This is a genomic window from Bifidobacterium sp. KRGSERBCFTRI (genome assembly GCF_025908335.1).
In genome coordinates, this window is the sequence record NZ_CP109653.1 from 2,424,054 (window position 1) to 2,481,724 (window position 57,671).

At 60.9% G+C, this 57,671-nt stretch carries 52 protein-coding genes, 1 other RNA gene and 1 pseudogene (2 of these 54 cut by a window edge); 19 read left to right on the forward strand and 35 right to left on the reverse strand.

The features are described from left to right. Together OGI63_RS10480 and OGI63_RS10485 are read right to left on the reverse strand one after the other, a co-directional pair. Positions 1-245, reverse strand: partial view of a tyrosine-type recombinase/integrase gene (locus tag OGI63_RS10480; RefSeq protein ID WP_004218675.1) — the beginning only. 856 nt of this gene lie to the left of the window's left edge; only the first 245 of its 1,101 coding nucleotides appear in the window; it begins with the start codon at positions 243-245; its stop codon lies beyond the left edge, outside the window. Positions 246-457: 212 nt separating this feature from the next. Further along, the gene (locus OGI63_RS10485) at positions 458-1,114 is read right to left on the reverse strand and encodes a hypothetical protein (protein WP_012619826.1); all 657 of its coding nucleotides are present in this window, start codon (positions 1,112-1,114) and stop codon (positions 458-460) included. Positions 1,115-1,226: 112 nt separating this feature from the next. On the opposite strand from OGI63_RS10485, the gene OGI63_RS10490 reads away from it, so the two are divergent. The 12 genes from OGI63_RS10490 to OGI63_RS10545 all read left to right on the forward strand — a co-directional run bounded on the left by OGI63_RS10490 (position 1,227) and on the right by OGI63_RS10545 (position 7,157). Further along, complete coding sequence (locus OGI63_RS10490) at positions 1,227-1,433, forward strand: helix-turn-helix transcriptional regulator (RefSeq protein WP_004218671.1); 207 nt, start codon at positions 1,227-1,229, stop codon at positions 1,431-1,433. A 14-nt stretch (positions 1,434-1,447) separates the two neighbouring features. Further along, a complete protein-coding gene (locus OGI63_RS10495; protein WP_004218669.1) occupies positions 1,448-1,660 on the forward strand; it encodes a helix-turn-helix transcriptional regulator in 213 nt (70 codons plus the stop codon). Between the two features lie 12 nt (positions 1,661-1,672). Next, complete coding sequence (locus OGI63_RS10500; protein WP_004218667.1) at positions 1,673-1,909, forward strand: hypothetical protein; 237 nt, start codon at positions 1,673-1,675, stop codon at positions 1,907-1,909. 4 nt (positions 1,910-1,913) lie between these two features. After that, positions 1,914-2,105 (forward strand): hypothetical protein, encoded by a 192-nt coding sequence (locus OGI63_RS10505; RefSeq protein WP_004218666.1) that lies wholly within the window; start codon positions 1,914-1,916, stop codon positions 2,103-2,105. Beyond that, positions 2,093-2,284 (forward strand): hypothetical protein, encoded by a 192-nt coding sequence (locus OGI63_RS10510; protein WP_004218664.1) that lies wholly within the window; start codon positions 2,093-2,095, stop codon positions 2,282-2,284. The genes OGI63_RS10505 and OGI63_RS10510 overlap by 13 nt, the downstream gene beginning before the upstream one ends. Beyond that, complete coding sequence (locus tag OGI63_RS10515; protein WP_004218663.1) at positions 2,275-3,477, forward strand: AAA family ATPase; 1,203 nt, start codon at positions 2,275-2,277, stop codon at positions 3,475-3,477. The genes OGI63_RS10510 and OGI63_RS10515 overlap by 10 nt, the downstream gene beginning before the upstream one ends. A gap of 237 nt (positions 3,478-3,714) precedes the next feature. Continuing rightward, positions 3,715-3,987: a hypothetical protein gene (locus OGI63_RS10520; RefSeq protein ID WP_004218662.1), complete on the forward strand. Its 273-nt coding sequence runs from the start codon at positions 3,715-3,717 to the stop codon at positions 3,985-3,987. Beyond that, positions 3,984-4,172, forward strand: coding sequence for a hypothetical protein (locus tag OGI63_RS10525; protein ID WP_004218661.1), 189 nt, complete (start codon positions 3,984-3,986; stop codon positions 4,170-4,172). The genes OGI63_RS10520 and OGI63_RS10525 overlap by 4 nt, the downstream gene beginning before the upstream one ends. 22 nt (positions 4,173-4,194) lie before the next feature. Next, positions 4,195-4,431 (forward strand): hypothetical protein, encoded by a 237-nt coding sequence (locus OGI63_RS10530; RefSeq protein WP_264309046.1) that lies wholly within the window; start codon positions 4,195-4,197, stop codon positions 4,429-4,431. Beyond that, a complete protein-coding gene (locus tag OGI63_RS10535; protein WP_004218659.1) occupies positions 4,428-4,745 on the forward strand; it encodes a hypothetical protein in 318 nt (105 codons plus the stop codon). The genes OGI63_RS10530 and OGI63_RS10535 overlap by 4 nt, the downstream gene beginning before the upstream one ends. Positions 4,746-5,160: 415 nt before the next feature. Beyond that, a complete protein-coding gene (locus tag OGI63_RS10540) occupies positions 5,161-6,924 on the forward strand; it encodes an HK97 family phage prohead protease (protein WP_004218658.1) in 1,764 nt (587 codons plus the stop codon). 11 nt (positions 6,925-6,935) lie between these two features. Then, positions 6,936-7,157 carry a hypothetical protein gene (locus tag OGI63_RS10545; RefSeq protein WP_004218657.1) on the forward strand — a complete coding sequence of 74 codons (222 nt, stop codon included), beginning with the start codon at positions 6,936-6,938 and terminating at the stop codon, positions 7,155-7,157. Positions 7,158-7,343: 186 nt separating this feature from the next. Here OGI63_RS10545 and ssrA read toward each other — a convergent pair. From ssrA to mraZ, 17 genes and pseudogenes are all read right to left on the reverse strand, one after another. Continuing rightward, positions 7,344-7,747, reverse strand: a transfer-messenger RNA (tmRNA) gene (ssrA, locus tag OGI63_RS10550). Between the two features lie 151 nt (positions 7,748-7,898). Beyond that, a complete protein-coding gene (locus OGI63_RS10555; RefSeq protein ID WP_004218656.1) occupies positions 7,899-9,629 on the reverse strand; it encodes a dipeptide ABC transporter ATP-binding protein in 1,731 nt (576 codons plus the stop codon). Further along, a complete protein-coding gene (locus OGI63_RS10560) occupies positions 9,619-10,836 on the reverse strand; it encodes an ABC transporter permease (RefSeq protein WP_012619827.1) in 1,218 nt (405 codons plus the stop codon). The genes OGI63_RS10555 and OGI63_RS10560 overlap by 11 nt, the downstream gene beginning before the upstream one ends. Position 10,837: 1 nt before the next feature. Continuing rightward, positions 10,838-11,929: an ABC transporter permease gene (locus OGI63_RS10565; protein WP_004218654.1), complete on the reverse strand. Its 1,092-nt coding sequence runs from the start codon at positions 11,927-11,929 to the stop codon at positions 10,838-10,840. Between the two features lie 107 nt (positions 11,930-12,036). Next, positions 12,037-13,661 (reverse strand): annotated as a pseudogene (locus tag OGI63_RS10570) (ABC transporter substrate-binding protein). A gap of 229 nt (positions 13,662-13,890) precedes the next feature. Next, entirely contained in the window at positions 13,891-15,144 is a 1,254-nt protein-coding gene (locus tag OGI63_RS10575) for a cell division protein FtsQ/DivIB (RefSeq protein WP_004218653.1), read from the reverse strand. Positions 15,145-15,304: 160 nt separating this feature from the next. Then, on the reverse strand, positions 15,305-16,882 hold the full coding sequence (murC, locus tag OGI63_RS10580) for a UDP-N-acetylmuramate--L-alanine ligase (protein ID WP_012619829.1): 1,578 nt from the start codon (positions 16,880-16,882) through the stop codon (positions 15,305-15,307). A gap of 4 nt (positions 16,883-16,886) precedes the next feature. Beyond that, positions 16,887-18,071 carry an undecaprenyldiphospho-muramoylpentapeptide beta-N-acetylglucosaminyltransferase gene (gene murG / locus OGI63_RS10585; protein ID WP_004218651.1) on the reverse strand — a complete coding sequence of 395 codons (1,185 nt, stop codon included), beginning with the start codon at positions 18,069-18,071 and terminating at the stop codon, positions 16,887-16,889. A gap of 54 nt (positions 18,072-18,125) precedes the next feature. Next, positions 18,126-19,508 carry an FtsW/RodA/SpoVE family cell cycle protein gene (locus OGI63_RS10590; protein ID WP_004218649.1) on the reverse strand — a complete coding sequence of 461 codons (1,383 nt, stop codon included), beginning with the start codon at positions 19,506-19,508 and terminating at the stop codon, positions 18,126-18,128. Further along, on the reverse strand, positions 19,489-20,934 hold the full coding sequence (murD, locus tag OGI63_RS10595; protein WP_004218648.1) for a UDP-N-acetylmuramoyl-L-alanine--D-glutamate ligase: 1,446 nt from the start codon (positions 20,932-20,934) through the stop codon (positions 19,489-19,491). Before murD ends, OGI63_RS10590 begins: the two co-directional genes overlap by 20 nt. Positions 20,935-21,035: 101 nt before the next feature. After that, positions 21,036-22,142 carry a phospho-N-acetylmuramoyl-pentapeptide-transferase gene (gene mraY, locus OGI63_RS10600; protein WP_004218646.1) on the reverse strand — a complete coding sequence of 369 codons (1,107 nt, stop codon included), beginning with the start codon at positions 22,140-22,142 and terminating at the stop codon, positions 21,036-21,038. 51 nt (positions 22,143-22,193) lie between these two features. After that, on the reverse strand, positions 22,194-23,684 hold the full coding sequence (locus OGI63_RS10605) for a UDP-N-acetylmuramoyl-tripeptide--D-alanyl-D-alanine ligase (protein WP_004218644.1): 1,491 nt from the start codon (positions 23,682-23,684) through the stop codon (positions 22,194-22,196). Positions 23,685-23,721: 37 nt separating this feature from the next. Continuing rightward, positions 23,722-24,603 (reverse strand): hypothetical protein, encoded by an 882-nt coding sequence (locus OGI63_RS10610; protein ID WP_004218643.1) that lies wholly within the window; start codon positions 24,601-24,603, stop codon positions 23,722-23,724. A 14-nt stretch (positions 24,604-24,617) separates the two neighbouring features. Then, positions 24,618-26,414, reverse strand: a complete 1,797-nt coding sequence (locus OGI63_RS10615) for a peptidoglycan D,D-transpeptidase FtsI family protein (protein ID WP_004218641.1) — start codon at positions 26,412-26,414, stop codon at positions 24,618-24,620. Continuing rightward, positions 26,411-26,941: a hypothetical protein gene (locus OGI63_RS10620; RefSeq protein ID WP_004269193.1), complete on the reverse strand. Its 531-nt coding sequence runs from the start codon at positions 26,939-26,941 to the stop codon at positions 26,411-26,413. Before OGI63_RS10620 ends, OGI63_RS10615 begins: the two co-directional genes overlap by 4 nt. Before the next feature lies 1 nt (position 26,942). Beyond that, positions 26,943-28,004 carry a 16S rRNA (cytosine(1402)-N(4))-methyltransferase RsmH gene (rsmH, locus tag OGI63_RS10625; protein ID WP_004218638.1) on the reverse strand — a complete coding sequence of 354 codons (1,062 nt, stop codon included), beginning with the start codon at positions 28,002-28,004 and terminating at the stop codon, positions 26,943-26,945. Continuing rightward, positions 28,004-28,489, reverse strand: coding sequence for a division/cell wall cluster transcriptional repressor MraZ (gene mraZ / locus OGI63_RS10630; protein ID WP_004218636.1), 486 nt, complete (start codon positions 28,487-28,489; stop codon positions 28,004-28,006). The genes rsmH and mraZ overlap by 1 nt, the downstream gene beginning before the upstream one ends. A gap of 353 nt (positions 28,490-28,842) precedes the next feature. On the opposite strand from mraZ, the gene OGI63_RS10635 reads away from it, so the two are divergent. Then, positions 28,843-31,104, forward strand: coding sequence for a HelD family protein (locus tag OGI63_RS10635; RefSeq protein WP_004218634.1), 2,262 nt, complete (start codon positions 28,843-28,845; stop codon positions 31,102-31,104). A 10-nt stretch (positions 31,105-31,114) separates the two neighbouring features. Then, positions 31,115-32,317, forward strand: coding sequence for a phosphoglycerate dehydrogenase (gene serA, locus OGI63_RS10640; RefSeq protein WP_004269196.1), 1,203 nt, complete (start codon positions 31,115-31,117; stop codon positions 32,315-32,317). Between the two features lie 56 nt (positions 32,318-32,373). On the opposite strand, the gene nrdR is transcribed toward serA, so the two are convergent. Both nrdR and OGI63_RS10650 read right to left on the reverse strand, forming a co-directional pair. Continuing rightward, on the reverse strand, positions 32,374-32,820 hold the full coding sequence (gene nrdR, locus OGI63_RS10645) for a transcriptional regulator NrdR (protein WP_004218632.1): 447 nt from the start codon (positions 32,818-32,820) through the stop codon (positions 32,374-32,376). 94 nt (positions 32,821-32,914) lie between these two features. Beyond that, positions 32,915-33,346, reverse strand: a complete 432-nt coding sequence (locus OGI63_RS10650) for a LysM peptidoglycan-binding domain-containing protein (protein ID WP_004218630.1) — start codon at positions 33,344-33,346, stop codon at positions 32,915-32,917. 56 nt (positions 33,347-33,402) lie between these two features. Between OGI63_RS10650 and lexA the strand changes: the two genes are divergently transcribed. Beyond that, positions 33,403-34,098, forward strand: coding sequence for a transcriptional repressor LexA (gene lexA / locus OGI63_RS10655; RefSeq protein ID WP_004218629.1), 696 nt, complete (start codon positions 33,403-33,405; stop codon positions 34,096-34,098). 382 nt (positions 34,099-34,480) lie between these two features. Here the strand turns inward: lexA and OGI63_RS10660 are convergent, their stop codons facing one another. From OGI63_RS10660 to hflX, 3 genes are all read right to left on the reverse strand, one after another. Then, positions 34,481-35,413 carry a cation diffusion facilitator family transporter gene (locus OGI63_RS10660; protein WP_004218628.1) on the reverse strand — a complete coding sequence of 311 codons (933 nt, stop codon included), beginning with the start codon at positions 35,411-35,413 and terminating at the stop codon, positions 34,481-34,483. Between the two features lie 113 nt (positions 35,414-35,526). Further along, positions 35,527-36,489 (reverse strand): L-lactate dehydrogenase, encoded by a 963-nt coding sequence (locus OGI63_RS10665; RefSeq protein WP_004218626.1) that lies wholly within the window; start codon positions 36,487-36,489, stop codon positions 35,527-35,529. Between the two features lie 174 nt (positions 36,490-36,663). Further along, positions 36,664-38,184 carry a GTPase HflX gene (gene hflX / locus OGI63_RS10670; protein ID WP_012619834.1) on the reverse strand — a complete coding sequence of 507 codons (1,521 nt, stop codon included), beginning with the start codon at positions 38,182-38,184 and terminating at the stop codon, positions 36,664-36,666. 130 nt (positions 38,185-38,314) lie between these two features. On the opposite strand from hflX, the gene OGI63_RS10675 reads away from it, so the two are divergent. Then, the gene (locus OGI63_RS10675) at positions 38,315-38,944 is read left to right on the forward strand and encodes a class I SAM-dependent methyltransferase (protein ID WP_004218620.1); all 630 of its coding nucleotides are present in this window, start codon (positions 38,315-38,317) and stop codon (positions 38,942-38,944) included. Between the two features lie 43 nt (positions 38,945-38,987). Beyond that, on the forward strand, positions 38,988-43,034 hold the full coding sequence (hrpA, locus tag OGI63_RS10680; protein ID WP_004218618.1) for an ATP-dependent RNA helicase HrpA: 4,047 nt from the start codon (positions 38,988-38,990) through the stop codon (positions 43,032-43,034). 93 nt (positions 43,035-43,127) lie between these two features. Here the strand turns inward: hrpA and glnA are convergent, their stop codons facing one another. Further along, entirely contained in the window at positions 43,128-44,465 is a 1,338-nt protein-coding gene (gene glnA / locus OGI63_RS10685; RefSeq protein ID WP_004218616.1) for a type I glutamate--ammonia ligase, read from the reverse strand. 180 nt (positions 44,466-44,645) lie between these two features. On the opposite strand from glnA, the gene OGI63_RS10690 reads away from it, so the two are divergent. Beyond that, positions 44,646-46,049 (forward strand): DUF2252 domain-containing protein, encoded by a 1,404-nt coding sequence (locus tag OGI63_RS10690; protein ID WP_004218615.1) that lies wholly within the window; start codon positions 44,646-44,648, stop codon positions 46,047-46,049. 119 nt (positions 46,050-46,168) lie between these two features. On the opposite strand, the gene priA is transcribed toward OGI63_RS10690, so the two are convergent. From priA to dnaE, 7 genes are all read right to left on the reverse strand, one after another. Next, on the reverse strand, positions 46,169-46,897 hold the full coding sequence (gene priA / locus OGI63_RS10695; RefSeq protein WP_004218614.1) for a bifunctional 1-(5-phosphoribosyl)-5-((5-phosphoribosylamino)methylideneamino)imidazole-4-carboxamide isomerase/phosphoribosylanthranilate isomerase PriA: 729 nt from the start codon (positions 46,895-46,897) through the stop codon (positions 46,169-46,171). Between the two features lie 47 nt (positions 46,898-46,944). Further along, the gene (hisH, locus tag OGI63_RS10700) at positions 46,945-47,592 is read right to left on the reverse strand and encodes an imidazole glycerol phosphate synthase subunit HisH (RefSeq protein WP_004218613.1); all 648 of its coding nucleotides are present in this window, start codon (positions 47,590-47,592) and stop codon (positions 46,945-46,947) included. A gap of 30 nt (positions 47,593-47,622) precedes the next feature. After that, on the reverse strand, positions 47,623-48,372 hold the full coding sequence (locus OGI63_RS10705; RefSeq protein ID WP_004218612.1) for a hypothetical protein: 750 nt from the start codon (positions 48,370-48,372) through the stop codon (positions 47,623-47,625). Beyond that, positions 48,372-48,974, reverse strand: a complete 603-nt coding sequence (gene hisB, locus OGI63_RS10710; RefSeq protein ID WP_004218611.1) for an imidazoleglycerol-phosphate dehydratase HisB — start codon at positions 48,972-48,974, stop codon at positions 48,372-48,374. Before hisB ends, OGI63_RS10705 begins: the two co-directional genes overlap by 1 nt. Before the next feature lie 42 nt (positions 48,975-49,016). After that, positions 49,017-50,183, reverse strand: coding sequence for a histidinol-phosphate transaminase (locus tag OGI63_RS10715; RefSeq protein WP_004218610.1), 1,167 nt, complete (start codon positions 50,181-50,183; stop codon positions 49,017-49,019). After that, on the reverse strand, positions 50,180-51,562 hold the full coding sequence (hisD, locus tag OGI63_RS10720) for a histidinol dehydrogenase (RefSeq protein WP_004218609.1): 1,383 nt from the start codon (positions 51,560-51,562) through the stop codon (positions 50,180-50,182). Before hisD ends, OGI63_RS10715 begins: the two co-directional genes overlap by 4 nt. Positions 51,563-51,861: 299 nt before the next feature. Continuing rightward, on the reverse strand, positions 51,862-55,428 hold the full coding sequence (gene dnaE, locus OGI63_RS10725; RefSeq protein ID WP_004218608.1) for a DNA polymerase III subunit alpha: 3,567 nt from the start codon (positions 55,426-55,428) through the stop codon (positions 51,862-51,864). A 201-nt stretch (positions 55,429-55,629) separates the two neighbouring features. On the opposite strand from dnaE, the gene OGI63_RS10730 reads away from it, so the two are divergent. Further along, positions 55,630-55,935: a hypothetical protein gene (locus OGI63_RS10730; protein WP_004218607.1), complete on the forward strand. Its 306-nt coding sequence runs from the start codon at positions 55,630-55,632 to the stop codon at positions 55,933-55,935. Here the strand turns inward: OGI63_RS10730 and OGI63_RS10735 are convergent. The 3 genes in view from OGI63_RS10735 to OGI63_RS10745 are tightly spaced (at most 18 nt apart) and all read right to left on the reverse strand, a layout consistent with a single transcriptional unit that may run on beyond the window. Then, positions 55,915-56,868: an RluA family pseudouridine synthase gene (locus OGI63_RS10735; RefSeq protein ID WP_004218605.1), complete on the reverse strand. Its 954-nt coding sequence runs from the start codon at positions 56,866-56,868 to the stop codon at positions 55,915-55,917. The genes OGI63_RS10730 and OGI63_RS10735 overlap by 21 nt on opposite strands. An 18-nt stretch (positions 56,869-56,886) precedes the next feature. Next, a complete protein-coding gene (locus OGI63_RS10740; protein ID WP_012619838.1) occupies positions 56,887-57,429 on the reverse strand; it encodes a signal peptidase II in 543 nt (180 codons plus the stop codon). A gap of 12 nt (positions 57,430-57,441) precedes the next feature. Continuing rightward, a protein-coding gene (locus OGI63_RS10745; protein ID WP_004218602.1) for a DivIVA domain-containing protein crosses the window boundary here: on the reverse strand, positions 57,442-57,671 show its 3' end. It continues 1,285 nt past the right edge of the window; the window shows 230 of its 1,515 coding nt (coding positions 1,286-1,515); its start codon lies beyond the right edge, outside the window; its stop codon occupies positions 57,442-57,444.

Sequence of the window (57,671 nt, forward strand, 5' to 3'; positions counted from 1 at the left end):
TTGCATCGTGTGCGCTTCGTCTCTATCCACGACTGCCACAGTTCCGCCACTGGAGTGTTCCCCGCGCTTTGCGTGATGAACGTGCCCTTGGCCTTGGCGATCTCCACGTTCTCAGCGGCCCATGCTTCCGCGTCCATCTTGCGCAGGAACCCGCGTTTGCGCGTCGTCCGTCCGCCCGGTGTCCGGTAGCGCACCTCCCACTTGACACACTTTTTCGTCTCGTACTTCCCCACTGTGTAGCTCATGCTTTCATCTCAACCCCACCATGAGACAGTGCGCGCATAGGGAAAGCGGCGCATGGTAAGGAGGCAGACCATGCGCCGCTTCACATATGGGTGAGCCCCGATCATTGGGCGCATGACCGGGGCTTCCCTGTTGGCGGCGCGGGCCGTTGGCGTCCATTGATTATGAGGTTCGCGTCGCCTGTTGCCGGTGTCAACCCCCCACCGGCAAGTCTCTACTCGTTGTCCGGGATCGGCTCGTTCAACGCCTTGATTTCCGCAGCACGCAGCCTGTCCTTTTCGGCCGGAGTGTACGCGGTGTACAGGCCCTCTGCACGGGCCTTTGCGGCCCATTTCGCCACAGCGGGTTTCGACACGCCGAACCCCCCGGCAAGCACTTCACGCGGGTTCTTCATGATCTTCGTTGCGACGGAATAGAGCCGCGCGAATGCTTTCAGATCAAGGGAACCGGACTCTTCCCTAGCCTGTGCCACATAGTGCAGATCGTTCCAGAAATTGTAGGGCATGTAATCGAAGTCACTGATTGGAGTGCCCGGCCTGTACCTCAGAAGAACAAGGCTCACCGCGTAGTTCTTGCAATCTTCGATACGCAATGCCCGCAGGAGATTTGCGTTGATGATCCAAGTTCGGGCGGGGTCTGTGCTGTACAGGCGCATTCCAATCACGTCGTATTCGTCCCGTGGGAAGCCTGAGTAGTTGATATCAAGGGCCAGCATGAGGCCTTCTTTGCCTTCCACCGGAATATCAGTGACGGAAAAACGCGCTGGAGCGTCAACGTCCTCTGCGATATCCACAACAGTACTCATGTTCAGGGAGCGGTCATAGATCTTCACTCGGCGGTCTAAGAGCGGTGCAATTTCACGTGTTTCCATATGCACAGCGTATCACCGACACGCCCGATAGGTTCTTATAGGACTTATAGGAATACAATGAATGGAAAACGTGTAGTCCTATACGACGCACAAGGATACATAAGGACAGGATATGGCCACAGACACACCGAAAACGACCACAAGGGAACTGCTCGACATCAAGCAGGTAGCCGAACGAATCGGCATGAGCGCCACAACCATCTACCACAAGCGCCGCACCCACAAGGACGAAGTGCCGCCCGCGATCCGCATCGGCCGCAAACTCTTCTGGCGACCCAAAGACGTCGACCAGTGGATCGACAACCGCCCGACCGTGTGAAACAAGGAGCCACCATGCAACGCACACCACTGCTCACACCGGACGAAGCCGCCACCTACCTCCATGTCAGCCGCCTCACCCTAGCCCAATGGCGCGCCGAAAGAACCGGGCCGCGATACATAAAACTCGGCACGCTACGACCCGGCAGCGTCAAGGACACACGCGCCGTACGCTACCGGCAATCCGACCTCGACGCATACACCGAACAAAACACGTACAACAACTGAAAGAAGCACCCCATGACCGAACAGCAGATCACCGACAACCGGCACGCGCTCGTGGAAAGCCTGCCACCACAATTCACCCGCGAACAACTCGCCGCCGCCACCAACACCACCACAACCCTATGGGCCCTCAAAGAGGATCGCCACGCCGGCCCCAAATGCACCCACACCGTCAACGGCCAGACATGGTACGCACGCGACGACTTCGCCGCATGGCTCTACCGGCAGCCCGCCACACCGGACGGCAGGTGACGGCATGAACACCACACAGGAAGCGCTCAAAGAACTGCACAGGGACATCGCACGCATGTTCGACACACTGATCGCGCACGTAGGCGACGACACCGCCGCATGGCACCAAGCCGCCCTGCTCAGCATGATCGACGGCCGCATCGTGGCCATACTCGCCACCACCACCAGCAAGGAGGAAAACCGATGGGATCGATGATCTCCGACTCGTTGGCACGCTCACCGCTCGTGCGGTTCACACCCGACGAACTCGCCTACGTGGGCGACGGGATCCCACGCACCGCAGGCGGCAAACCCCTGCCTTGGGTATGGGACTTCCTCACCGACACACAACGCGCACAACTCGAAGAAGAACAGAAAGCACACAAATGGGAGTAGAGGTAGCGGCAAACCCGCAACAACAAGCCATCGCGGACGCCCTATGGGACAACGTAGAGAAACAGGCGCGCGCACAGCATGACGGCCGTAGGATCGCGCTCACACGCGCCTGCGACGTGAAAGTGGAACGCCCAGTGTTCCTGCACAACCCGCTCGTACCCACGAAAGTACTCACGCTGATCGCCGGACGTGCGGGCGTATCGAAGAGCACGCTGAGCATCGACATAGCCGCCAAGGCCACACTTGGCAAGCTCACGGGCGACTGGCAACACCAGCCCGTCACCGTCGCGTTCGCCGCCATCGAGGACGACATGGGAATGCAGAAAGCACGCCTACAGGCCGCAGGCGCCGACATGAACCGCGTCTTGTTCCTCACCGTGGACGACACAAGGGACGGCAACACGGTAAGCACCGGCCTGCAACTGCCCGACGACACCGCCACCTTGCGTGACACACTCCGCGAACACGACGTGAAGCTCTTGGTCATCGACCCGATCACCTCGTGCATCGACGGCAACACCGACAAGCGCGACGACGTGCGCCGCAGCCTCGACCCGTTGGCCGCAACCGCCCAAGAACTCGGTATCGCCATCATCGGCATACTGCACTTCAACAAGGGCGGCGGCTACGCCTCCGACAAGGTGAGCGGCTCGCACGCCTTCCGTGACACCGTGCGCTCGCTGATCCTCGTGGCCAAGGACGACGAGACGGGCGAATGTGTGGTGACGCTCGATAAAAGCTCGTACACGCCGCAACAGGGCGCGTCCTACAAGTACACGCTCGCCCCGCGCTTCATCACCGACGACGACGGGGAACGCATGGAAGTACCCATCATCGCCGGGTTCACGCCGACCGACACGAACGTGAACGAGGTCATCAACCGCAATGTCACCGGAGGCGACACCACAGGCCGCGCAGCAGACAACGAAGTGGCCGACTGGCTCACAGCCTACCTAGCCGAGAACGGGCCGACGAACTGCAAGCAGATCGCCGCAGACGCGAAGGACGCCGAAGGATACACCTTCAAACAGCTCCAGCACGCCCGCGAACGCCTGACCTCCCCGCGCGTCATCGCACGCAAAGACCCCACATACACCGGACGTGGACGCCGCTCGCTATGGGAACTCGAACAACCCGAATGCACAAGCACGTATTACGCCCCATCAACACATGGGGTGAAATATGGGGCCTAATCCTAAAGCCTTATATTGCAAGGGTTTATTAATACGCCCCATTACACCCCATCTAGAACACGAGACATGGGGCGTAATGATTACACCCCATCACACCGTGTCTGAGATGGGGCGTAATGGGGCGTAATCAAAACCGTTGGAAACACTAGCGTTTGAATACACCCCATATTACGCCCCATCACCCATATGGGGCGTAAAAACAGCCACCCACACCAACCACCACACAAGGAGCGACACATGAACCAACAACCACACGCCGACATCGACTACGATCCGAACGCCGACACGATCCTCAGCGCCCACGACTGGGCAATCAACACCGACATGACCGTAACCGAATACGCCACCAACATCCAAGCATTCAGAAACGAAACACTACAGGACTGGGAAGCAACCACACCAGACGAACTACGCCACATGGCAGACCACATACGCCACGACTACGCCGACACCCTCGACGCCATAGCCAACCAATGGGAACAACACAACCAAGGAGACACCACACCATGAACGACATCTACCAGCTACCCGCGCTCAACCGCACCATAGACGCCCTGCACCTAGACGACGACCGGCACGCCGCGCAGATCACAGCCGCACGCCTCATAGCCGAACAACTCGACTACAGCGACAAGCCCACGGCCACCCTATGCGCCGCCTACGTGCGACTACTCCACGACCTCACCACACAATGACCGCCACCACAAGGAGCACCCCATGGGCAAACCTCAAGAGCAACCCGACATGATCCACACCGGCGACACCCACTACGAACAGGCACGCGCACACCGGATCGCACACGACCTGCTCACCGCAGCCGCCCAAGCACTCATGCACGGCACACCACCACACTACCCACGGCTCAACCGCGCCGACCCATACTCGGACGCAGTCACCGCAACCATACTCCACCAACTCGCAACCACAACAACAATCACCAAGGAGGAACAATGAACCCCATCATCTACGCCGACATGCACGAACACCGGCTCGGCCTCTCATTCATCGCCGCCCAGTACGACGACACCGGCATCGAAGCCATGCTCGACCAAAGCAACACCATCGACTTCACCTCACCCGACGAACTCGACGCTCTGGCCGACTACGCACGCCACGAACTCGCGGACTGGCTCGAAGAATGCGCACGCCAATACCGCAACGCCACCCAACCAACCGACAACACCGACACGGAGGATACGACCATGCACCGCAACCCAACACACCCATACACCGGCACACCACAACCTAACCGAACCACCATGGGGTAACGAATCGTTACCCCATCATCAGCAAGGGCATCGTGAAACGCGACCACCTTGCCGACAAGGGTAGGGGGAGTCCAAAAAATAAAACAATAGACGCGAAACACCCGCCGCCGAAACTCTTTTTTTCGCGTCTCAAAAAGATCGGGCCTTTTCGGACGTGACGGCGCGTGCCACACGGTAACGCGCCGTCATCTCCCACCGTTGTCCCGCTTGCCACGTGCTTGTTCGGCGGGTAGGCTTGGCATTGTTCGGTGAAGCCGATCCGGGCCGCTGTACAGTCGCCGCGGGTTCGCAAGAGACCGGACTGTTTGCCAGCCGAGGCCGCTGCACGCAGTCGCCACAGGCACGCGGATAGAGATAACCACATATTGATTGTTACCACGCTTTCCGGTGTGGCTTAGCAAAGGTGTATCCGCATATGTATTACAAAACCAATGATTCACACATCTATGTGAAGTCCGATTCCTTGGGTGATGGGCTTGAGGAGGGGGATTTCAAGGCTTACGTGAGCACTTGGACGCGCACGCCCGACTGTTACGGCGACGTGGTTGCCAAGGGCGCGTTCTCGCAGACGTTGCGCAAGTGGGATATGTCGGGGTCGTGCATTCCAGTGCTGTACGGGCATAACGAGACTGACCCGGACTACAACATCGGCTATGTGAAGTCGGCCATCGAGGACGACCACGGGCTGCTTGTTACGGGCCACTTGGACATCGACACGAACGCGAAGGCCGCTCAGGTGTACCGGCTGCTCAAAGGCCATAGGCTCAGCCAAATGAGTTTCGGGTACACGATCGAACGCAAGGCGCAGGCTCAGAGCGCCAAGGGCATGGCCAACGAATTGCAGGCCGTGAACCTGCTGGAAGTGTCCATCGTGCCCCACGGCGCGAACAAGGACACCAGCATCGAGGCCGTGAAATCGGAGTCCGCCTACCCCTCCAACTTGGAGCCATTATTCAAGACCATCGACACCACCATCAAATACGCAAAGAATGGATATGAGAACATGAGCACGAAACAGGATCTTTTGGACGCCAAGGGCAAGCTCTCGCAGATTGCCAACAACTCTGTTGGACGCATGTTGTCCGACGCTGAGCTTGAGGAGGTGACCCACCTTAAGGGGGTCGTGGCCGATTGCGTCGAAAAGCTCAGGCGTGACGGGGACATCACCGGAGATGTTGACCAGTGGCTTCACGACATCACAAGCCCGAAGCGCGTCTCCCCGTATAGCACCAAGAGCTACCTCGACCTCTCCAAGCTCACCAAGAGCATTCCCGAAACCATGCGCAAGGACATCAACGAACGCCATGTCAAGGGCATCGACATGGCGTCGATCACCGGGGCCATGTTCACGCCCACGCCGATCGTCAACTCCATTCCGATCCACGATCAGGGCGGCGAGATGCCCATCGGCATCGTCAACTACATTCCTGCCGGAGTGGTGCATACAGACGAATATGACTATCTCATGGAAACCACGCAGGAGGACGCGGGAACCGCAGCGGTCGTGGAGAAGGGCGAGACGAAGCCAACGTTCAAGCTCGGCCTCAAGAAGGTACGCAACCAGCTCAAGGTGATCGCCGTCGTGTCCGACCCTGTGGACAAGTACACATGGCAGTCGTCTCAGGGCGTCGTGGATTATGTGGGCGAACGCCTCACCCGTGAGATCATGCGCACGTTCGAGAACGAGATCATCAACGGCGACGGCACTGCGGGCCACCTGCTCGGCCTGAACCATGTCGAGGGCATCAAGTCGCAGGCGTTCAGCTCGGACGCCGTGACCACCGCCATCAACGCGGCCGCGCAGATCGAACAGTACGGCATCACCTGCGCCATGTTCGTGCTTCCCGCAGTGGACTGGGTGGAGATCGCCACCACCAAGGACACGCTCGGCCATTACATCAACGATCCGATCGTGGACGTGCAGAACAAGCAATTGTGGGGTGTGCCGGTGGTTGCCGACGCCTATCTTGAGTCCGGCACCGGGTATGCGATCGGCACGAACACCGTGCAGATCATGACGGACGGCAACCTTGAGACGGCGACGAACACGAGCGAGGGTTTCCGGACGAACACCGTCATCTCCCGTGTCGAGGGCCGTTTCAGCTTCGATGTGCTCAAGCCGCACGGTATCGTGAAGTTCGCCACCAAGGCCGCAGCGAAGTCCACGCCGACGAAGTGAGGGGGCACGCCATGAGCGACAGGGAGCCACGGTACAGGAACACGCAGGTGCTTGAGGGCAATGCGGGGGCGGATTACACGCAACCCGCCTATGCGCGGTACGCTACCCGCGTGAAACCCGATGCAGGCCCTTATGATCCGGTGAACAGGGACGACCCGGAGCGTACGATCATAATCCGGGATCGTGTGCTACTGACCGGCGACTACCTGAACCCAATCGTGGACAACCTGTAGCGGTGTGCAGGGCATGTGGGGCGGTTGTGGGCTTGAGCGCCTGCACCGCCCCTGTGCTTTTTGGCCTCATTTTGGACACGTTTCATATTGGAATGCGTCCATTTTAACCCATTTACACCTATATCCACGGGGCCCGAAAACCCTTGGAAATAAACGAAAACCCGCCATTTCTGGCGGGTTCTGAAAAAGTGGAGCCGCGGGGGATTGAACCCCGGTCCGGTGACCGTACCCTCGTCCTTCTACATGCTTAGTCTGCTGACTCGAACGAGCGTATTTTCGGCCCCCGCCAATGCCGCAGACAACTGGCGGCGAGCCTAGCCACAGCAAAATGTCCTTGCGAGACCCTGCAGTTCAATCTCACAAGTCAGTCTCCTAACGACACCTGACCTCTCCCCGAAGACGCGGGAGAGCAGATGGAGTGCTAACTCGCTGGATTAAATCTGATTACGTTTAAAATCAGGCAGCGAGAGCGAACTCAGTGCGATTAGATTTAGCACTTATTTTTATTGCAGAGAACATCACGAGTGGACCCTGCATTCTCGGCATGCTTCTCCAAGGCGAACAGATCACCGTCGAAACCAATCGGCCCCTTTTGAATTATCAAACTCACCGGCGTAGCTCTCGCCTAGCCGGACTTTCCAATATAGCACAACACGAACGCACTCGCAATATTCCGATGTATGCGTATGGGGCGCCCGCTCCCACACATGCGAAGCGGGCGCCCCATTATTTGCAGATTCCCTAGGCCTCCTCGGCGAGCAGCTTGCGCAGCTCCTCGCGATGTGCGGCCTGCTCGCGGGGATCCGGAACAGGCAGCGACGCCAGCAGCTTACGCGTATACGGATCGCTCGGGTGTTGCATGATCTGCGAGGCGTCGCCGTGCTCGACAATACGGCCCTTGTGCATCACCATGATGCGGTCGGCAAGCATGTCCACCACGGCAAGATCGTGCGTGATGAACAGGCACGCGAAGCCGATCTCCGCCTGCAGCGTCTTGAACAGCTCGAGCACCTTCGCCTGCACCGACACATCGAGCGCCGAAGTCGGCTCGTCGGCAATGAGCAGACTCGGTTTGAGCGCAAGCGCACGGGCCAGCGACGCACGCTGGCGCTGGCCGCCGGAGAGCTCGTGCGGGAAGCGGTTCATATATGCACGCGGCAGCTGCACCATCTCGAGCAGCTCCCCCACATACTGTTTCGCCTGCGAGACCGTCTTGTACCGGCCGTGCACAATGAGCGGCTCGGCCACATTCTCGAGAATCGTCATGAGCGGGTCAAAGGAGCTGCCCGGGTCCTGGAACACGAAGCCGATCTGCTCGCGTAGCGGCTTGAACTTGCGTTCCTTGAAATCACGCATCTCCATGCCCAGCACATTGAGCGAACCAGCGGAAATGCGCTGCAAGCCGGCGATGGCGCGGCCTGTGGTCGATTTGCCCGAACCGGACTCGCCCACCAATCCCAGCACCTCGGATTTGTGAATTTCGAAGCTCACATCGTCCACTGCCTTGAAATCCGGCTGCATCTGCCCCGGATAGGTGATGTCCATATGCTCGGCCTTGACCACCACCGGTTCCTCACGCCAATCGACACTGCGCTCGATCACATGCCCGGCGGCATCGCGCACCATGAGCTGCTGTCCGATGCGTGGCACGGCTGCCAGCAGGCGCTTCGTGTAATCGGCCTGCGGATTGTAGAAGATCTGTTCCACGCTCCCATGCTCGACCACATGGCCGCGATACATGACGACCACCTGATCGGCGAGGTCGGCCACGACGCCCATGTTGTGCGTGATGATGAGCACCGAGGCACCGAATTCGTCGCGGGCGAGACGCAGCAGATCGAGGATCTCGGCCTGCACCGTCACGTCGAGTGCCGTCGTCGGCTCATCGGCGAGAATGAGTCCGGGATTGAGCACGAGGGCCATCGCGATGACGATGCGCTGCTTCTGGCCGCCCGAGAACTGATGCGGATAGTAGTCGATGCGCGTGGCGGCGTCCGGAATGCCAACCTTCTCGAGAATCTCGATTGATTTCGCCCGCAATTGCTTCTTGTCGGTCAAACCGTGCGCGCGCAGACCCTCCTCGATCTGCCGGCCGATCGTATAGACCGGGTTGAGCACCGAGTTCGGCTCCTGGAGCACCATGGCCGCAGCGCCACCGCGCACCTGCTGCAGGTCCTTGCCGCTCATGGTGAGCACATCGAAGCCCTCGGCCCCATCCTGTGCGGTGCGAATGTAGATCGCACCGCCAGTGGTGGCCGTCTCGGGCAGCAGCTTGATGATCGAGCGGGCGGTCACCGATTTGCCGGAGCCGGATTCGCCGACCACGCCCACCACGGTCTTGCGGGGAATGGTGAAATCGACACCGTCGATTGCCTTGATCGGGCCCGCGTCCGTCACGAACGAGACGCTCAGACCCTTGATGTCGACCAGATTGTCTCCCATCGACCCAGTGCGTTCCAACTCATCGCTCATTGTCGATCACTCCCTCGCTCTCATCCGGCACGTCTTTGTTCACCACGGCCGTCTCCGGATCCTGCGTCACGAGGTATTCGTTCACGTCCTCACCCAGATCGGCAGGCTTCTCGGTGGCATCTTTGATGGCCGCGTACTCCTGTTCCACAACGGCCTGTGAGATAGGCCCAGAGTCAGGCGAATCCACCGAGGTGTCTTCGATTGAACCGACCACTTCGCCGGCGGACTTGCGCGCACGCAGTCGCGGATCTGCCAAGTCGTTGAGCGACTCGCCGATCAGCGTGATGCCGAGCACAATGAGCACGATGGCCAGACCGGGGAACACGGCGGTCCACCAAATGCCGGAGGTCACATCGGCAACGGAACGGTTGAGGTCGTAGCCCCATTCCGCGGCTGCCGTCGGTTCGATGCCGAAGCCAAGAAAGCCCAGGCCGGCAAGCGTGAGAATCGCCTCCGACGAGTTGAGGGTGAGGATCACCGGCAACGTACGCGTGGAGTTCTTGAGCAGGTGCTTGCTCATGATGCGCCAGGTGGAGGCGCCCACGACCTTGGCGGATTCAATGTACGCGGAATCCTTGATGCGAATCACCTCGGCACGGATCGTGCGGAAGTACTGCGGAATGTACACGACGGTGATCGAGATGCCGGATGCGAGAATGCCGCCCCACAGACTCGACTGACCGCCCGAGATCATAATGGCCATGAGAATCGCCAGCAGCAGCGACGGGAACGAGTAGACGGCGTCGGCGATCACAACGAACACGCGATCCACCCATCCGCCGAAATACCCGGAGACAAGCCCCAGGAACACGCCCGCGAAAATGGAGAGCAGCACAGCCACCACAATGGCGATGACGGCGGTGCGCGCGCCCCATACCGTGCGGCTGAACACGTCGAATCCACCCACCGTGGTGCCCCAGATATGCTCGCGTGACGGCGCGGCCTGCGTCGGGAACGCAACACCGTCGTCACCCTTGATCTGCGCATATCCATATGGCGCGATCCACGGCGCGAACACCGCCACGAGCAGGAAGAACCCCGTCAGCACCAGACCGGTGACAAGCATGCCCTTCTGCCAACCGACGGCAATTTTCAGATCGCGCACCACAGGCAGTTTCGCGAACCATGACTGCGGCTTCTCTATGTTGGGATTCTCCAGACGCGCGTCACCCGGCACGCCGACTCTGGTTTCCGTGCTTTCACTCATTTCAGTACCGCACTCGCGGATCGATCAACGCGCTGATCACGTCGACGATGAAGTTGACCACGGAGACGATGATCGCAATCAGGATCACAATGCCCTGCACCGCCACGAAATCACGTGCCTTCAAATAATTGGAGAGCATGAATCCCAAGCCCTTCCATTCGAACGTGGTCTCGGTGAGCACCGCGCCCGCGAGCAGCAATGCGATCTGCATGCCCATCACCGTGATGATCGGGATCAGCGCCGGGCGCCAGGCGTGCTTCGACATCAGGCGCTTCTCGGAAACGCCGCGGGAACGGGCGGCCTCGATGTAGCCGGCATTGTAGGTGGAGATCACATTCGTGCGCACCAGTCGAATGAACACGCCCGCCGTGAGCAATCCCAAGGCCAGCGCCGGCAGAATCGCATGCATGAGCACGTCGCCGAGCACCTTCATGTCGCCGGGTTGCAATGCGTCGACAATATACAGCCCGGTGGGTGAGACCAATCTGGAGAACTGCATCTCCGATTGCAGCGAGGAGCGTCCGGAGCTCGGAAGAACACCGAGTCCCACCGAGAAGATGAGTTTGAGCACCAAACCGAGGAAGAACACCGGCGTCGCATAGCACAGAATGGCGAACATGCGAATGCCGGCATCCTGCGCACGATCGCGGTGCTTGGCGGCGATGCGTCCGAAGCCGATGCCGACGAGCAATGCCACGACGAGCGAGAGCAACGCCAGTTCGAGCGTGGCGGCGCCATACCGTGTGAGCACCGAGATCACCGGCTGGTTGTCGGTGAGGGTACGGCCGAGGTCGCCATGCAGCAAGCCGCCCAGGTAATCAAAGTACTGCACGATGAGCGGGCGGTCATAGCCGGCCCCGTGAATGCGGCGCTGCAGTTCCTCGGGTGTGAGTCTGCCGCCCATCGGGGCCGAGATCGGATCGCCGGTGGCACGCATCACGAAGAACACGATCGTGACGAGAATGAACACGGTGGGGATAATGAGCAGGAAGCGACCGAGAATGAAGCGGAAGAATCCTGCGGAAAGTCTGTTTTTATGCGCGGTTGGTTTCGATGGTGCGGAATCCGCCGGCGATGCTATTGCTTGAGACACCGGATCTCCTTGGAATAATGCGGGAATGAACTGGACAACGGGCCGGGAACAGTCAATGCCTGGTGCGTCCCGGAAAGAACGCACCAGGCTGACCTATGCGAAGGACCTCAGTTCTTCACCACGGAGGCGTAGCGGAAACGGAACGAGGGGTCGAGCACGACACCGGAGACGTTGCTGCCGGTGACCGCCACCTGGTTGCCCTGCAGCATGGGGAGCGTGGAGAGGTCGTCGGTCTCGGTCTTCTGAATGTCCTTGAGCATGCCCTCGCGCTTGGCTTCGTCCTTCTCGCCGGCCTGCGCCACAATGGCGTCGTTGACCTTCTTGTTGGAGTAGCCGTTGTTCACGAAGTTGCCGTCGCGGAAGAACGGGGAAAGGTAATTGTCGGGGTCGGAGTAGTCCGGGAACCAGCCGAGCTGGTACACCGGGTAGCTACCGTCGGAGTCGTCGGTGACCACACGCTCCTTGTTGTACTGCGTCCATTCGGTCTGCTGCAGGTCGACCTTGAACAGGCCGTCGGCCTCGAGCTGGCTCTTGATGGCGGCGTATTCGTCGGCCGAGCTGGAACCGTAATGGTCGCCGTTGTACTGGAGCTTGAGATCCACCGGGGTGGCCACGCCGGCGTCCGAGAGCGTCTTCTTGGCCTTGGCGGCGTCCGGCTTGCCGTTGTCCGTGTAGGCCTTGAGCGTGTTCATGGCCGGTCAGACCATCGGGAATGAAGGAATAGAGCGGGGTGTAGGTGCCCTTGTACACCTTCTGCGAGAGCTCGTCGCGGTCGATGAGGCTGGCGACGGCCTGGCGCACGGCCTTGGCCTTGGCGGCGTCGGCGTCCTTCTGCGATTCGCCGTACGGCTGGAGCTTGAAGTTGAAGGCGAGCATGCGCACCTCACCGCCCGGGCCCTTGACGACCTTCACCTTGCTGTTCTTGCCAAGGTCCTCGATGTGGGTGGGCGAAAGCGAGCGGTAGGCCACATCGACCTGCCCCTGCTCCACGGCCATCTTCAGATTGGAGGCATCGGCGAAGTACTTCACCTGCACACCGGAGTTCTTCACCGGCGTCAGCCCCTGGTAGTTGCCGTTCTTCGAATAGCTCACGGCCTCGTTGAGCTTGAACGAGTCGATCTGATAGGGGCCGGCGAATGCCTTGCCGCTCACGATCGTGTCGGCATCGGTGATTTTGTCTGCCGAGAACACCTCGTCGTCGACGATGGGGCCTGCCGGCGAGCTCATGACCTGCTTGAGCGTGACGTCGAACGGCACCTTCGAATTGAACACGACGGTGTTGGCGTCCGGGGTTTCAATCGAATCGATGTTGGCGAGCAGCGAGCTCGGTCCGTTCGGGTCGTTGATCGTGTCGATGCGGTCATACGAGAACTTCACGTCCTTCGAGTCGAGCGTGTGACCGTTCGCGAACTTGAGGCCGTCCTTGATCTTGACGGTGAACTGCTTGCCGTCCTTGCTCCACGTGCCGTCGTCGGCTGCGATGTCCGGCGAAAGCTCGGAGGTGTTGTAATCCTGTGCGTACAGGAAGGGGAACACCTGAATCTGCACGGCATAGGAACCGTTGTCGTACGAACCGGCCGGGTCGAGCGATGTCACCTTGTCGGTGGTGCCGACAAGCACACTGTTCTCACCCGCGGCATTGGCGGCGTCGTCCTTCACGCCGCCGCAGGCGCTCACCGAGGGCGAGCGCGGCCACCGATGCAATGGCGGCGATGATCTTCTTTGCGTTCACACCGAACCCTCTCTCTTCTGGAATTGCTCCACTCTCTCACGGAACAATTACCAAGCAGATTGTCAGCTTCACGCATTACCTGCACGTTTCGCCTCAGCATACGTATGCGCATGAATAGGTATGCTGGAGGCAAAAGCATTGCAATACAGCGCTTTTTTGATTTCCGGGGTGTTTCCGGGCAGTTTCGTATGCTGAGATTTGCCCGGGGCCACACTTTCCCCCGGCTTCGTTATTTGATGATCGGCCTTCCCGGCGCGGAGACGTTGATCTGTTTCTTGTCGCCGATCACATTCGGGTCGTTCATGATCTTGTCGACAATCGCCATCTTGAGTTTCAGTTCCGCGCTGTCGCCCCACACGATGGTGATGCCGTTGTCGAGTGTGGTCGTCACCGAGTCCTGCGTGTTCGCGCTCACCGCGGTCACTCGGGTGCGCCAGGATTCCGGCATCGCGTCGAGAATCGTCACGGCGGCGCGCACCGATCGCTGGCCGAGTGCGTCGTCGATGTTCTTCACCTCGATCACCGGAATGCCCTTGACTGCCTGATTGGTCACGGAATTGAGCACACGCGTCTGGTTATCGACCGCCGTCAGACCGTCCTTGCCTGCAACTTTGAGCATTGCCGCCGGTCGTTGCGCGGTCACCTCCACCTCGAGTCCGTTCGGGAATTTCTTCGTGGCGCGGGACGAGGAGACGCCCGGGATGTCATCGAGCTGTTGTTCCACCGACTTGTCGGAGACGATGAGCAGCGATTTGCCGGCCTGCTGTTTGGCTATGTCGAGGATCTGCGTGCGGTTCACCCACTCATTCGCGCCCATCACCGTGATCCTGTCTTGCCGCAATCTCAGCGCCGGCGAGAAGAACAGCAGCCAGATCAACGCGATGACCAGCGCGAAGACGACCGCGCCAATGCCTATACGCATGGCGAGCACGCGCAGATTCGCGGTTTTACGTTCTCGTTGGCGCTCCTTGAAATCCACGACTTTTGGCCGGGTGGCGACGCCGATCGTACCGGCGGACTCATCGAGCGTGCGCGCGACCAGATCCTCGCTTTCCAGCGCCCGTGCATCGACGAACGAACCGGGCGCGGAGACGGCCTTTGACTGCGAGGACTGTGCGGTGCGCGCCGTGCGTTCCGATTCGCGCCTGCGTTTGCGCACGAGTTTGCGGAAGCGGTACCGTGGGCGTTTGGCCGAATCATTCGGACCAGATGACACCTGCGTGGATTCCCCGCTGGCAGATTGCCGTTCGGCATCGTGGGTTCCGGACGTGGCTGTACGGGGCTCAACGGTTCGTGACTGGCCGCCACGCACACGTCTTTCCTTGCCGGCGCGCACCGATCGCGCGGCTTTTGCCGAACGGCCGGAACGTGCCTGCCTGCCTCGCATCGCCTTCGGGTACTCTTCGAACGACTGCGATTGGGTGGGCGGCTGCTCATCGTCCCGCACGGCTGCGGTATTGTCTCGGGTGGGCGATTCCGGCATATCACGGCGCGAGCGGACGGCTCGGTTCCCCGACCCAGCGGACCTGACCGACCGGCCGCGCGGCCACTGCGGTTCCTGCCGCTGCGAGTCCGGGGAATGACCGGAGGAGCTCACCGTACGTCTTGCCATATCGCCTTCCTATGCCGTGTTCTTCAGCCGCTCAGTCCTGCTGGGCGTTACCGTAATGCGCTTCGAGCACATGCAGGATCACCGGCCCCATCCTCGTGATGTCACCGGCGCCCACTGTGAAGATCACATCTCCCGGCTGCGCGCGCATAGCGAGCATCTGGGCGGCGAGACTCATATCGTCCACCGCCTCGATCTCATACGAACCGTCACCATGCGCATTGTCCACAATCGTGTTCGGAGTCACCTGCGGGAAATCAGACTGCTTCTCACGCGCCGGGAATATGCCGGTCACAATCACATCGTCCGCCAGTGAGAGCGCATCGGCGAACTCCTGTGCGAAGAACTGTGTGCGTGAGAAGAGATGCGGTTGGAACAGCACGTGCAGCTGCGAATCGGGGTAGCGTCTGCGCGCGGCCTTGAGCAGCGCCGTGATCTCGGTCGGATGGTGTGCGTAATCGTCCACCACGGTGATGTCGCTCACCGTGCCGCGAATCTGGAATCGGCGGTTCGCACCGAGGAAGGTGCCAGCCGCGACCGCCGCGCGTTCGGCATCCATACCCAGCAGAACGGCGGCAAGAATGGCTGCCGTGGCGTTGCGGGCGTTGTGCAGGCCGGGGATCCTCAAGCTCACCGGCAATGCGACGTCGGCACCGACAAGCGCGGCGGGAATGTCGATCACGAAGTTCTCGGTGCCGCTGTTCGCGGACTCGTGTTCGGAGGCGATGTGCACGAAGGTGGCGCCGTTGAGGTCGCCGAGCTCGTCGGCGGTGTGGGTGGAATAGGCGATCACCTTGCGTGCGTCCTCTGGGGCGAGCGAGCGGAGCACGGCAAGCGCCCCGGCATCGTCGACGCACATGATCACCGCGCGGCGGGCATGCGTAACGTGGTCGGCGAATGCCGCGTGATAGTTCTCCTCCGTGTGGTAGTGGTCGAGATGGTCGGCCTCGGCATTCGTGATAATCTCGATGTCGGGGTGGTATTTGGCAAAGCTGCCGTCAGATTCATCGGCTTCGGCGACGAGCACCGTCCCCTTGCCGGCATGTCCCCCATCGAGCGTGGTTCCGTCGGGTCCCTGAATGGAGCCGCCGATCGCATAGCTCGGGTCGGCGAGTTCGCCGGTGCCGGCATGCATGAGTATGTGGGCGAGCAGCGAGCTCGTGGTCGTCTTGCCATGGGCGCCGGCGACGGTCACAGCGTGCTTGCCGTTCATGAGCAGGGCGAGAATGTCACTGCGATGCACCAATTGGGCGCCATTGGCCACGGCTGCGACGATCTCAGGATTGTCCGGCTTGATCGCGCTGGAATACACCACCACCTGCGCATCCTGCACGTTCTCGGCGCGTTGGGTGAATTGCACCGGTATGCCGAGTGATTCCAACCGCTCGGTTTTCGCGCCCGGTTCGCGGTCCGAACCGTCGACCGGCACTCCCTGCTCATGCAGCATCTCGGCGAGCACGCTCATACCGGCACCACCTATGCCAATGAAATGCGTGTTGCCCAGATCTGCGGCACGCAGGTCTTCGCCGAACTGTGCCACGGTCGGATCAAGCACAATGGATTCCTTCACCTTCAAGCTCCTTGCTCTGTGTTCCGCTGTCCCATGCAGCATGGCTTCAGACTCGCGCATCGGCGATGGAAAGGATCTCACGGGCCATACGGTCCGCCGCATCACGAATGCCATACTGCCACGCATGCTCACCATATGAGCGCAAGCGGGCCGGATTCGCCAGCAATCCGGGCACTTGCGCGGACACCCACTGCGAGGTGAACGATCTGTCGTCCACAATGATGCCGCCACCTGCGTCGCTCACCGGAAGCGCATTGAACCGTTGCTCGCCGTTGCCAATGGGAAGCGGCACATACACCGCCGGCAACCCGAGCGCCGTCAGCTCGCTCACCGTACCGGCACCGGACCTGCAGATCACCAGGTCGGCACAGGCGAACGCCTTGTCTATGCGCTCCAAGTACTGCGCGACGTGGTAGTTGCGCCCGGGCCGGCTTTCCTCACCCAGACCGGTGAGCACATCGGCTCCGGCGTTCTGCACCACCAGATCACGCACCTCGTCGATCTTGCCTTTTCCTGTCAGATGCACGATTTGCGCCACTTCGGTGAGCTGCCTGGCACTGCCGGCAACGGCGCGGTTGATGCTCTGCGCGCCCAGCGAACCGCCGGTGACCACGATAATCGGCCGATTCGGGTCAAGACCGAGTTCGGCGGCATTGCGGGTTCGGGCGCCTTCCCTGTCGCGTTCCAGTTCCTCGGCGAGATTCGCTATGGCAGGTCGCAATGGCAGTCCCACACGCTCGATTCCGCCATCCTTTGCGGGCTTGAGCCCGGTTGCGTCGTAGGCGGTGCCAATGAACTGCGCCCAACGGGCGCCGAGCTTGTTGGCCATGCCTGCACGGGCATTCTGCTCATGGATCACGACCGGAATCCCGAGCCTGTGTGCGGCGGAATAGGCCGGCGCAGAGGCATAGCCACCGAAGCCGACGACCACCTGGGTGCCCTGGTGCTCAAGGTACTGCATCACCTTGGCCTTCTCAGCCTTCCATTTGCGGGGGAATTCCAACGCCGCACGGTTGGGTCTGCGGGGGAACGGCACCTTCTCTATCGTCTCCAGTTGGTACCCGGCCTGTGGCACCAGATCGGCCTCCAGCCCCACGGCCGTTCCCAACGCGATGATGTCGGCGTCGGGGTCGAGGCACCGAATCGCGTCGGCCACGGCGAGCAACGGATTGACGTGGCCTGCGGTGCCACCACCCGCAAGCATGATGCGGTGCTGTGTGTTCGAACTCATATCTCCACTGTACTTGATTGTGCTCTCATATGACGGATTGCGAAACGGCGAATGCTATGCGCGCGAATGCGCCGCCCCGATCTGCGGCTGGGCGCGCATCAACGAGACGCATGCCCCTGCGGCCATCAGACAGAAGATCATCGACGAACCGCCGGCCGAGACGAACGGCAACGGAACACCCATCACGGGAAGAATCTCCACGACGACGGCAATGTTGATGAGCGCCTGACCGACGATCCACATCATGAAGCACAGCAATGCGACGCTGGCATACCTATTGTGCATCTGCATGGCCACCGCCACCAGACACCAGGCGATGACCACGAAGAGCAGCACCACCAGTGCGGCACCCACAAAACCCGTCTCCTCGCCAATGATGGCGAAGATGAAGTCGTTATGCGCGGCAGGCAGGTAGTTCCACTTCTCGCGGGAATTGCCGAGCCCCACACCCAGCAGACCGCCGGAGGCCAACGCGTAGTTCGAGTGGGTGGCTTGGTAGCATACGTCGATGTTATCGGCGGTGCAGCCCGTATAGGTCGCCATGATGCGTGACATGCGGTTGGAGCTGAACACCGTAAGGATCGCCACGCCCACCACGGCCGCAATACCCACCAGACCCACGTACTTCATGGGGAATCCGCTGGCCACAATGGCCATGAGTCCTATGAGGATAATTACCAATGCGGTACCGAGGTCCTTGCCCAAAAGCACCGACCCCAAACCAAGCACATATAGGCCAAAGGTTCGCCCCCAGTCACCGAGGTCCCACGCCTTCCACGACTGCCGTATCCCCGGTTTCAGACGCATCATCGAAATCATGACTAGTGGGAACCACAGGCAGATCGTGAACTTCATGAACTCGGCGGGTTGGAACTGGATGCCTGCGATACGCAGCCAGCCGCGGTTGCCGCCAACGTCGATGCCGAAGAAGAACGTGAACACCTGAACTGCCACACTGACCAAGTACATCGGCAGGGCCAGCCACTTCAGCGTACGCCCCTTGCAGTGTGCTGCAACCAACGCGAGCACCAGGCCCACCACGCTGAAGCCCACCTGGTTGAGGGCCTTCGCCCACGGCGAGGAACCTGCGGCAACCATGTCGACCGACGAGCTCGAGAACACCATGATGATGCCGAACACCGTGAGAATGCCCACTGCGACGATGAATCCATAGTAGCAGCCCAATGGGTTGAGCAGCACACGCCACCCTTTGTATTCGCCGGCAAAGTCAATCATGCCGAACTGTGGTGACGGACGTTTGGAGGCGATTCGTGCTGCTGTGGCAGGGTCGTCGTGGGTGACGGTCCATGGTTGGGGCGCACCGCTCCGACGGCTTCGGCGCACCAGCGGCTTCACCGAGGGAATGGCGCCGCTCGATTTGCCGTCCTGCGCCGAACGCATCGAACGAGGTTGACGTTCAGGCTTCGGCATGTCCATTCACCCACCGTTTCGCCTGGGCGGCGAACTGGTCACCGCGATCGGCATAGGATTTGAATTGATCCATCGAGGCGCAGGCCGGTGCCAGCAGCACCACATCGCCCGGCTCGGCGAAGTCCGCCGCGGCATCGATGGCACGTTCCATCACCGTGGCGTTGTCGGCTGGGTCAATCACCGTCAACGGCAGCTCCGGCGCTTTGGCTTTCAATGCCTCGAGCATCGGTTTCTGGTCGATGCCAATCACCACGACCGCCTTGAGACGATTCCGCTCCTGCTCCACCAGCTCTTCGAAGGTGGCACCTTTGGAGAGGCCGCCGGCAATCCACACCACCGAACCGGGCGCGAAGCTGTTCAGCGAGGCACGGGCCGCATGCGCATTCGTGGCCTTCGAATCGTCGACGAAGCGAATGGTCCCTTCCGGCGAAGCGAGTTCAGCCACCGTCTGAATGCGATGGCCTCCCGGTGCGAATCGCTTGAGCGCGTTGAGCGCAGTGGCGACGTCTGCGCCGAGACCCACCACCAGAATCAACGCGGTCAGGGCGTCGGCGAGCAGATGCGGGTAGATTGTACCATCGGGTTCGGCGAGATGCGTGAAGTCCGCAATCGGCGCCAGCGCATATGCCTCGCCGGTCTGGCCACCACATAGGCCGCTCATGTCGACGATCCAGCCGTCCTTGATGCCAATCTGCCCCGAAACCGGCTCCCCCAACGTGAAGCCGATGTGTTCGCAGCCCTCGGCGGTCTGCGCGGTACGTGCCAGCTCGCTCACCCGGGCATCCTGCGCGTTATAGGCGATGACCCGTTTCGCGCCATCGAACACCTTGGATTTGTCGGTGGCATAGTTCGCCATACCGCCATGCCAGTCCAAGTGGTCCGCGGCGATGTTCGTGATCGCCGCGCAATCGAGCTCTAGCGAATAGGTGAAGTGCAGCTGGAAGGAGCTCAGCTCCACACAGAGCACGTCATTGACCGGGTCGAGTGCGGCGGCGGAGAGCGCGTTGCCTATGTTACCCACGGCAGGTGCCGTATACCCGCACGCCTTGAGCATCTCCGACGTCATTTCGGTGGTCGAGGTCTTGCCGTTCGTGCCGGTGATGCCAATCCACGGAGCGGGCGAACCGGTGCGTTCGCTGGGCACTCGCATGCGCCAGGCGAGCTCCACCTCGGAGATCACCTCAATGCCGCGGCTTTGCGCCTCCACAATGAACGGCGTGCGCGGGTTGAACACCGGCGACGTACATACCAGATCGACCTCATCCCAGTCAATGTCGTCGAAGGAATGCAGGTCGGCCGCCTCCAGCTTCTCATCGACCCCGATCACCGTGGCGCCGGCATCACGCAGAATCTTCGCCATGCTGCGTCCGGAGATGCCCAGACCTGCCACCACCACGCATTTGCCCGCCGCGTTGAATTCCTGATTACTCATTTCCCACCTCGCATGTCTTGCTGGAATGCCTCATGTATGTCCCTCTACCTATACCGCCGCGGTGTTTCGGCCACATCGCCCGCTACGCCGCAAGCTTGCGATCAGTGATGCCAGAGCCCCGACAGCCCCACCCAGTTGCCGTAGAAGATGATGAGCCCGGTAATGACGAACATGAGCTCGACGATCCAGAAGCGCACGACCACCTTGCTCTCGCTCCAGCCGCACAATTCGAAATGATGGTGGATCGGCGCCATTTTGAATACTCGCTTGTGCGTCGCCTTGAAATAGCCCACCTGAATGACGTCGCTCAGAGTCTCCACCACGAACAGACCGCCGATGATCATGGCGAGGAACTCCGTGTGGGTGATGATCGAGAGTGCGGCGAACAAGCCGCCCAATGCCAGGGAGCCGGTGTCGCCCATGAAAATGGAGGCCGGATTGCAGTTGTACCACAGGAAGCCCAGGCAGGCCACGGCCGCGCAGCATGCGATGATGCCCAAGTCGAGCGGGTCGGAGACGGCATAGGTGAAGCCGGAATGGGCCTGCCCCTTGAGATGGTACATCTGCCACATGGCGATGATCGCATACCCCACGAAGGCGATCATGGAGGAACCGGCGCACAGGCCGTCGAGGCCGTCGCTGAGGTTCACCGCATTGGTCCAGGCGGCCATGAGGAAGTTCACCCAGATCACGAACAGAATGATCGCCACAATCCTACCAGCGAACTCGAAGCTCAGGAATGGCTTCTCTATGAAGCTCATGCCTGCCTGTGCCACTGGGAATCCCGACCGGGTGGGAACAATGAGCGCAAGCACCGCGAATATGGTGGCGAAGACGACCTGACCGAAGAACTTGCCTCCCACCGTCAGGCCCTCGTTTTGCTTCTTGCGTACCTTGGCGAAATCGTCGATGAAGCCGAGGACACCCATCGAAACCATGGCGAACAGTGCGAGAATGGCCGCCCAAGTGGGCCGTGCCCCCGTCGTGCAGAAACGGTACAGGGCAGAGGCACACCAGCCGAGCACCACGGCCAGCACGATGACCACGCCGCCGAGCGTTGGCGTGCCGCGTTTGACCTGATGCGACTTGGGGCCGTCCTGGCGGATGTACTGACCGTAATTGAGCTTGTGCACAATGCGGATCAGCAAAGGGGTACCGACGAGCGTGATGATCAGCGACGTCAGAATTCCTATGATGAGGGCGATCACGAGGTTACTCCATTCGTGGGTGTTGTTGCCTTGTAGTTGTTGGGTTCCGTGTTATTCGGCCTCGGCGGCCCACTGTGTCGCCAACGCGCTCAGACCTGAGGCGTGGGACCCTTTGAGCAGCACCAGCATGTCGGGGTGTTCGGCGTTGAGTGCGCGAATCAGATCATCGGCCTGCTGAGTGGTCTTCACCGCCCGAACCGGTCGCATGTCGTCTGCATCCTTCGCCTCGGTGCCGCCATCCGCAATGTCCTGCGCCAACGCGTTGAGTGAGGCGTCATCGCCGCCACCCACGCAGATCAGCGCATCCACACCGCCATCGAGCGCGTAGGCGCCAATCGTCCTGTGCAGGTTATGCTCATCGGAGCCGAGCTCAAGCATCGAGCCGAGCACGGCCACACGGTAAGGCTGCTGATCCTCCTGGCTACGCCATGCCATGAGGCCATCGATTCCCGCGCGCATGGAGTCCGGATTCGCGTTGAAGGAATCGTCGATGAGTGTGAATCGTGCACCATCCCGCTCCACCTCACTCACCGCCATGCGATGCGGGCTGATCCTGCGGGTATCCGCCAACACCTGGGCAATGCGTTCGAGCGGCATGCCCAGCAGCTTGGCCACGCTCGCCGCGGCCAACGCATTCATCACGTTGTGGCGGCCGCCGATGCCGAGCGACACACGCTGCTCCACTCCCTGCGAGGACACGAGTTCGAACACGGGATGCCCCAGATCGTCCAATGCAATGTCGTCGGCAGCCATATAGCCGTCGATATCATGTGCCTGCGCCTTGTCGATGCCGAACCAGAACACATCGCCCTTGGCAATCCCGCTCATCGCCGCCACACGCTCATCGTCTGCATTGAGCACCGTGATCGCATTCGGCGCCTCCCCACGTACGATCTCGCTCTTTGCCTGGGCGATGCGTTCCACCGAACCGAATTCACCCAAATGGGCGACGCCCACCTTGAGCACTACAGCGATGTCAGGCGGTGCGATCTTCGTGAGCCTGGCGATCTCACCGATGTGGTTGGCCCCCATCTCAGCCACCAGGTATCGCGTGCGTTCCCCCACCTTCAGTGCCGTCAAAGGCAGCCCGATCTCATTGTTGAACGATCCCTTCGGTGCCACGGTCTCGCCTTGCGTGCTCAGCAACGCATGGAGCAGGTCCTTCGTGGTAGTCTTGCCCACCGAACCGGTGATGCCGATGATCGTGAAGGGCTCATCGATGGCCTTGCGCGCCTCGAGATTGGCTTTGGCCAACGCCCCCAACGCCGCCACCGTATCGGGAACCACAATCTGCGCGATGGGAGCCGACTTGATCTCACGCTCCACCAGCGCCGCCGCGGCGCCTTGCCGTGCCGCCGCATCCACGAAATCATGGCCATCCACATGCTCGCCGGCAATCGCCACGAACAGCGCCCCGTCTACGACCTGCCGTGAATCGGTCACCACGCTCGTGGCGGTCACCGTCTCCAGGTCATCGCAGTCGCAATGCTCCGCAGAGCCATGCACGGCTTGCACCATCTGCGCCAACGTCATTCGCATCATGTCTGTTCCTCACCGTTCCTTTCGAAAAATCCTGCGCTCAGTGCAGTTCCCTCGACACCCGCAGAGCGCTGCGAATGTTCGCTTTCTTCACGCCTGCAGCCATCACCATGGCAATCGCCAGCGACAGCGACCTCACCTTGTCGAGCCCGAAATCCGCTTGCACGGCCATCTGATCGGTCTCATCGGTGCGGAAGGCGATATGCGTGCCTTCATCAATGCCGCAGCCATACCGTTCGCAGGCCTGTTCCACTAAGTCCTGCCCTGCCATGGGGTTGGCCACACCGTCATAGCCGATCACATCGGCCCCCACCGATTGCAGGGCGTCGGGCTGCAACGTGTTGTCGTCCAAGGCGAGAATCACCGCGGCGGCGCCATCCTCGGCGCATACCGAGAGCACCCGCTGCATGGAGAGAATATCCATCGGGTACCTCAAATCGAGGAATCGGTCCAACGACTGCGAGTCGCCGGCGCAGATTGTGCCCACTGGATTGCCGAGCATGTGCAGGAACTGGGAGAGCATCTCCACATTGGCATGGATCTGGTCATCGTTGATCCCGGCGATGGCGAACACCGCCAAAGTTCCCGCCGGATTCCCGGTCATATTCGATGCGATCTGGCCTATCTCGCGTGGGGTCGGGTCGGCGTACACCAAAGGGATGTCGGCTTCCAGATCGCTCGATCTCATCGACTTCGGGAGCATCACCGCATAGGCGCCTTTCCGTGAGGCGGCGGCCACCCTGGCGGCATCGATGCGTTTGCCCGGCATAAACAACGATCCGGCGGTCACCGAATCGATGTCGCTGGCCAGTGACGTGACGGTGACCGCGCGGGAGAACTTCGGCGAGAGCTCGTACCCGTACCGGTCTGCAAGCATGCCCAATGTGGTGCGGTGCGTGGCCGCTTCGCTCAGTGAACTCATATGAACTCCTTGCCTCACCATTCCACCGGGATGGCGTCCTTGCGCGGCGTGGATGCCGGCACTTCATACTTCTGCATGAGGAACTGGCCTATCTCCGCGGTGACCGGGCCGGCGGTCAGACCGCCATAGTTGCCTTCCGGGTCTCGAAGCACCACGGTGACCACATAGCGTGGGTTGTCGGCTGGGATGATGGCCGTGTAGTCGCTGATCAGCGATGACAGCTTGCCGTCATCGCCGACGATCTCGGCGGTTCCGGACTTCGAGGCGACACGGTAGCCGCTCACGCCGGCGAACTTCTGGTAGTGCTCCGCCACCGATTCCATGGCGTTGAGCAGCTCATTCGCCACGCTTTCATCGACGACGCGTTTGGATTCGCCGGGGTTGACCTTCTCCTCGCGCCCGTTGGAGGCCGTGACCGATTTGATGATGCTCTGGGGCTTCATCACGCCCTTGTTCGCCACGACGGCTATGGCGTTGGTCAGCTGCAGCGCGTTCGTGGAGTAGCCCTGACCGAACAGCACGGTATTGCGGGTACGGCCGTCCCATGCGTTCGCCGGCGTGAGCACGCCCTGCGATTCACCGGGAAGGTGCAGGGAGGAGGGTTGGCCTATGCCGAATTTCGACAGATACTCGTAGCGCTTGTCGTCGGGGAAATTGTCGGAGGCCTGGATGGTGCCCACATTCGAGGATTGCTCGAGCACACCGGCCAGCGTCCAACGCTCGGCGCCATGGTTGAACGAATCCTTGTAGGTCTGACCCTCCAGCGTGATGCTGTCAGGCACGGTGAAACGGTCACCCATATGGTGCAGCTTCTCCTGCAACAGACCGCCCATGGTGAACACCTTGCCAATGGAGCCGGGCTCGAACACCTGATTGACGCTTCGCGCCACCTGCACCTTGGCATCGCCGGATCCGGCCTCGATCTTGTCGGTGTCGGCCAGGGCAATGATCTCCCCGGTGCGAACGTCCTCCACCACGCCAATGCCCCAGCGCGCCTTGTACTTCTCCTGTGCATCGGCGAGAATCTTCTCCACACGCCATTGCACGTCACGATCGATGGTCAGCGTCACATTCGAGCCATCCACCGCCTCCTTCGAGTCGGTCATCGTGCCGGGGATCTCCTCACCGCCGTTACCTTGCTGGTACACCTGATAGCCGTCGGTGCCGGTGAGTGTCTTGTTCTGCAGCTGTTCGATGCCGGCGACCCCCTCGCCCTCGGCATTGACGCCCCCAAGCAACGCTCCCATGAGCGTGCCGTTCGAGTACAGGCGTTCATTGCTCAGCTCCGAATAGACAATGCCTCCCAAGTACAGCTGCGAAATCTTGCGTTTGACCTCGGGCGTCACGTCTTTCTTCAGTACGGCGTACTGGCCTGTGCCCGACAGCTTGCCGCCTATCTCCGAGGCGCTCATGCCAAGCAGCGGGGCGAGCAGCTGGGAGACCGCGGCCACACCTGTGGTGGTCAGCGGCTTGCCGTCGAGCTGCTGGCAATACGGCTTGGTCGCTGCCGTACATGCCGTCGGTTCGAAGGTCTGCGCCGCATCCGGATTGCCTATGATCGTGTAGCGCTCCACGCTTTGGGCCAGCACCACGCCGTTCGTGTCCATGATCTTGCCACGCTTGGCCTGCAACGTCACCTTGAGCGTACGGCTCTGCTGGGCGGCCATGGCCAATTGCGGGCCTTCGATGAGCTGAATGTACACCAGCTTGCCAAGGCAGCACACGGCCAGCACCGCCATCACCACCGTGATGACGATGGTGCGGCGCATCAACTGCGAGGCGCCATTCCATTTGGCTTTCAGGCCTTTCATTCGGTGGCACCTCCCTGACTGGTGTCATGCTGGTTTGACGTCGCCTGCTGCTCGGCTGATTCCCCTGTTGTCGCCTTCTCATCCTTTGGCGGCTGGTAGCCATTGAGATCTATCGTGAGGGATCCCGAGGCAGGCACCATATTGAGTTTCTGCGCACGATCCGGCAACGTGGCCTCCAGGTTCGAGAGCTTCGCCTGATTATCTTCCACATCCTGCCGAAGCATCGTGATGTTCTGCTCCACTTGCGACGATTCGAAGGAGTTCTCCACCATCTGGGTGCGCAGCATCAACGTGCCGATCCAGCACAGCACCAGAAACAGAATCGCAATGGTGGTGTGCAGCCATGGGCGCGGGCGGCTACGCGTCCACGCGATGACGGTGCTGGCCACATGAGCGCCATGCCCCGTCTCCTTGGCATGGTGCTCTCCGGACTCCACCACGTGCAGATGCGGGCGCTTGAGTGCCGGATCTGACTGCCTGCCCGCAGGTGACACATTCGAACGTGTCGATCGCATTGGAACCGCCATGTTATCCCCTCCTCGCCTGGGTACGGCGCCGGTGGCCATGTGCTCCGCGGACACCGTCCTCCGACCCTTGAGATTCCAGTTCGAAGGCATGGACCCAACGCTGCGGCAGCGGACGCGTAAGCTCGACCGCGCGCAATCTTACGGACGCGCTGCGCGGATTGTACGCGATCTCGCCGGCATCGGCTTTCACCGCTCCCTTGGTGAGCGCCTTGAAGAAAGGCTGCATGTCCGGCGGAATCACCGGCATATCTGCCGGGGCGTCAACCCGCAACCCCTGCGCCATGAAATTCTTCACCGTGCGATCTTCCAGCGAATGGTACGACTCCACAACCAAGCGACCGCCGACAGCAAGATGGAGCCCAATCTGAGGCAGTGTTCGCCGAAGCTTGTCGAGTTCTCCATTCACTTCGATGCGCAGTGCCTGGAACACACGTTTGGCCGGATTGCCGCTACCACGCCTGGCGGCCGGAATCACTGCATCGACCAAGGCGGTGAGCTGGCTCGAGGTCTCGAGGGGACTGCTCTGGCGCTGCTGTACGATGCGCTTGGCTATCGGCTTGCTGAAGCGCTCCTCGCCATACTCCTTGAATATATGCGCAAGCCGGTCCGCGTCGTAGGTCGCGAGAATCTCGCGGGCCGTCAACGCCTGAGAGGTGTCCATGCGCATGTCGAGCGGCGCATCATGCGCATACGAGAACCCACGTTCGCGTTCATCAATCTGCAGACTCGACAATCCCAGGTCCATGAACACGGCCTGCACCCGGCTCACCCCCTGTGCACGCAACACCTCGTCAAACTGGTCGAAAGCGGCGTGCACCGGAACGAATCGTGCGGACAACCCCTCCTGGGCAATGCGTGCGGTGGCCTTGTCCAATGCCTCCTCGTCACGGTCTATGCCGATCACCGTGGCGTTCGGGGCGGCCTTGAGGAACGCAATCGTATGCCCGGCCAGCCCGAGCGTGCAGTCCACGGCGACGGAATCCGAGGCATGCAAAGCGGGAGTGACGAGATCAACGCACTCCTGAAGAAGCACCGGCTTGTGAATCTGCGAGAAATCGGTCATCAGAACTCCAAGTCCGGCAGCACATCGTCGGCAATGTCCGAATATTCCGGCTCGTTGTCACTCAAATACTGCTCCCACGCCTTCCTGTTCCATATCTCGGCGCGCGTACCCACGCCGATCACCACAATGTCGTCACCGAGATCCGCATACTCGCGCAGCATCTGCGGCACCACCACACGCCCCTGCTTGTCGGTGTCCTGATCAACCGCGCCGCTGAGAAACACGCGCAGATACTGACGTGCCGCCTTGTTGCCCACCGAGACGCGCTGAATCTGTGCGGCGATGCGGCGGAACTCAGACTGCGGCAGCAGATATACGCAGCGTTCCTGCCCGCGCGCCATGACCATGCCCTCACCGAGCTGCGCACGCATCTTCGCCGGGATGGCCATGCGCCCTTTGGCGTCGATCTTCGGGTTGTACGTGCCGAGTAACAGCGGAGGAACCACCGGTGCGGAGGAGTCCGGCTCGACTGGTTCGTCGGTCATGGCTCCTCCTATCAACACGCATGCGAACTCTTCGTCTCTCCACTCTACCCCACCACTCACCTAAATTCCCCACCACACACCCAAAACCGACGAAACACGCGTTTCTTCACAAAAAACTCCGCTTCCGACACCACTCATGGCGCACTGACAGCGGCGTCCACCGCCTCAGGCACTCGAAAAGAACCGCATAGAATACCTGAAAATTCATTTTTTCCACTCAAATTGCAATCCGGAAAGATTGATTTCGCCCATTGCGATGCCATACGGATTGTTCTTCCGGGCATACGCCCCCACGGTAGCCGCCGATTGGTAAGATAGTGTGGCTTCAGTCAGACTAGGGAATGTACGGGAACATGTCACAGTACTCTTCGCAGATTCAGGAAGAACAACAGGTAGTGGACCGCGCCTACGGCAGGCTCGACGACCTTCGCACACAGGCGCGCGAACGCCTGAGCGACGTGCGCGCGGCCGGATCCCACGGCTCGCCCACGCAACGCACCGAACGTGACTCCTTCGCCACCATGTACGAGGATCGGCTCACCCAGCTGCGCGCCGTCGAGGACCGTCTGGTGTTCGGGCGCCTTGACGACGAGTCGGGGAACCGACGCTACATAGGTCGCATCGGCCTTTCCGACGAGAACCATGAGCCAATGCTCACGGATTGGCGCGCCGAGGCTGCACGGCCGTTCTACGAGGCGACTCCGTCGCATCATGGCGACATCGTGATGCGTCGCCATATCACGTTGCACTTCCGCGAGGTCGTGGGCATTGAAGATGAGGTGCTCGACGTGCATTCACCCCACGTCAACACCGCGTCCGAGCAGGGAACGCTCACGGGCGAGGGCGCCCTTCTGGCCTCCCTCGGGTCACGACGCACCGGCAAGATGACCGACATCGTGGCCACCATCCAAGGCGAGCAGGACCGCATCATCCGCGCGGCACTGCGCGGGGCCGTCATTGTTCAGGGAGGACCGGGCACCGGCAAGACCGCAGTGGCCCTGCATCGCGCCGCCTACCTGCTCTACACGCATCGCCGTATGCTCGACCGTTCCGGAGTGCTCGTGGTCGGCCCCAGCGAGGAGTTCCTGCACTATATCGATCAGGTGCTGCCGTCGTTGGGAGAGACGGGCGTGGTGAGCCGCACGATCGGTGAACTGATTCCGGGCATGGTGGCCGAGCGTCACGACGAACCGCATGTGGCACAGCTCAAAGGCGAACGCCGCATGGCCAATGCAATCGCCAACGCGGTGGCGGCGCGCGAACGGGTGCCGGCCAATCTGCCCACCGTGTATTTCAACGGCATTCCAGTCACCATGAGGGCAGCCGACGTCACCGAAGCCATCGCTGCGGCACGACGCACCCGTCAGCCGCACAACAAAGCGCGTGAGACCTTCGTGAACGAGATGCTCGAACGCATGCGCTCCCAGTACATCGAACAGCTCGACTACACCCCGGAGGCGGCTGAGGTCTCCGACTTCATGAGCCAGCTGCGCCTTTCCGATCCCATCCGCATCGCGCTCAACCTGGCATGGCTTCCCATGGACGCCAAATGGATGCTCGACCAGATGCTCTCGAAACCCGCGCAACTCAAGCGCTACGCCCCTTGGCTCACCGAGGCGCAGGTACGCATGCTCACGCGTGAACGCGGCGCCGCATTTACACGTTCCGACATCCCGCTGCTCGACGAGGCCATGGAACTGCTCGGCCCCGACCCTCGCGATGCTGCACGTGCCGCGGCGCGCAACGCCAAGCGGGAGGAGGAGGAACGCTTCGCCGCCGACACCTTGGCGCAGAATGGCATCGGCTCGGGCATCGTCAACTCGAAGATGCTGGTGGATCATATGAACGGCGGCGATGCCGAACTGGTGGCGCAACGTGCTGCCGCCGATCGCGAATGGACCTATGGCCACATTGTGGTGGATGAGGCGCAGGAACTCACTGCCATGGACTGGCGCATGCTCATACGCCGTTGCCCCTCACGCTCATTCACCATTGTGGGCGATGTCGCCCAGACTTCGGCCCTCGGCGGCACGCGCGACTGGAAGAAGACGATGACACCACTCTTCGGCGAGCATAACTGGAGCCTCAATGAACTGACGATCAACTACCGCAACCCGCAGGAGGTCTCAAACCTCGCCTCGTCTTTCGCCGAGCGCGAAGGACTCTATATTTCCACAGTCAAGGCGATTCGCTCGATTCCCGACTCGGTGCAGCGTCTGGTGGTGGACGACGACACGACGATGTACGACGAACTGAGCTTCCACGCGGCATCGCTCGCCAAGGAATTCATTGACAGCGACGGCAATGGCCGTGTGGCCGTCATTGTGCCCCAGGAAATCAAAGACGCCGCCCGCAGTGCCATCTCACGGAGGTTCAAGCGCATCGCCGACACCAGTCAGATGCACATCGAGGATTCCCAGTTGCTGGTCTGCGACGCCCAGTCGGTGAAAGGCCTGGAATACGATGCGGTGATTGTGGCCCAGCCGGGACTGATTGCACAGGAGGCCCCAAGTCGTCTGGCTGCGGCGGCTGATCTGTATGTGGCGTTGACACGCCCGACCCAGCGTCTGCTTATAGTACGGACAAGAGAAGATGAAAACCTACTGACCCTTTAAGGTGGGAAGCATGCCTAAAGCTCTACTGTTGGAAAACATTCATCCACTCGCCGCGGAGAGCCTTCGCGCCCACGGATTCGAAGTGGAGACCCGCAAGGGTGCGCTCTCGGAACGGGAACTCATCGACGCGCTCGAGGGTGTCGACGTGCTTGGCGTACGTTCCAAGACCACGGTGACCCGAGCGGTCATCGATGCACGCCCCACATTGACCGCCATCGGCTGCTTCTGCATCGGCACGAACCAAGTGGACCTGAACCATGCCGCCAAGAACGGCATCGCTGTATTCAATGCACCATATTCGAACACGCGTTCCGTGGTGGAACTGGTGATCTGCGACATCATATGCCTGATGCGACGCATCCCCGCCCACACACACCACATGAAGCATGGTGTATGGGACAAGTCTGCTTCCGGCTCCCATGAGGTTCGCGGCAAGACCCTCGGCATCATCGGCTACGGCAACATCGGTTCGCAGCTCTCGGTACTCGCCGAGGCGCTCGGCATGAGTGTCATCTTCTACGACCTCGAGGAGAAACTCGCGCTCGGTAATGCACGTCGATGCGAAACGCTCCACGAGCTGCTCAACGAGGCAGACGCCGTGACCATCCACGTGGACGGCCGCAAGTCGAACACCGGCTTCTTCGGCGAGAAGCAATTCTCGCAGATGAAGCAGAACGCCATCTTCATCAACGCCTCCCGAGGCTTCGTCGTCGACCTCGATGCACTGAAGGAGCACCTAGATTCAGGGCATCTTTCAGGGGCCGCCATTGACGTGTTCCAGAACGAACCGAAGAAGACCGGCGACCCGTTCTCCACACCGCTGGCCGATGAGGACAACATGATCCTCACCCCGCACATCGGCGGTTCGACGCTGGAGGCGCAGGAGAACATCGCGCAGTTCGTCTCCCAAAGGCTTGAGGATTATTGGTTCAAGGCATCAACCATGCTCTCCGTGAACCTGCCGCAAATCACCACCGGTCCCTGTAAGGGAGCGGCACGCATCGCCCATCTGCACGCCAACCTGCCGGGCGTGCTGGCCAAGGTGAACCAGGTGCTTGGTGAGCAGGACATCAACATCAGCGCACAAGCGCTCGGAACCGAAGGCGAGATCGGCTATGTGGTGACCGATGTGACCAAGTGTCCCGACGAGGTCACCATCGACGCGCTGGACGCCATCACCGGCACGATCCGCACCCGGGTCATCGAAAGCTGATACCCACAGCTGATGCTGGTTTCCGCTTGCCCGGCTGGACAAGCGGAAACCAGCATTTATTCCGAATCCCTCAGTGCATCGATGGCGTGCTGGAAATCCTCGAGATCTTCGAAGTTCTGGTACACACTGGCAAACCGCAAGTAGGCGACCTCGTCGAGATCTTTCAGCGGTCTCAGAATCGCCTTGCCCACCTCGTCGGACGGAACCTGCGCCACGCCACGGGCACGGAGATCCTCCTCCACCTGCTGACCGAGTCGTTTCAGATCATCCTCGTGAATGGGCCTGCCCTGACATGCTTTGCGAACACCGGCAATGACCTTGTTCCTGTCGAACTGTTCGACGTTGCCGGACCGTTTCTTCACCAACAGCATCGTGGTTTCAAGCGTACTGAAGCGCGCACCGCAATTGGGGCATTCACGACGCCGGCGAATCGAGTGGCCGTCGTCGCTGATTCGGGTATCGATCACCTTGGTATCGGGATTCTGGCAGAAAGGACAATGCATACTCCAAGAATACCGCGCCCACGGCCCATGTTCGCATTGCCCCGAATATATTAGCGCATGACGTGTCATGATATGACACCTGATGACATAGCACTCACAACGGAATCACCAGGTGCTGACCCGCCCGAAGGCTGCCCCCACGCAGATTGTTCACCTGTTTGAGCCGTTCCACCCGCTGGTAGGCACTGGACGAATCACCGGGGAATCTCGAAGCGATGCTCCACAACGAATCTCCAGGTTGCACCGTATAGTGCACGACTTCCGAGGAAGCCGCCTCCACAACAGCATCGCTTTCACGCGCGCCAGCAGTCACACAACACAGCGCGAAACAGGCCGATATAGTCACCACCACGGCAAGAACACGGTGATGTGCGCGAAGGAAGGAATTCCGATATCGCTCGCTCACCGTCTTCGCCTGCACCTGCACAATCGACTTCGAACGCATGACCACTCCTTCGAACAAATGTTCTAACAGCTGCAGTCCATATTCGCACATCTGTTCGACGATGTCAATCCGTTCGAACATCTGTTTGATTTTTCAGGCGTTTCGCGGTAGGGTATGCACATAGGAAAGGACACGACATGAGCAACCTCGACGCACCCACGCCGGCCGGAAGCCGACCGAGCCTGGAATCACTCACGAAACGGCAGCTACAGGTACTCGATGCCATCCGCAAGCTCTTGGAGGAACAGGGGTTCGCGCCGTCGTTGCGGGAAATCGGCAAAGCCGCCAACCTCAAGAGCACATCATCGGTGCAGCATCAGCTCCATGCATTGGAAAGCAAAGGATTCATCCGCCGCGACCCCAATAAAGGCCGGGCCATCGAGCTTGTTGAGACACAGGACGGCACATCCGGCGGCAATCCCATCGTTCCCTTCGACGGCATGGATTTGGAACCATCCGACTTCCTCGACGTCCCCCTGGTCGGCGCCATCGCCGCGGGGCAGCCGATCACCGCCGAGCAGCATGTGGAGGATGTCATGCGTCTGCCAGTGCGTCTCACCGGAACCGGCAATCTGTTCATGCTCGAGGTCAAAGGCGACTCGATGATCGACGCGGCCATATGCGACGGGGACTTCGTGGTCGTGCGCGAACAGCACAATGCAGAGAACGGCGACATTGTGGCCGCGCTGCTTGACGACGAGGCCACCGTGAAAACATTCCGGCAGGAGCACGGTCATACTTGGCTCATCCCCCACAATCCGAACTACGCACCCATCGACGGCACCCATGCACAGATCATGGGCAAGGTCGTCACCGTACTACGCAAAATCTGACGGATCAACATTGTCGGAAGGAACCGGCGACTACAGACTTACCCCTGTGTTGACCTAAATGGGACCCCAAAGCATTTTGCCGTAGGGTCCCATTCATATCTCTTACCCTCTTACCCTCTTCCCCATCCTCGCATCGCCATCCATCCCACATCTGGGAGCACTCCATCCCCGGCTGCCCCGATAGGGTCACAGCATCTCGTGGAATATGGTCCGTAGGCAAACGCGACCAATACAAAACGACCATAGTCGGGCCAACTATGGTCGTTCAGCGAACGCATCCATCACTCAACGACCATAATTCATCAAAGTATGGTCGTTTATGCAACAAGTCCGTCACGAAACGCCCATGGCAACCGCTCCGCCAATCTGCATACGGCGGCGATCATTCATGGATCTGCCCCACGTCGACGTTCGAATACCCCTCCGGCTCCAGCTGGAATGTGGTATGCGCGATCGACACCGGGAAATGCTGTCGCGTGCAATCCTGCAGCTGTCTGAGCACCTCGCCTGCCTGGGCCACGGTCAGATCCGGCTCAACAATGACGTGCGCGGTGAGAATGGGCATGCCGGTGGAGACGACGCTCGCATGCAGATCATGCACGGCCAGAACGTGCGGCACGCCCAGCAAGTGCTCGCGCACCGTGTCGAGATCGAGACCATCCGGCGTCTCCTCGAGCAACACACGCATCGCATGGTGGAGCAGCCCGTAGGCCCGCGGGATCATCAGCAATGCAATCAGCGCGCCGGCGATGGCGTCGAATCCGCTCCAACCCGTGCACATGAGCACAATGCTCGAGATGATCACCGCAACCGAGCCGAGCGCATCATTGCACACCTCGAGGAACGCGGCGCGCATGTTCATGTTGTCATTCGACTGTGCTCGCAGCACGAACATGGATCCGATATTCGAAGCCAAGCCGAGAATGCCGAAGAACAACAGCAGCCGAACATCGTGCACGGACTCGGATTCCACACCGGTGAGCCTGAGCACCGCCTCGATGAGCGCATACAGGCCCACGAACATGAGCACCAGTCCTCCACCGGCGGCGGTGATGATCTCCAGACGGGCCCAGCCCCACGTCTTCGACTTGTCGGGCTTGCGACGCATGAGCGCGGCCGTGACGGTCGATGCGGTGAGCACGGCGACATCGGTGGTCATATGCCCCGCATCAACCAACAACGCCAAGGAACCGGTGAGCGCAGCACCCACGACCTCGGCCACCAGGATCGTGGCCGTCAGCGCCAAGGTGACGATGAGTCGTTTGAAGTGCCCTTCGGTGCCGTTCACCGGTGCGTGGGAATGCTCGTGCGCCATCTCTCCCCCCATATTCTCGTGTCAAGTGGTGTATCCAGTATGCGCCGGGCATCCGTGACACGCCAGAAAAAGAAATGCCGCCGAATAATCGGCGGCACTCATATCATCGCGAATCAGAAGCCGAACTGGGCGGCCGTCTCACGCAGCGTCTCGGCGGAGCGCTTGAGGGCTGCAAGCTCGCGGTCGGAAACCGGCGTATTGATGCGGGAGTTTACGCCGTTGCGGTTGAGCAACGTAGGAACCGACATGCACACGTCGGAAATGCCATGGAAGTCGCTCAGCAGCGACGAAACCGGCAGAATGCGGTTGGAGTCCTTGAGAATGGCCTCGATGATGTCGACGCCGGACATGGCGATGGCGTAGTTCGTCGCGCCCTTGCCGTTGATGATCTTGTAGGCCGCGTTCTTCACTTCCTGGTGGATGCGCTCGCGAGCCTCAGCATCGAGCGGCTCATGGCCCGGCAGTGCCTGCCAATCGCACATCGGAACGCCGCCGATGGTGGCGGAGGCCCACAGCGGGACCTCGGAATCGCCGTGCTCACCGGCGATGTATGCGTGCACGTTCTTGACGTTCACACCGGTCTGCTGGGCGATGAGGAAGCGCAGACGAGCAGAGTCGAGGTTGGTGCCGGAGCCGAACATACGTGATGCCGGCAGACCGGAGAGCTTCATGGCGACATGGGTGACGATGTCCACCGGGTTGGTGATGAGCATGTAGATCGCGTTCGGGGCGACCTTGAGCATGTTCGGGATGATCGACTTCATGATGTTGATCGTGGCACCGGCCAGATCGAGGCGGGACTGACCCGGCTTCTGGCGTGCGCCGGCGGTGATGACGACCATGTCGGCGTCACGGCAGACCTCAGGGTCGTCGGAGCCCTCGATGGAAACGGTCGGGAAGAAGCTGGAACCGTGCTGCATGTCGAGCACCTCTGCCTCGACACGCTCCTTGGCGATGTCCTGCAATGCGATCTCACGGGCGATGCCACGCTCCGCAGCCGCGAACGCAAGAGTGGAACCGACTGCACCGGCTCCGACGATGGCAAGCTTGGTTGGCTTAATTGGCGAATTCACCATACTGACGACCTCTCATACTACCCGCTTATGGCGGGATTCACATATCTTTCACCTGTACTTTAGCAGAATCGCGCCACAGCGGTGCCTCTCGCGATTCTTTTTATAGTTCAATGCGAACACAATACGAGCATGTTTCAACGAGCCGTATACACCACAGCATCGGTGTGATCTGCATCACTCCCCGCCCTCCCCGTGTTCCGGGGCATCCGTCTCGTGCAGGGCCACGTCCATGATTCGCGCCGCCAGTCTTTCGTCCACAAAAGCCTGCAGCATAATGCCGTCATCGCGGTATTCCAGCGACTCCAGGCGCCCATACTCGCGGACCTTCGCCAGCAACGATCCCTCGGTGTATGGCAGCAACGCCTCGACATGCACATCCGGATCGACGAGCATCGACTCGACGTCGGCCCGCAATGCGTCCACGCCCTCGCCGGTGGCAGACGAAACGATATGCGCATCGGGTGCGAGCGCATGCAGACGCTCGCGTTTGGCATCGTCAATGAGGTCGGCCTTGTTGAACACGGTGATCACCGGCAGTCGCTCCACACCGTCTATGGTCTGCAGCACCTCGTTCACCGCGTCGATCTGAGAGAACGGATCGGGGTGCGAGGCATCGACCACGTGCACGATGAGGTCGGCGTCTGCAATCTCCTCAAGCGTCGATTTGAACGCCTCCACCAAATTAGTGGGCAGCCGGCGTACGAAACCGACGGTGTCCACATAGGCATAGAGTCGGCCGTCGCGCGTCTGCGTGCGGCGCACCGCCGTGTCGAGGGTGGCGAACAGCGCGTTCTCCACCAGTTCGGTCGAACCGGTCAGCCGGTTGGTCAGCGACGATTTGCCGGCATTCGTGTAACCGACGACGGCGATGGTAGGCAATCCGTAACGTCGGCGTGATCCGCGCTTGACCTCGCGCGTGCCCGACATCTCCTTGATCTGCTTGCGCAGTCTCGCGATGCGGGTGCGGATCACACGACGGTCCATCTCGATCTTCGTCTCACCCGGGCCGCGGGAGCCGATGCCGGCGTCGGCACCGGCGGCCCGGCCGCCCGCCTGCCGTGACAATGCGGCGCCCCAACCGCGCAGACGCGGCAGCATGTACTGCAACTGCGCGAGCTCCACCTGGGCCTTGCCTTCACGAGAGGTGGCATGCTGTGCGAAGATGTCGAGGATCACCGCGGTGCGGTCCACCACCTTGACGTGGGTCAGATCCTCCAAGGCACGCCGTTGGCTCGGCGGCAGGTCGGCGTCCACGATGATCGTGTCCGCGTCGTTCGCGGCGACGATGTCCGCTATCTCACGCGCCTTGCCGGAACCCACATATGACGTCCCATCAGGCCGTGACCGCTGCTGCAGCACGCCGTCGCACACCTCGGCGCCCGCCGTCTCGGCGAGCGCGGCGAGCTCGCGCAACGACTCCTCGGCCTGCGCGAACGTCGACTCCCGGGAAGACCACACCCCCACCAATACGACCTTCTCCAGCCGAACCTTGCGGTATTCGACCTCGGTGACGTCTTCGAGCTCTCCCAGACCGGCCACATGCTTGAGCTCGTTGCGCCCTTCACGCTCGCGCCAGGTCTCGTCCTCACCCCGCCAGCCGGCGTGGTCGTCGTCGAGCAGCACCTGCGACTGCCCGTCGAGCACGTTCTGCGAATCTGTGGTCTGCGAATCCTCGGTATATCTCGGGTTGCCCATGCGGCCCCCGTTCTCGAATATGGTCAAAAGCGCCTTTCTTTTGAACTGCAAGCGTTCTTATATCATGGTACGTATAGTGAACAAGACAGGTACGGCAAATATTTCAGTATTTCATGGAAACGGGGATGTCATGGGCAAGTCGAATGGCACGGCGAACGAACAGTACTTCAGCTCCGCGCCACAGTCCGCCGATGTACGCAAGACACTCGAGGTGACATTGCGCGACCATCCGGTCACCGTCGAGACATCCAATGGCGTCTTCTCGGCACACCGCGTGGATCTTGGCACCTCCGTGCTGCTCCGGCATGCGCCCATGCCCCCGCTTGAGGGCACGTTCCTCGATCTCGGTTGCGGCTGGGGTGCCATCGCGCTCGCGCTCGCATTGGAATCGCCGGAGGCCACCGTATACGCGGTCGATGTCAACGAACGCGCGATCGAACTGGCACGCAGCAACGCCGAGGCGAACGGCTGCGGGAATATTCACGCCGGCACTGCGGCTGTTGTACCTGGTGACGTGCGCTTCGACGTGATCTGGTCGAACCCTCCGATCCGCATCGGCAAGGAAGCGCTCCACGAACTGCTCATGGAGTGGCTTCCGCGCCTCGTCTCCGACGGCCATGCCTATTTGGTGGTGCAGCGCAATCTGGGCTCCGATTCGCTCATCCCCTGGCTTGCCGAGCATCTCGGCGACGGCTACGAAGTGGGCAAATACGCCAGTTCGAAGGGCTACCGGGTGATTGACGTGCATAAGCTCGCCTAGCACAGCGCAATACCTGAACACCGATTATCTTCAGAAAGACGTTATGAAATTCGAATACCCCGATCAGCTGCCTGTCTCGGCCGCACGCGAAGCCATCGCCAACGCGGTGCGTTCCAGTCAGGTGGTGATCATCTCCGGGCAAACCGGTTCCGGCAAGACCACGCAGCTGCCGAAGATCCTGCTCGAACTCGGTCGCGGCTCGCATGGCAAGCAGATTGTGCACACGCAGCCACGCCGTCTCGCCGCGCGCACCGTGGCCGAACGCCTCGCCGACGAGATGGGCGTGCGCCTGGGCGACGAAATTGGCTACCAGGTGCGGTTCACCGACGAAAGCTCGCCGAAGACACGCCTGCGCGTGGTCACCGACGGCATTCTGCTCGCGCAGATCCAACGCGATCCGAAACTGACACGCTATGACACGATCATCATCGACGAGGCGCACGAACGCAGTCTCAACATAGACTTCCTGCTCGGCTATCTCACCGCCCTGCTGCCGTTGCGTCGCGACCTGAAGCTCATCATCACCTCCGCGACAATCGATTCGGCGAAGTTCCAGAAGCATTTCGAAGACGCACTGCGCACCGAGGTACCGGTAATCGAGGTCTCCGGCCGCACGTACCCGGTCACGATCTGCTATGAGCCGCTGGGAGGCACTCCCGCGCTGATGAGGCATGTTCCCGGGTTTGCGGACGGAACGGCCGGCGACGACATCACGAACCCGGACGCCGAGGCAATGGACATGCCCACCGCGGTCGCTCGCGCATGCACCGAATTGGCGATTCTCTCCACGCATGACCAAGGACCACGTGACATTCTCGTGTTCGCCTCCGGCGAGCGCGACATCCGCGACTTCGAGCAGGCGCTCCGCCATCATTTCGGCCCGCGTGCCGCCGACATGCGCAGGCCGGACGCCATCGAGATCGTGCCGTTGTTCGCACGTCTGAGCGCCAAGGAACAGCATCGCGTGTTCGAACCGCATACGCACCAGCGCATCGTCATCGCCACGAACGTGGCCGAGACATCGCTCACGGTGCCGGGCATACGCTATGTGGTGGATCCGGGTACCGCGCGTATCTCGCGCTATTCGAAGCAGGCGAAAGTGCAGCGGCTGCCCATCGAGCCGATCTCGCAGGCGAGTGCCGACCAGCGTTCGGGTCGCTGCGGCCGTATCGCCGACGGCATTGCGATCCGCCTGTATTCGAGTGAGGATTACGAGTCACGCCCGCGTTTCACCGAGCCGGAGATTCTACGCACGTCGCTCGGCGCGGTCGTGCTGCACATGCTCTCGGTGGGCGTGGCGAGGACGGCGGAGGACATCACCGATTTCGGATTCATCGACCCGCCTGACATCAAGGCGGTCTCCGACGGCATCAACGAACTCACCGAATTGCGTGCGATTTCTCGCAAACGCGGCGTCATGCAACTGACGCACACCGGGCGCCAGCTTGCGCGCATACCGATTGACGTGCGTCTGGGCCGCATGGTGATCGAGGCCGCCCGCTCCACCACGCCGAACACCTTGGCCGCAGTGCTCGTCGTCGTGGCGTTCCTGAGCCTGCAGGATCCGCGTGAACGCCCCGAGGAGAAGCGCGAGGAGGCGGATTGCATCCACAACCGCTACGCCGACGAGACCAGTGATTTTCTCACCGCACTGAACATATGGGACCGCGCATATGGGGCGGATGGCGAGATGAGCAGCCATGCACTGCGCAGGCTGTGCAAGACTGAATACCTGCATTTCCTGCGTATGCGCCAGTGGAGGGATCTCGTCTCGCAGCTGCGCGAACTGTGCCGCGAACTCAAGTTCAATGTGGGCGAACCGATTCCGGTGTCGCGACCGCCGCGTGAGATCCGGGAACTGCCGATCAGCCAGCAGGCTGCGCATTCGCTCGCCTGTTCATGGGACAGCCAAGGCATTCACACCTCCATGTTGGCCGGTCTCCTCTCGATGATGGGCATGCAGGTCGTGCATGAGCCGAAGGCATCTGATTTCACCGGTCTCAAGGGTGCCGCCCGAGCGCGGGCGATGAAACGTGCACAGAAGATGGCGAAGAACGATTACTTGGGTGCGCGAGGCACGCATTTCGCGATTTTCCCGGCGTCGGCACTCTCGAAATCCACGCCGAGCTGGGTGATGAGCACCGAACTCGTGCAGACGAGCCGGTTGTGGGCGCGCTACTGCGCTGCAATCGACCCTGCGTGGGCGGAGCCGCTCGCCGGCAATCTGACCCGCACCACGTATGCGAACCCGCACTGGTCCGCCTCACGTGGCTCCGCAGTGGCGGAATCGAATGTGCTGCTGTATGGGCTGCCCATCGTGCAGGGGCGCACCGTGCAGTGGGGGCGCATCAACCCGCTCGAGGCTCGTGATTTCCTGATTCGTCAGGGACTTGTGGAAGGTGAGATTCAGCAGCGGTTCGCGCACGACGAGTTCATCGACGCCAACCGGTCGGTTATCGAGGAGGCCCAGGAGGAGTCGAATCGCACACGTCAGGTGGCGCAGACGGTGAGCGACGAGGATCTGTACGATTTCTACAACGAGGTGATTCCGAACACGGTGACCTGCGTGGCTGACCTGGCGAAATGGTGGAAGGGCGAGTTTGAGGCTCACCCGCATCTGCTTGATTTCGATCCGTCCAAGGTGGAGCGGCTCCTCGATCAGGAATCGGTGAGCATGGAGGACTTCCCCGACCACTGGGTCGCCGTCGGTTCCGACGAGCGTGTGATTGAGCTGCGGCTGAGCTACGTTTACGACACGCACGATCCTGCGGACGGCGTCACCGTGCACATTCCGCTCGGCGTGCTCTCACGCATCTCGGCACCGCAGTTCAGCTGGAATGTGCCCGGGCTGCGTCATGAGCTCATTGTGGCGATGATCAAGGCATTGCCGAAGGCGCTGCGCGTGCAGTTCGTGCCGGCGCCAGACACCGCGACGAAGATCGAGGACTGGATCGACTCCCATTTCCAAACCGACCCGGGTTCCGGCACACTGGATTCCCCTGCACAGGTTGACGGGGGCGTGTGGCCGGATTTCGCGCACGTGTTCACACAGGCCGCCATCGAGGTGGTCGGGGCGCAGATTCACCCGGAGGTGCTCGATGGCCTCGCCGACAAGCTGCCGCCATACCTGCGCATGAATTTCGTGATCGAGCAGCCGAAGCCCCGGCCGAAGCGTGCCCACCGCCGCCGTTCGTACGACGATGGCGTGGTGGTGCTCGGCACAGGCAAGTCGCTGGTCGAGCTACAGCGCCAGTTTGCCGAACAGGCGCAGGAATCCGCACGCAAAATCGTGCACCGGCAGGCCCAGAAGGCCGCCGAGCAGGGTCAGGTGGTGGCCGAGGCGGATCTGCTGCGCAAAGCCGGTGCCACCACGGAGGCGCGCGAGGAGATGCTCTGGCGAGGGGCGCTCGATCGGCTGCGCCTGCCTGCCGAACGCATCTCGTCACGCTGGCTCGGTGCCGAGGCCCTCATGCTCGCATCGGCTCCGTATTCGACCACGAAGGCGCTCGCCGACAACCTGCAGTTGCAGACGGTGAAGCGATTGCTGCCAGACATTGCGAAACTGAGCTCCGACGAGGCGTTGAGTGAGGCCGTGGATGGCGTCAAAGAAGTGTTCGAGGACGCCGTGTATGAGGTGGCCAAGGACGCGATCGAGGTGCTGCGGGCCTATGCGCAGGTAGACAAGGCGGTCAGCGGCAAGGCCGACCTGCCCATGCTCTCGGTGCTGCAGTCGGTGCGCGAACATATCGCCACACTCGTGCATCCCGGTTTCATCGGCGCCACGCCGCCCGATTCATTCCGCAGACTGCCGGTCTACCTGCAGGCCGACATGATCAGACTCTCCAAGGCGAAAACCGACAAGAACCGCGATGTGCGCTGGGCGTGGCAGGCCGACGAAGCCAAACAAATCGTCGACAAAGCGCTCGAAAAGGCACGCAAGGAGCCGGCCGGGGCCAAGCACGACGAGCTCATGGCCAAGGCGCTCAAGGCACGCTGGATGCTCGAGGAGTTCTACGTGTCGCTCTGGGCGCAAGAGCTCGGCACTCCTTACCCGGTAAGTGTGCAGCGCATCCAGAAGGCACTGCGTTAGTTTCCCCATGTGCATGCATATCCAAGCGGCGGGGTGTTCCGAATCACATTCGGAACACCCCGCCGCTTTTCTCGTCACATTCACATTGACAGCTCAGAGCTTGGCCAGGTACTTCTTGAGTTCGAAGGGCGTCACCTGACTGCGGTACTCCTCCCATTCCTTGCGCTTGTTGCGCAGGAAGAACTCGAAGAGATGCTCGCCGAGCACATCGGCCACGAAATCGGATTTCTCCATGATCTTCAGGGCCTCGTCCAGCGACTCGGGCAGCGGCTGAATGCCCATCGCCTGACGCTCGGCGTCGGTGAGCTCCCACACGTCATCACTCGTAGGCTCGCCCAAGGTCATCTTCTTTTCGATGCCATCGAGGCCTGCCGCCAGCAGCACCGAATAGGCGAGGTACGGGTTCGCGCCCGGATCGAGCGCGCGGAACTCGATGCGCGCGGAGTTGCCCTTGCCTGGCTTGTACTGTGGAATGCGAAGCAGAGCCGAACGGTTGTTGTGCCCCCAGCAGATGTAGCTCGGGGCCTCGTTGCCTCCCCACAGACGCTTGTAGGAGTTCACGTACTGGTCAGTGACGGCGCAGATCTCGGCAGCATGGTGCAGAATACCCGCAGCGAACTGCCGGGCCGTCAGCGACATGTTGAACTCCTGACCGGCCTCGTAGAACGCGTTCGCATCCCCTTCGAACAGGCTCAGGTGCGTGTGCATGCCCGAACCTGGCGCGTCCGCGAGCGGCTTGGGCATGAAACTCGCATGGATGCCGCGTTCGAGAGAGATCTCCTTGACCACCGTACGGAAGGTCATGATGTTGTCGGCGATCGTCAACGCATCGGCATACCGCAGGTCGATCTCATTCTGGCCGGGGCCCGCCTCGTGATGCGAGTATTCGACCGAGATGCCCATCTGCTCGAGCATGTTGACGGTGGCGCGGCGGAAATCCATGCCTGGACTGCGTGGCACATGGTCGAAATAGCCGCCCTGATCGATCGGCACGGGGCTCTTGGACCAGTCGTCCTGCTTCTCGAACAGGTAGAACTCGATCTCCGGGTGCACGTAGAACGTGAAGCCCTTCTCCTTGGCCTTCGACAGCGAACGCTTGAGCACATGGCGTGGGTCGGAGAGCGAGGGCTCGCCCTCCGGAGTGAGCACGTCGCAGAACATACGCGCCGTGCCTTGGGGACCTCCGCGCCACGGCAGAATCTGGAAGGTGCTCGGGTCGGGCTTGACGATCATGTCGTCTTCAGACACACGCGTCATGCCTTCGATCGCGGAGCCATCGAAACCAATGCCCTCCTCGAATGCGGCCTCCAGCTCTGCAGGCGCGATGGCCACCGATTTCAATGTTCCCAATACATCCGTGAACCACAGGCGAATGAAGCGAACATCGCGTTCCTCAACGGTTCGGAGCGCAAATTCTTGTTGTTTGTCCATAGCACCCCATCGTTTCAAACCGATGTTACGGCACGCGTTAACAGACGGTATGTGGACACCGCATCGATATACGGACGGAATCCGCACGGAACGCCGTATAAACACGAATTGTGCCTGCCCGCACGGTATTGTGCAAGTATGAGCGATGGAAATCTTGTAGAGTCAAGCGAAGCGCATCCGATGTTCGACATGAGCGCATGGACGGAGTTCAAGAACCCCGAGGATCGCACGAACGCCGGTCTCAAACTCCGCGAACGCTTCCCTCTCTCCTCGCATGCCGTATGGCGCGTGCAAACGAAGCGGCGTGACGTGATCGGTCTGCTCGAGGAGCAGAACAAGATGCGCGTTCCCGACCTGGTGCCGCTGCGGTTCAAGCGCATGAGCGCAAACGCCTTCACCTTCTACCGAGGGGGCGCGGCGATCATGGCGAACGATCTCGCCCGCACCCCTACCACCTGCATTCCGGTGCAGTGCATAGGAGATGCGCACATAGGCAACTTCGGCATCTTCTATTCGCCGTCCAAACGTCTCGTGTTCGACATCAACGACTTCGACGAGACGGCCACGGGCCCATGGGAATGGGATATCAAGCGACTTGCCGTTTCGGTGGAGATTGCGGGGCGCAACATAGGGCTCAAGGAGAAGGAGCGTCATGATGCCGTCTATCGTTGCGTGAAACAGTACCGTGAAACATTACGGGAATTCTCGCAGATGGGCTTCCTCAACACGTGGTACACCCATTTCGATGTAGAAGACAGCCTCGCCCATCTGGAGAAGGCGATGAAAGCGAAGCCGTCGAAAACGTTGCACGGCGCCATAGCCAAGGCGCGTTCGAAGGACTCCAAGAAGGCAGCCAACAAGCTCACCTATCTCGACGGCAATCGACTCCGGTTCAAGACCGAGCCACCCGAGCTCGTGCAGATCAACGACATTCGCGGCTACGAGGACATCGATGCGCTGCGCGGCCGCCTGCGACAGCTGTTCGACACCTACCGTGATTCGCTGTATGAGGACCGCCGCCATGTGCTCGAACAGTACCATTATCAGGACACAGCGCGCAAGGTGGTCGGCGTCGGTTCCGTTGGCACCCGCTGCTGGATCAGCGCGTTCATAGGCCGTGACATAGACGACCCGCTCATTCTGCAAATGAAGGAGGCGGTGGCCAGCGTGCTGGCCAAATACGTGGGCCACTCACCCTACAGCACGCACGGTGAGCGCGTGATCCAAGGTCAGAAGCTCGTGCAGTCCACCGCCGACATTCTGCTCGGGTGGTCGCGGTTCGTGGCCAACGATGGTCTGCCGCGCGACTATTACGTGCGACAGCTGTGGAATGGCAAGGGTTCCATTGATCTTGACACGCTGCATGCGGATTCGTTGAGCAATCTGGGCTCGCTGTGTGCGTGGTGTCTCGCCCATGCGCATGCGCGCAGCGGCGACAGCGTGGCGATCAGCGGGTATTTGGGCGACAGCGACGAATTCGAGACGGCGATGATGAGCTTCTGCGATTCATACGCCGACCAGAACGAAGACGATTTCGAGCTGTTCACCCAACTCATCGCATCCGGTGAGCTCCCTTGCGCATAGCCCGTTATTCGGTGACGCAAACAACTCGAATGCATGCATATGATCATATGGTGCGTCAATGGGGATCCGGCAGAAAATGTCCCCATTGACGCACCATTCAATTGACGCACTGTGCAATATCACGCATTGGCTACAGCAAGTGCCTCTTCGAGCGTGAAGGCGCCCGCGTAGAGGCTCTTGCCCAGAATCGCGGAATCGACGCCAAGCGGCAGCAGCTCCTTGATGGCACGCAGATCGTCGAGCTTCGAGATGCCACCGGAGGCGGTCACTCTGGCATCGGTGCGCTCGGCCACTTCACGCAGCAGATCGATGTTCGGCCCGCTCATCATGCCATCGCGGGTCACGTCGGTGACCACGTAGCGTGAGCAGCCCGCGTCGTCGAGGAACCGCATCGTCTCGAACAGGCCACCGCCCTCCTTCACCCAACCGCGGGCGGCAAGCGTATGTCCACGCACATCGAGGCCAACGGCCACCTTGTCACCATATTTGTCAATCACACGGGCCGTCCACTCCGGATTCTCCAGTGCGGCGGTGCCGATGTTCACACGTGCGGCGCCGGCGTCGAGCGCGGCATCCAGGGAGGCATCGTCACGCACGCCGCCCGACATCTCGATGTTCACCTTGTCTCCGAGCTGCCTGACGATCTCACGCAATTGGGCGCGGTTGTCCCCCGTGCCGAAGGCGGCGTCGAGATCGACCAAGTGGATCCACTGCGCCCCGGCGTCCACCCACGTGCGTGCGGCGTCGAGCGGCGAGCCATAGTCCGTCTCCGAACCGGACTCACCTTGACGTAAACGGACGGCCTTGCCGTCACGGACGTCAACGGCCGGCAACAAAGTCAGTGACATGTTCTACTCCAATCTGGAATCTTAAAATACGGCAAATAACAACATAACTAGAGTACGGCGGCCCAGTTCGCGAGCAGTCTGGCACCTGCCTGCGCGGACTTCTCCGGGTGGAACTGCGTGGCGAACAGAGGCCCGCGCTCATAGCTGGCCACGAAATGGCTGCGGCTGTAATCGCAGAACGCCACTTTCTGCTCGGCGTCGCCGAGGTCGATGTCGAACTGCGTCAAATCCGCGGGCGCCGCGGTGAAAGCGGCGTAGGAGTGCACGAAATAGAACCGTTCGCCCTCCACGCCATTGAGCAGCACGGAGCCTTCGGGGGCATCGACGGTATCCCAGCCTATGTGGGGCACCACGTCGGCATCGAGTCTGCTCACCTCGCCGTCAATGAGCTGCAGCCCAGGCGTGTCAAGGTCATGCTCGGTGCCACGGGTGAACATGATCTGCTCACCCACGCACACGCCGAGCACAGGGCGCCCCGCACGCAGACGGTCGTAGATCACGTTGTCGCCATTCACCTTGCGCAGTCCCTGCATGCAGGCACCGAATGCGCCCACGCCCGGTACGACGAGACCGTCGGCCTCCAGGGCCTTGCGGTAATCGGAGGTGAGCGTGACGTCAAGGTCCTGATTGGCGAGTGCGCGCATCATGGAGCGCACATTGCCGAACCCATAATCAAATACGACTACAGATTTCATAATCTCACTTTCTTCCTGTGCCCCGTGCATTCAGTCGATCGACGAGCCGTCACGCCCGAAGTTCGTATGCTCGGCGATGATTTTCAATGCATGGTCGTGATCCAGATCCGCGGAATCGACAATCCTCACACCCTGCTGCGCGAGCGCATCGACCGTGGTGAGTCCGAGCATGAGATCCTCCACGAAATGCGCGAGCGTCTCCAGCACGAACGGCGGCGGCAGTTCCGCATCCTCGGCGGTGCCGTTCGCATAGGGAACGGCGGTCATCTTGTCGGCGCGATCCACGAGCAACAGCACGCTCAGCCCCGCCACCACTTCGGTGAGGTCCTTCGCGGCCGCCTCGGGACCGTCCCCGTTGAGATTGCGCAGCACTGCCACCGCACCCTCACGCGAATCGATGCATTGCGCGGTGATGTCGGCGAGCGAGCAGAAGGCGGCGAGCAAATCGGCCGAGGTGAGGCGCGTGACTAGAATCGCACGCTTCGCCTTGTTGCCGAGAATCCCCTCGAGTTCGTCGTCGAAGCCTATCTCGGCGTTCGCGTTCATGATCTGCGAGAACTCGTCGGACACGTCTTCGGGAGCATTGCCGTCTTCCGATTCCCCGGTCGCGGATTCCCCGGCATCGTCGGTGCTCGCATTCTGCTCGAGATTCGCAAGCTCCTGGTTGAGGCTCTCCATCTCACGTGCGAGATCCGGATCGCTTTCGAAGGCCCAGAACGCGTCGTTTTCGTCGCCGGGGTTATCGGGATTGTTGGGATTTCGCTTGTCGTCGTCTGACATCACAACGCGCCCTTCGTGCTCGGGATCAGCCCCTGAATACGGGGATCGGGTTCTATGGCGAAGCGCAATGCGCGGGCGAGCGCCTTGAACTCCGCCTCCGCAATGTGGTGTGGGTCACGGCCGGCAATGAGATGCATGTGCAGGCAGATCTGCGCGTGGAAGGCGATCGATTCCATCACATGGCGTACAAGCGAGCCGGTGAAGTGGCCGCCGATCATTGCGTACTGGAAGCCTTCGGGTTCGCCCGAGCACACGCAGTATGGGCGGCCGGAGACGTCGACGACGGCTTTGGCGAGCGCCTCGTCGAGCGGAACGGTGGCATCGGCGAAGCGGCGGATGCCGCGCTTGTCGCCGAGGGCCTGGCGCAATGCCTCCCCGAATACGATCGCCGTGTCCTCCACGGTATGGTGGGCATCGATATCGGTGTCGCCGCTCGCCACGATGTTGAGATCGATGAGCGAATGCTTGCCCAGTGCAGTCATCATGTGATTGTAGAACGGCACAGTCGTTTCGATGTTCGTCTTGCCGGTGCCGTCAAGGTTGAGTTCGAGGTCGATGCTGGATTCGCTGGTCTGGCGAACAATGTGCGCGGTGCGTGCCATGTGTCTCCATGTCTCCTTTGCAGGTATACGTATGTCTGCGGCCTAGGCGTTCTCGACGGCGCGCATCGATTCGACGAGCGCCTCGCGGAATCGGCGCATCTCCTCGTCAGTGCCCATACACACACGCAGCCAGCCTTCCGGCCCCACCACGCGAATGAGCACGCCACGCTGGAGCATTTGGTCGAAGATGGCTCCGCGATCATCGAAATGGCCGCCGAACAGCAGGAAATTCGACTGCGAGGGGGCGACTTCGAGTGGCTGGCCCTTATAGGTCTGTTCCTTGAGCCAAGCGGCGGTCTGCTCGCGAATCTCGCGCAGGTGGTCCACCTGGCTCAGCTGTTCCTTCCTATGGTCGAAGGCCGCCAGCGCCACCGCCTGCGTCACGGCGGACAGATGGTATGGCATGCGCACGATGCGCAGGCAGTCCACAATACCCTCGCTGGCCGCCAGATAGCCCACTCGGGCTCCCGCAAACGCGAATGCCTTGCTCATGGTGCGGCTCACGGCCAGATTGTCGTAGTCGTTGATGAGCGTCGTGGCCGACGGCGTGCCCGGGTTGCGGAATTCAATGTAGGCCTCATCCACAACCACGATCGGGTGCACCCCATCGTGTGCACCAGCGACCTGAGCACTCTGGCAATGTTCGAGAATGCGCTTGAGATCGGTCATAGGCAGTTCGGTGCCGGTCGGATTGTTCGGGCTGGTGAGCACCACCATGGCCGGCTGGATCGCATCGATGTCATCGATGGTATGGTCCACATCAAGGGTGAAGTCCGGCTTGCGGTGCGTGGTGTACCAACTCGTGAACGTGTCGCGTGCATACTCGGGGTACATCGAATAGGCCGGGTCACAGCCCAGTGCGGCACGGCCAGGGCCTCCGAAAGCCTGGAACAGCTGGAGCATGATCTCGTTGGAGCCGTTGGCGCCCCACACCTGTTCCACGGTGAGCTGCGCCCCCGATTCCTCCTTGAGGTACCTGACGAAGGCCTCGCGCAGTTCGATGTGCTCGCGGTCCGGATAGCGGTTGAGGGTAGGCGCCACCTGCTTGACGTGCTCCACTATGCTGCGAACCACGGCGTGATCCGGCGGATACGGGTTCTCATTGACGTTCAGGCACACCGGAACGTCGAGCTGCGGGGCGCCGTAGGGCACCTCGCCAATGAGGTCGTTACGCAGTGGCAGATCCGCCGGAATCATCGCTTCGCTCATCGTAATCCTGCTTCTTCTTCCTGTTCGGTAATGGTTTCCTTGTTGTACGGATCGTCAATGAAGCGCGTCAGCACGCTCTCGCCGTGCGCCGGGAGGTCTTCCGAGACGGCGAGGGCATTCACCCTGGCGGCGAGCTCCTTCAGTCCCTGCTCGTCGTATTCGATGACCTCCACCGGCTTCATGAACGTGTGCACACCGAGACCGGCGGCGAATCGTGCGGTGCCCGAGGTGGGCAGCACATGGTTCGAGCCCGACATGTAGTCGCCCAGCGGCACCGGGGAATAGTTGCCGCGGAAGATGGCCCCCGCGTTGCGGATCTTCGCGATCACGGCATCCGGGTCTGCGGTCTGCACTTCAAGATGTTCGGCGGCGTAGGCGTTCGCCGCGTCGATCGACTGCTCGATGCCGTCGGTGAGAATGATGCCGGACTGCTTGCCGGAGAGGCTGGTGGCCACACGTTCGGAGTGCTCGGTGCGCGGTACGCGCTTGTTGAGCTCGGCCTGCACCGCCTCGGCCAACTGATCGTCGTCGGTGATGAGCACCGATCCGGCGAGTTCATCGTGCTCGGCCTGACCAATGAGGTCGGCGGCGACATATGCCGGGTTCGAGGTCTTGTCGGCGATGATGGCGATCTCGGTGGGGCCGGCGACCGCGTCGATGCCCACAATGCCCGAAACGAGACGCTTGGCCGTGGCCACGAAGATGTTGCCCGGACCAGTGATCTTGTCCACCGGCTCGCACAGCACCGGGGAGACCGGATTGTCGAGGTCGGTGGCGCCATAGGCGAACATCGCGATGGCCTGTGCACCACCGACGGCGTAGACCTCGTCCACACCGAGAATGGCACAGGTGGCCAGAATCGTCTTGTTCGGCCAACCCTGCGCATTGTCACGGCTTGGCGGCGTGGCGATGGCGAGGCTTTCGACACCGGCGGCCTGTGCCGGCACCACGTTCATGATCACGGAACTCGGGTACACGGCCTTGCCGCCGGGCACGTACAGACCCACACGCTGGATCGGGATCCAGCGCTCACTGACGCGCGCACCCTCAGCCAAATCGGTATGGAAGTCCTCTGGGACCTGCGATTTCGCGACTGCGCGGGCACGGCGCACGGATTCCTCAATCGCTGCGCGCACTTCCGGGTCGAGGCACGCCACGGCGGCATCCATGACGTCGGTGGGTACACGGAACGACTTGGGGACGATGTGGTCGAATTTCTCGGCATATTCACGCAACGCTGCGGCGCCGTTCTCCCTCACGTTGTCGAGAATCGGCTGCACGATCTCGCTCGCTTCGTCGGTTCCCATCTCAGCTCGTGGCATCGCGTCAAGCATCTCGGCGCGTGTCAGTTCCTTGCCGCGCAAATCAATGATGCGCATATAGTTATCTTGGCTCATAAGCCACTATGGTACCAAGCGCCTGTCACGAGAAGGAAAACGAGGGCATCGGGTCTTTTGCATCGTGAGATTGCCCGCTGGCGCGCCCCGACGAGTTCCGTAGGTTCGCGTTAATTCAGCAAATCCACGTAATCGGGGACGCATCCCGTGTGAAATTAGTTCCAGATTACGCAAAACAATGACAAAGATCAGACGCGGAAATGAGAGATGGCAGGCATCCGGTTTGTGCGAACGGAGACGGCATGCCATCGCATGCCGTCTCCGTTCGCACAAACCGCCGTTCAGATCATAGGCAGTGCGTTGGCGCCAAAAAGAACCTTGATGTCGGCGAACAGGCCGGTCTCACGACGCACACGGAAGCGATCGCCGAGGGTCATGAGGGTCACGCCGCCATTGTCGTCGACGATGGCAAGCCTGACCTCGCAGGCACCGGGATGATTGGAGAGGATCTGCGAGAACTGTTCGAGCCGTTGCATATCGAGGGCGTGCGCAGGCAGCTGGACGAAAACAGGACGGTCCTCACCGGCTTCGATGACGGGCACCATGAGGTCGGTGGCGCGCAACGAAATCGTCTCGTCACGTGCCTCGACCATGCCACGCACCTGCACGATCGTGTCGATGGCGAGTTCCGCCGCGTGCGCCTCGTACACCTTGCCGAACAGCAGGCATTGGATGGAGCTCTCCATGTCTTCAATCGTCACGATCGCCCATCGGTTGCCTTTCTTGGAGACGCGTGAGTCGACGTTGGTGATGAGCCCGGCGACCATGACCTGACTGCGCTCGGGCATCGTGGGAGCACGGTCGATCAGTTGCGCGATGGACATGTCACGCAGGCTGGCGAGCACGGACTGCATGCCTGAAAGCGGGTGGTCGGACACATACAGGCCCAGCATTTCGCGTTCGAAGTTGAGCTTGGTCTTCTTGTCCCACTCCTCCACGTCAGGTACGCTGATCGACACGTCGCCAAGCGCTTCGGCCTCGCCATCGTCGGCACCGGCGTCGAGGTCGGCGAAGAGGTCGAACTGCCCAGTGGCCTGCTTGCGTTTGAGGTCGGTGACCGAGTCGATCGCGGCCTCGTGAATCTGGTAGAGGGCACGCCGGTTGGGGTCGATCGAGTCGAAGGCACCCGCCTTGATCAACGATTCGACCAACCGCCTATTGAGTGCGGTCAGAGGCACACGGCGAATGAAGTCCATGAAGTTGACGTACCTGCCGTGGCTGCCCTGACGCTCGGCAATGATGTCGGCGACTGCCTTTTCACCCACGTTCCTGATGGCACCGAGTCCGAAACGCACCACATCACCGACGGCGGAGTAGGCGTACACGGATTCGTTGACATCCGGCGAGAGTACCTTGATGCCCATGCGGCGCGCCTCGCCTAGGTACAGGGCGGTCTTGTCCTTGTTCGTGGAGGCGCCTTGCAACAGGGCGGCCATGAACTCGGCCGGATAGTGCGTCTTCAAATAGGCGGTCCAATACGAGATGAGCCCGTAGGCGGCGGAATGCGCCTTGTTGAACGCATAGCCCGAGAACGGCACGAGCACGTCCCACACCGCCTGCGCCGCCTCGCGGGAATAGCCGTGCTCCTTCATGCCTTCGAAGAACGGCACCTGTTCCTTGGCCAGCACCTCGGGCTTCTTCTTGCCCATCGCGCGCCTGAGCACGTCGGCCTTGCCCAGCGAATAGCCGGCCAGAATACGGGCGGCGGATTGCACCTGTTCTTGGTAGATGATCAGGCCGTAGGTCTCGTCGAGCACCTCCTTGAGCGGCTCGGCAAGCTCCGGATGGATCGGCTCGATCTTCTGCAACCCGTTCTTGCGTTTCGCGTAGTTCGTATGCGAGTCCATGCTCATCGGGCCCGGACGGTAGAGGGCGATCAATGCCGAGATGTCGTTGAAGTTATCTGGCTTCAGCTGCTTGAGCAGCGCACGCATGCCGTCGGAATCGAGCTGGAACACACCCAGCGTGTCGCCGCGCGACAGCAGTTCGTATGTCTCCTTGTCGTCGAGCGGAATCTTCGTATGGTCAATCGGTTCCTTGCCGTTGGCCTCGATGTTCCTGAGCGTGTCACCGATCACCGTCAAGTTGGACAGACCCAGGAAGTCCATCTTCACCAGACCCAATGTCTCACACGTGTGGTATTCGAATGTCGTCGTCACCGTGCCATCCGTGCGCTCCAGCAGCGGCGACGTGTCAGTGATCGGCTCCGAGCCCATGATCGTGGCGCATGCGTGCACACCCGTCTGGCGAATCAGGCCCTCGATGCCCATCGCCTCGTCGGTGATTCGCTTGGCATCGGGATTCGACTCATACAATTCGCGGTATTCACGCGCCTCCGCATAGCGTTTCGCACCTGGATCGAAAATGTCGTGCAGCGGCACGTCCTTGCCACCCGTTGCCGCCGGCGGCAACGCCTTGGTAACCAACTCGCCCATCGAGAACTCGTAGCCCATGATGCGCGCTGAATCCTTGAGCGCCTGCTTCGTCTTGATCGTGCCGTAGATCACGCATTGCGCCACCTTGTCGTGCCCGTATTTGTCGCCGCAGTACTCGATCACCTTCAGACGGCCCTCCGGGTCGAAGTCCACGTCGATATCCGGCAGCGACACGCGCTCCGGGTTCAGGAACCGTTCGAAGATCAGACCATGCTCCAGGGGATCGAGCTCGGTGATGCCCATTGCATAGGCGACCATCGATCCTGCCGCGGAGCCACGGCCCGGCCCCACCATGATCCCATGGTCTTTGGCCCATTGGATGTAATCAGCCACCACCAGGAAGTAGCCTGGGAATTGCATCTGGCAGATCACACCGCACTCGTAATCCGCCTGCGCCAGCACATGCGCCGGCACATTGCCCTCGTACCGCCGTTCGAGGCCCTCCTCCACTTTCTTCAGGAACAGCGAGGTCTCGTCCCAACCCTCCGGGCATGGGAACTTGGGCATGAACGCGCCGTCCTCGTGGTCGTCGAACATCACATTGCAACGTTCCGCCACCTCGATCGTATTGTCGCACGCCTCGGGCAGGTCGCGGAACAGCTCGCGCATCTGCTGCGCGGAACGCATGTAATACCCTTCTCCATCGAACTTGAACCGGTCCGGATCATCCAGGTGCGAGCCTGAATTGATGCACAGCATCGCGTCCTGCGCGCCAGCATCCTCCTCGTGGACGTAATGCGAATCGTTCGTGGCCAGCAGCGGCGCACCGAGCTTCTTCGCGATCTCAAGCAGGTCCTTCGTCACCTTGCGCTCGATCTCGAGATTATGGTCCATCAGCTCAATGAAGAAATTGTCTTTGCCATAGATGTCCTGCAACTCACCCGCCGCACGCAAGGCCTCATCGAACTGACCGAGGCGCAAACGGGTCTGCACAATGCCTGACGGGCATCCCGAACCGCAGATCACGCCTTTGCTGTAGGTGGAGAGCACCTCCTTGTCCATACGCGGATAGCGCATCACACGTCCTTCGAGATTCGCCACCGAAGAGGCCCTGATCAGGTTCCTCAATCCTTCGTCGTCCTCGGCCCACAGCGTCAAATGCGTGATCAGGCCTCCACCGGACACATCATCACGCCGTTGCGCCTCCGTGCCCCAATGCACGCGCGATTTGTCTTGCCTCGCCGTCTCCGGCGTCACATAAGCCTCGATGCCGATGATCGGCTTGACATCCTGCTTCACCGCCTCGGTGTACATCTCATACGCGCCATGCATGTTGCCATGGTCCGTGATGCCCACGGCACCCATTCCCAATTCCTTCGTGTACTTCACCAGATCGGGAATCTTCGATGCACCATCAAGCAACGAATAATGCGTATGGTTGTGCAACTGCACGAAATCAGCGGAATTGGTCATAGTGTTCTAATGTACCTTGAAATCCGCTTGCTGTACAGAGCGCGAACCGGGGTGCCCCGCAACCCTTCGAACACGCCATGTCCGTTTCGACACGCGGCATTTCCAGCGCATCAATCGCTTCATATGGAAACAGCGTCGCCTCGTCGCTAGAGTGTTGGCAACATTGCCGAGTAAGTCGACGCGAGGGAAGGAAGGCTGCCTATGACGGCATCGAAGCCGGCCCGCGGCAGGCGCATCGCCGTATATGTGGCGCTCATTCCACTCTGCGCCCTGCTTGCCCTTCCCGGAGCCATCGGCATGGTGCAGGCCATTCGCATTCTGCTTGGCTGCGATCATGCGGCCGGCTATTCCACCGGGGTGCGCGAGCTGGAGGCGTGGACCAGTCTGTTGTTCACCACGCCGTTGGCCGTTATGCCGACCTGCGCGATGATCATATTCGTGGTATTGGCGATTACGGAAGCCAGTCGCGGGAAATCACCGCCATCGTCACCCTCGCGACGACTCTAAACGCTGGTGCTCCCGTTGGGCGAAGCGCTCACGCTCCGTCTCCAGCGCATGCTGCAGATCGGTGGGGTACCGCGAGGTGACCACGGTGTTGATGTGCGTGCGCGGATGCCGGAACTCCAGCTCCATGGCGTGCAGCCATTGACGTTCGAGCCCCAGTGCCTGAGACAGACGGGGATTGGCCCCGTACATCGGGTCTCCTACAAGAGGGTGCCCGATGGACGAGAAATGCACGCGGATCTGGTGGGTGCGTCCGGTCTCGAGATTGATTGACGCGAGTGTGGCCTCGCCGAAGCGTTCCATCACGTCCCAATGGGTGACGGCCTCCTTGCCCGCGGGCGTGACCGTGAAGCGGAAATCGGAGACCTTTGCCCGCCCGATCGGAGCTTCGATGGTGGCCTTGTCTTCCTTGAGATTGCCTTGCACGAGCGCATGGTAGGTCTTCTTCACCTCATGCTCGGAGAATTGCCTGCGCATCTCCTTGTAGGCGAGGTCGGATTTGCATACGAGCATGAGCCCTGAGGTGCCCACATCAAGCCGCGAGACAATGCCCTGCCGTCCCGCAGCCCCCATCGAGGTGATGTGCACACCGCGCTGGATCAACGAACCCAGCACTGTTGGCCCGGTCCAGCCGACCGAGGCATGCGCCGCCACACCGACCGGTTTATCCACTACCACGATGTCGTCGTCCTCATAGGCAATCGTCATTTCGTTCGAAACGGGTTCGGGTTCCCGTCTCTCTTCTCGCACATCAATCTCAACGGTGTCGCCTGCTTGCAATGTGGCGGATTTATGGATATCACGCCCGATCACACGTGCCTGCCCGGTTTCGATGAGTTCAGTGGCCTTGGCCCGTGAGATGCCCATCATCTTGGCCACAGCCACATCGAACCGCTTCCCGATCAGTGCATCGGGCGCCGGAATGATCGTGCTCATTGAGCTCCTTCCATATGCCTAGTTATCGGAATGTCCGGCAGCCGCTGTATCAGCCGGCTGTCGCTCGTCGCTCCCCCTATAGGGCACTCCACACAGAATGAGCACGATGATGCCTATTCCCGCGATCATGAGGAAGATGTCGGCCACATTGCCCACTGACCAACCGTAATTGAGGAAATCGACGACCTTGCCATTGAGGAATCCTTGGGCATATGCCACGCGATCGATCAGGTTCCCCAACGCCCCGGCGAAGGCGAGTGCCAGGAACACGGTCCAGGCCATCGATGTGGTGCGCCAGGCCATCCAGACAAGCACACAGCATGCGACAATGGCGAAGAGGCTGATCACCCAGGTCGAGTTGGCCCCCATGCCCAGCGAGGCCCCGGGATTATGGACCAACGTCAGGTGCAGGAACCGTGGGATCACCTGAATGTAATCGGTCTCGGTCAGGTAGGTCTGCGCCAGGTATTTGCTAAGCTGGTCTGCCCCAAGGGCGACGATGGCGATACATGCAAAGACGGCCACGCGTACACGCGGCCGTCTTGGTTTCGAATTCAACATTGGCTAATGGTATCAGTTGGCCTTGTCGATGTCCTTGTAGTTGTTCGTGTCGGAGACCTGTGCCTGCAGCTGGCCGAGGAACTCGGTGAGGCGTGCACGGTATTCGGTCTCGAAGGTCTTGAGGCCCTGAATGTTGCCTTCGATCACCTTCGACTGGGTCTCGAGGTTCTCACGCACCTGCTGGGCGTAGTCGTCGGCAGCGGTGCGGGTCTTCGCCGAGTAGTCGTCGGCACGCTTCTTGG

What these genes read in the sequence shown, in the direction of transcription:
- hrpA (WP_004218618.1), top strand. Translation starts at nt 38,988, where the DNA reads ATGAAATTCGAATACCCCGATCAGCTGCCTGTCTCGGCCGCACGCGAA.
- OGI63_RS10650 (WP_004218630.1), bottom strand. Translation starts at nt 33,346, where the DNA reads ATGTTCGAACGGATTGACATCGTCGAACAGATGTGCGAATATGGACTG.
- OGI63_RS10590 (WP_004218649.1), bottom strand. Translation starts at nt 19,508, where the DNA reads ATGGACATGCCGAAGCCTGAACGTCAACCTCGTTCGATGCGTTCGGCG.
- rsmH (WP_004218638.1), bottom strand. Translation starts at nt 28,004, where the DNA reads ATGACCGATTTCTCGCAGATTCACAAGCCGGTGCTTCTTCAGGAGTGC.
- OGI63_RS10675 (WP_004218620.1), top strand. Translation starts at nt 38,315, where the DNA reads ATGGGCAAGTCGAATGGCACGGCGAACGAACAGTACTTCAGCTCCGCG.
- OGI63_RS10490 (WP_004218671.1), top strand. Translation starts at nt 1,227, where the DNA reads ATGGCCACAGACACACCGAAAACGACCACAAGGGAACTGCTCGACATC.
- OGI63_RS10715 (WP_004218610.1), bottom strand. Translation starts at nt 50,183, where the DNA reads ATGAGCGAAGCGATGATTCCGGCGGATCTGCCACTGCGTAACGACCTC.
- murG (WP_004218651.1), bottom strand. Translation starts at nt 18,071, where the DNA reads ATGAGTTCGAACACACAGCACCGCATCATGCTTGCGGGTGGTGGCACC.
- OGI63_RS10530 (WP_264309046.1), top strand. Translation starts at nt 4,195, where the DNA reads ATGGGCAAACCTCAAGAGCAACCCGACATGATCCACACCGGCGACACC.
- OGI63_RS10540 (WP_004218658.1), top strand. Translation starts at nt 5,161, where the DNA reads ATGTATTACAAAACCAATGATTCACACATCTATGTGAAGTCCGATTCC.
- serA (WP_004269196.1), top strand. Translation starts at nt 31,115, where the DNA reads ATGCCTAAAGCTCTACTGTTGGAAAACATTCATCCACTCGCCGCGGAG.
- hisD (WP_004218609.1), bottom strand. Translation starts at nt 51,562, where the DNA reads ATGCGCATCATTGATTTGCGCGGCAAGGAACTGACACGCGCCGAGATG.
- OGI63_RS10705 (WP_004218612.1), bottom strand. Translation starts at nt 48,372, where the DNA reads ATGTCAGACGACGACAAGCGAAATCCCAACAATCCCGATAACCCCGGC.
- OGI63_RS10545 (WP_004218657.1), top strand. Translation starts at nt 6,936, where the DNA reads ATGAGCGACAGGGAGCCACGGTACAGGAACACGCAGGTGCTTGAGGGC.
- OGI63_RS10560 (WP_012619827.1), bottom strand. Translation starts at nt 10,836, where the DNA reads ATGAGTGAAAGCACGGAAACCAGAGTCGGCGTGCCGGGTGACGCGCGT.
- OGI63_RS10610 (WP_004218643.1), bottom strand. Translation starts at nt 24,603, where the DNA reads ATGAGTTCACTGAGCGAAGCGGCCACGCACCGCACCACATTGGGCATG.
- murC (WP_012619829.1), bottom strand. Translation starts at nt 16,882, where the DNA reads ATGCTGCATGGGACAGCGGAACACAGAGCAAGGAGCTTGAAGGTGAAG.
- OGI63_RS10520 (WP_004218662.1), top strand. Translation starts at nt 3,715, where the DNA reads ATGAACCAACAACCACACGCCGACATCGACTACGATCCGAACGCCGAC.
- dnaE (WP_004218608.1), bottom strand. Translation starts at nt 55,428, where the DNA reads ATGACCAATTCCGCTGATTTCGTGCAGTTGCACAACCATACGCATTAT.
- OGI63_RS10620 (WP_004269193.1), bottom strand. Translation starts at nt 26,941, where the DNA reads ATGGCGGTTCCAATGCGATCGACACGTTCGAATGTGTCACCTGCGGGC.
- OGI63_RS10730 (WP_004218607.1), top strand. Translation starts at nt 55,630, where the DNA reads ATGACGGCATCGAAGCCGGCCCGCGGCAGGCGCATCGCCGTATATGTG.
- mraZ (WP_004218636.1), bottom strand. Translation starts at nt 28,489, where the DNA reads ATGACCGACGAACCAGTCGAGCCGGACTCCTCCGCACCGGTGGTTCCT.
- murD (WP_004218648.1), bottom strand. Translation starts at nt 20,934, where the DNA reads ATGAGTAATCAGGAATTCAACGCGGCGGGCAAATGCGTGGTGGTGGCA.
- OGI63_RS10495 (WP_004218669.1), top strand. Translation starts at nt 1,448, where the DNA reads ATGCAACGCACACCACTGCTCACACCGGACGAAGCCGCCACCTACCTC.
- hisH (WP_004218613.1), bottom strand. Translation starts at nt 47,592, where the DNA reads ATGAAATCTGTAGTCGTATTTGATTATGGGTTCGGCAATGTGCGCTCC.
- glnA (WP_004218616.1), bottom strand. Translation starts at nt 44,465, where the DNA reads ATGGACAAACAACAAGAATTTGCGCTCCGAACCGTTGAGGAACGCGAT.
- hflX (WP_012619834.1), bottom strand. Translation starts at nt 38,184, where the DNA reads ATGGGCAACCCGAGATATACCGAGGATTCGCAGACCACAGATTCGCAG.
- OGI63_RS10635 (WP_004218634.1), top strand. Translation starts at nt 28,843, where the DNA reads ATGTCACAGTACTCTTCGCAGATTCAGGAAGAACAACAGGTAGTGGAC.
- hisB (WP_004218611.1), bottom strand. Translation starts at nt 48,974, where the DNA reads ATGGCACGCACCGCGCACATTGTTCGCCAGACCAGCGAATCCAGCATC.
- OGI63_RS10735 (WP_004218605.1), bottom strand. Translation starts at nt 56,868, where the DNA reads ATGAGCACGATCATTCCGGCGCCCGATGCACTGATCGGGAAGCGGTTC.
- OGI63_RS10505 (WP_004218666.1), top strand. Translation starts at nt 1,914, where the DNA reads ATGAACACCACACAGGAAGCGCTCAAAGAACTGCACAGGGACATCGCA.
- OGI63_RS10665 (WP_004218626.1), bottom strand. Translation starts at nt 36,489, where the DNA reads ATGGTGAATTCGCCAATTAAGCCAACCAAGCTTGCCATCGTCGGAGCC.
- OGI63_RS10500 (WP_004218667.1), top strand. Translation starts at nt 1,673, where the DNA reads ATGACCGAACAGCAGATCACCGACAACCGGCACGCGCTCGTGGAAAGC.
- OGI63_RS10535 (WP_004218659.1), top strand. Translation starts at nt 4,428, where the DNA reads ATGAACCCCATCATCTACGCCGACATGCACGAACACCGGCTCGGCCTC.
- OGI63_RS10740 (WP_012619838.1), bottom strand. Translation starts at nt 57,429, where the DNA reads ATGTTGAATTCGAAACCAAGACGGCCGCGTGTACGCGTGGCCGTCTTT.
- lexA (WP_004218629.1), top strand. Translation starts at nt 33,403, where the DNA reads ATGAGCAACCTCGACGCACCCACGCCGGCCGGAAGCCGACCGAGCCTG.
- priA (WP_004218614.1), bottom strand. Translation starts at nt 46,897, where the DNA reads ATGTCACTGACTTTGTTGCCGGCCGTTGACGTCCGTGACGGCAAGGCC.
- OGI63_RS10605 (WP_004218644.1), bottom strand. Translation starts at nt 23,684, where the DNA reads ATGATGCGAATGACGTTGGCGCAGATGGTGCAAGCCGTGCATGGCTCT.
- OGI63_RS10515 (WP_004218663.1), top strand. Translation starts at nt 2,275, where the DNA reads ATGGGAGTAGAGGTAGCGGCAAACCCGCAACAACAAGCCATCGCGGAC.
- OGI63_RS10660 (WP_004218628.1), bottom strand. Translation starts at nt 35,413, where the DNA reads ATGGCGCACGAGCATTCCCACGCACCGGTGAACGGCACCGAAGGGCAC.
- nrdR (WP_004218632.1), bottom strand. Translation starts at nt 32,820, where the DNA reads ATGCATTGTCCTTTCTGCCAGAATCCCGATACCAAGGTGATCGATACC.
- OGI63_RS10510 (WP_004218664.1), top strand. Translation starts at nt 2,093, where the DNA reads ATGGGATCGATGATCTCCGACTCGTTGGCACGCTCACCGCTCGTGCGG.
- OGI63_RS10575 (WP_004218653.1), bottom strand. Translation starts at nt 15,144, where the DNA reads ATGCCGGAATCGCCCACCCGAGACAATACCGCAGCCGTGCGGGACGAT.
- OGI63_RS10485 (WP_012619826.1), bottom strand. Translation starts at nt 1,114, where the DNA reads ATGGAAACACGTGAAATTGCACCGCTCTTAGACCGCCGAGTGAAGATC.
- OGI63_RS10690 (WP_004218615.1), top strand. Translation starts at nt 44,646, where the DNA reads ATGTTCGACATGAGCGCATGGACGGAGTTCAAGAACCCCGAGGATCGC.
- OGI63_RS10555 (WP_004218656.1), bottom strand. Translation starts at nt 9,629, where the DNA reads ATGAGCGATGAGTTGGAACGCACTGGGTCGATGGGAGACAATCTGGTC.
- OGI63_RS10615 (WP_004218641.1), bottom strand. Translation starts at nt 26,414, where the DNA reads ATGAAAGGCCTGAAAGCCAAATGGAATGGCGCCTCGCAGTTGATGCGC.
- OGI63_RS10525 (WP_004218661.1), top strand. Translation starts at nt 3,984, where the DNA reads ATGAACGACATCTACCAGCTACCCGCGCTCAACCGCACCATAGACGCC.